Annotated in this window: 54 protein-coding genes and 1 tRNA gene; 15 read left to right on the top strand and 40 right to left on the bottom strand. The window is 61.3% G+C overall.

Going from position 1 to position 57,483, the window contains the following annotated elements; all coding sequences use genetic code 11:
- Positions 1 to 60: 60 nt before the first annotated feature.
- The 7 genes from F3H98_RS23110 (at position 61) to rimO (ending at position 8,002) form a co-directional block, all read left to right on the top strand.
- A complete protein-coding gene (locus tag F3H98_RS23110; RefSeq protein ID WP_149762693.1) occupies positions 61 to 2,757 on the top strand; it encodes a sensor histidine kinase in 2,697 nt (898 codons plus the stop codon).
- The gene (locus F3H98_RS23105) at positions 2,754 to 3,446 is read left to right on the top strand and encodes a response regulator transcription factor (RefSeq protein ID WP_149762692.1); all 693 of its coding nucleotides are present in this window, start codon (positions 2,754 to 2,756) and stop codon (positions 3,444 to 3,446) included. The genes F3H98_RS23110 and F3H98_RS23105 overlap by 4 nt, the downstream gene beginning before the upstream one ends.
- Before the next feature lie 448 nt (positions 3,447 to 3,894).
- Positions 3,895 to 4,530: a 7-carboxy-7-deazaguanine synthase gene (queE, locus tag F3H98_RS23100; RefSeq protein ID WP_149762691.1), complete on the top strand. Its 636-nt coding sequence runs from the start codon at positions 3,895 to 3,897 to the stop codon at positions 4,528 to 4,530.
- Positions 4,527 to 4,901 carry a 6-carboxytetrahydropterin synthase QueD gene (gene queD, locus F3H98_RS23095; RefSeq protein WP_149762690.1) on the top strand — a complete coding sequence of 125 codons (375 nt, stop codon included), beginning with the start codon at positions 4,527 to 4,529 and terminating at the stop codon, positions 4,899 to 4,901. Before queE ends, queD begins: the two co-directional genes overlap by 4 nt.
- Complete coding sequence (gene queC, locus F3H98_RS23090; RefSeq protein ID WP_149762689.1) at positions 4,898 to 5,608, top strand: 7-cyano-7-deazaguanine synthase QueC; 711 nt, start codon at positions 4,898 to 4,900, stop codon at positions 5,606 to 5,608. The genes queD and queC overlap by 4 nt, the downstream gene beginning before the upstream one ends.
- A gap of 152 nt (positions 5,609 to 5,760) precedes the next feature.
- A complete protein-coding gene (locus tag F3H98_RS23085; RefSeq protein WP_149762688.1) occupies positions 5,761 to 6,474 on the top strand; it encodes a TerC family protein in 714 nt (237 codons plus the stop codon).
- 211 nt (positions 6,475 to 6,685) lie between these two features.
- Positions 6,686 to 8,002 carry a 30S ribosomal protein S12 methylthiotransferase RimO gene (rimO, locus tag F3H98_RS23080; protein WP_149762687.1) on the top strand — a complete coding sequence of 439 codons (1,317 nt, stop codon included), beginning with the start codon at positions 6,686 to 6,688 and terminating at the stop codon, positions 8,000 to 8,002.
- Positions 8,003 to 8,006: 4 nt separating this feature from the next.
- Here the strand turns inward: rimO and F3H98_RS23075 are convergent, their stop codons facing one another.
- The 11 genes from F3H98_RS23075 to F3H98_RS23025 form a co-directional block, all read right to left on the bottom strand.
- Entirely contained in the window at positions 8,007 to 8,417 is a 411-nt protein-coding gene (locus F3H98_RS23075; protein WP_149762686.1) for a PIN domain-containing protein, read from the bottom strand.
- Positions 8,418 to 8,419: 2 nt separating this feature from the next.
- Complete coding sequence (locus F3H98_RS23070) at positions 8,420 to 8,656, bottom strand: DUF6364 family protein (protein WP_149762685.1); 237 nt, start codon at positions 8,654 to 8,656, stop codon at positions 8,420 to 8,422.
- Positions 8,657 to 8,702: 46 nt separating this feature from the next.
- Positions 8,703 to 9,329, bottom strand: a complete 627-nt coding sequence (locus F3H98_RS23065; RefSeq protein ID WP_149762684.1) for a glutathione S-transferase family protein — start codon at positions 9,327 to 9,329, stop codon at positions 8,703 to 8,705.
- A 132-nt stretch (positions 9,330 to 9,461) separates the two neighbouring features.
- Positions 9,462 to 10,532, bottom strand: coding sequence for a BMP family ABC transporter substrate-binding protein (locus F3H98_RS23060; protein WP_149762683.1), 1,071 nt, complete (start codon positions 10,530 to 10,532; stop codon positions 9,462 to 9,464).
- A 53-nt stretch (positions 10,533 to 10,585) separates the two neighbouring features.
- On the bottom strand, positions 10,586 to 11,500 hold the full coding sequence (locus F3H98_RS23055; RefSeq protein WP_149762682.1) for an ABC transporter permease: 915 nt from the start codon (positions 11,498 to 11,500) through the stop codon (positions 10,586 to 10,588).
- The gene (locus F3H98_RS23050; RefSeq protein WP_149762681.1) at positions 11,493 to 12,590 is read right to left on the bottom strand and encodes an ABC transporter permease; all 1,098 of its coding nucleotides are present in this window, start codon (positions 12,588 to 12,590) and stop codon (positions 11,493 to 11,495) included. Before F3H98_RS23050 ends, F3H98_RS23055 begins: the two co-directional genes overlap by 8 nt.
- Complete coding sequence (locus F3H98_RS23045) at positions 12,590 to 14,173, bottom strand: ABC transporter ATP-binding protein (RefSeq protein WP_149762737.1); 1,584 nt, start codon at positions 14,171 to 14,173, stop codon at positions 12,590 to 12,592. The genes F3H98_RS23050 and F3H98_RS23045 overlap by 1 nt, the downstream gene beginning before the upstream one ends.
- A 108-nt stretch (positions 14,174 to 14,281) precedes the next feature.
- A complete protein-coding gene (locus F3H98_RS23040; RefSeq protein ID WP_149762680.1) occupies positions 14,282 to 15,259 on the bottom strand; it encodes a quinone oxidoreductase family protein in 978 nt (325 codons plus the stop codon).
- A 3-nt stretch (positions 15,260 to 15,262) separates the two neighbouring features.
- Entirely contained in the window at positions 15,263 to 16,060 is a 798-nt protein-coding gene (gene pcsA / locus F3H98_RS23035) for a phosphatidylcholine synthase (RefSeq protein WP_149762736.1), read from the bottom strand.
- Positions 16,061 to 16,077: 17 nt separating this feature from the next.
- Entirely contained in the window at positions 16,078 to 16,692 is a 615-nt protein-coding gene (locus F3H98_RS23030) for a DUF1326 domain-containing protein (RefSeq protein ID WP_149762679.1), read from the bottom strand.
- 15 nt (positions 16,693 to 16,707) lie between these two features.
- Positions 16,708 to 17,499: a DUF2182 domain-containing protein gene (locus F3H98_RS23025; RefSeq protein ID WP_342211629.1), complete on the bottom strand. Its 792-nt coding sequence runs from the start codon at positions 17,497 to 17,499 to the stop codon at positions 16,708 to 16,710.
- A gap of 215 nt (positions 17,500 to 17,714) precedes the next feature.
- Here F3H98_RS23025 and F3H98_RS23020 point away from each other — a divergent pair, with 215 nt between their 5' ends.
- Positions 17,715 to 18,914, top strand: coding sequence for a UbiH/UbiF family hydroxylase (locus F3H98_RS23020; protein ID WP_149762735.1), 1,200 nt, complete (start codon positions 17,715 to 17,717; stop codon positions 18,912 to 18,914).
- On the opposite strand, the gene F3H98_RS23015 is transcribed toward F3H98_RS23020, so the two are convergent.
- Complete coding sequence (locus F3H98_RS23015; protein WP_149762677.1) at positions 18,891 to 19,853, bottom strand: AEC family transporter; 963 nt, start codon at positions 19,851 to 19,853, stop codon at positions 18,891 to 18,893. The genes F3H98_RS23020 and F3H98_RS23015 overlap by 24 nt on opposite strands.
- Positions 19,854 to 19,968: 115 nt before the next feature.
- Here F3H98_RS23015 and hspQ point away from each other — a divergent pair, with 115 nt between their 5' ends.
- The gene (gene hspQ, locus F3H98_RS23010; protein WP_149762676.1) at positions 19,969 to 20,301 is read left to right on the top strand and encodes a heat shock protein HspQ; all 333 of its coding nucleotides are present in this window, start codon (positions 19,969 to 19,971) and stop codon (positions 20,299 to 20,301) included.
- A gap of 43 nt (positions 20,302 to 20,344) precedes the next feature.
- On the opposite strand, the gene lpxB is transcribed toward hspQ, so the two are convergent.
- The 14 genes from lpxB to F3H98_RS22940 form a co-directional block, all read right to left on the bottom strand.
- Complete coding sequence (lpxB, locus tag F3H98_RS23005) at positions 20,345 to 21,517, bottom strand: lipid-A-disaccharide synthase (protein ID WP_149762675.1); 1,173 nt, start codon at positions 21,515 to 21,517, stop codon at positions 20,345 to 20,347.
- Positions 21,507 to 22,412 (bottom strand): LpxI family protein, encoded by a 906-nt coding sequence (locus F3H98_RS23000; RefSeq protein WP_149762674.1) that lies wholly within the window; start codon positions 22,410 to 22,412, stop codon positions 21,507 to 21,509. Before F3H98_RS23000 ends, lpxB begins: the two co-directional genes overlap by 11 nt.
- On the bottom strand, positions 22,387 to 23,220 hold the full coding sequence (gene lpxA / locus F3H98_RS22995) for an acyl-ACP--UDP-N-acetylglucosamine O-acyltransferase (protein ID WP_149762673.1): 834 nt from the start codon (positions 23,218 to 23,220) through the stop codon (positions 22,387 to 22,389). Before lpxA ends, F3H98_RS23000 begins: the two co-directional genes overlap by 26 nt.
- 12 nt (positions 23,221 to 23,232) lie before the next feature.
- Complete coding sequence (gene fabZ / locus F3H98_RS22990; RefSeq protein WP_149762672.1) at positions 23,233 to 23,703, bottom strand: 3-hydroxyacyl-ACP dehydratase FabZ; 471 nt, start codon at positions 23,701 to 23,703, stop codon at positions 23,233 to 23,235.
- A complete protein-coding gene (gene lpxD / locus F3H98_RS22985; RefSeq protein ID WP_149762671.1) occupies positions 23,696 to 24,748 on the bottom strand; it encodes a UDP-3-O-(3-hydroxymyristoyl)glucosamine N-acyltransferase in 1,053 nt (350 codons plus the stop codon). Before lpxD ends, fabZ begins: the two co-directional genes overlap by 8 nt.
- Before the next feature lie 51 nt (positions 24,749 to 24,799).
- A complete protein-coding gene (bamA, locus tag F3H98_RS22980) occupies positions 24,800 to 27,190 on the bottom strand; it encodes an outer membrane protein assembly factor BamA (RefSeq protein WP_149762670.1) in 2,391 nt (796 codons plus the stop codon).
- Between the two features lie 220 nt (positions 27,191 to 27,410).
- Entirely contained in the window at positions 27,411 to 28,550 is a 1,140-nt protein-coding gene (locus F3H98_RS22975) for a M50 family metallopeptidase (protein WP_149762669.1), read from the bottom strand.
- A gap of 120 nt (positions 28,551 to 28,670) precedes the next feature.
- Positions 28,671 to 29,483, bottom strand: coding sequence for a phosphatidate cytidylyltransferase (locus tag F3H98_RS22970; RefSeq protein ID WP_149762668.1), 813 nt, complete (start codon positions 29,481 to 29,483; stop codon positions 28,671 to 28,673).
- A gap of 53 nt (positions 29,484 to 29,536) precedes the next feature.
- Positions 29,537 to 30,256 (bottom strand): isoprenyl transferase, encoded by a 720-nt coding sequence (locus tag F3H98_RS22965; protein WP_149762667.1) that lies wholly within the window; start codon positions 30,254 to 30,256, stop codon positions 29,537 to 29,539.
- 31 nt (positions 30,257 to 30,287) lie between these two features.
- On the bottom strand, positions 30,288 to 30,848 hold the full coding sequence (gene frr, locus F3H98_RS22960) for a ribosome recycling factor (protein ID WP_149762666.1): 561 nt from the start codon (positions 30,846 to 30,848) through the stop codon (positions 30,288 to 30,290).
- Positions 30,849 to 30,895: 47 nt separating this feature from the next.
- Positions 30,896 to 31,618, bottom strand: coding sequence for a UMP kinase (gene pyrH / locus F3H98_RS22955; RefSeq protein WP_149762665.1), 723 nt, complete (start codon positions 31,616 to 31,618; stop codon positions 30,896 to 30,898).
- 154 nt (positions 31,619 to 31,772) lie between these two features.
- Positions 31,773 to 32,696 carry a translation elongation factor Ts gene (gene tsf / locus F3H98_RS22950; protein WP_149762664.1) on the bottom strand — a complete coding sequence of 308 codons (924 nt, stop codon included), beginning with the start codon at positions 32,694 to 32,696 and terminating at the stop codon, positions 31,773 to 31,775.
- 117 nt (positions 32,697 to 32,813) lie between these two features.
- Positions 32,814 to 33,596, bottom strand: a complete 783-nt coding sequence (rpsB, locus tag F3H98_RS22945) for a 30S ribosomal protein S2 (protein ID WP_149762663.1) — start codon at positions 33,594 to 33,596, stop codon at positions 32,814 to 32,816.
- 192 nt (positions 33,597 to 33,788) lie between these two features.
- Positions 33,789 to 34,025: a hypothetical protein gene (locus F3H98_RS22940; protein WP_149762662.1), complete on the bottom strand. Its 237-nt coding sequence runs from the start codon at positions 34,023 to 34,025 to the stop codon at positions 33,789 to 33,791.
- Positions 34,026 to 34,250: 225 nt separating this feature from the next.
- Here F3H98_RS22940 and F3H98_RS22935 point away from each other — a divergent pair, with 225 nt between their 5' ends.
- Positions 34,251 to 35,699 (top strand): amino acid permease, encoded by a 1,449-nt coding sequence (locus F3H98_RS22935; protein WP_149762661.1) that lies wholly within the window; start codon positions 34,251 to 34,253, stop codon positions 35,697 to 35,699.
- Positions 35,700 to 35,756: 57 nt separating this feature from the next.
- On the opposite strand, the gene F3H98_RS22930 is transcribed toward F3H98_RS22935, so the two are convergent.
- Entirely contained in the window at positions 35,757 to 36,071 is a 315-nt protein-coding gene (locus tag F3H98_RS22930; RefSeq protein WP_149762660.1) for a DUF4031 domain-containing protein, read from the bottom strand.
- A gap of 18 nt (positions 36,072 to 36,089) precedes the next feature.
- A complete protein-coding gene (locus tag F3H98_RS22925; RefSeq protein WP_149762659.1) occupies positions 36,090 to 36,917 on the bottom strand; it encodes a cell envelope integrity EipB family protein in 828 nt (275 codons plus the stop codon).
- 140 nt (positions 36,918 to 37,057) lie between these two features.
- Between F3H98_RS22925 and F3H98_RS22920 the strand changes: the two genes are divergently transcribed.
- From F3H98_RS22920 to F3H98_RS22905, 4 genes are all read left to right on the top strand, one after another.
- Positions 37,058 to 37,522 carry a RidA family protein gene (locus F3H98_RS22920; protein ID WP_149762658.1) on the top strand — a complete coding sequence of 155 codons (465 nt, stop codon included), beginning with the start codon at positions 37,058 to 37,060 and terminating at the stop codon, positions 37,520 to 37,522.
- 22 nt (positions 37,523 to 37,544) lie between these two features.
- Complete coding sequence (locus F3H98_RS22915) at positions 37,545 to 38,273, top strand: glycerophosphodiester phosphodiesterase (RefSeq protein ID WP_149762657.1); 729 nt, start codon at positions 37,545 to 37,547, stop codon at positions 38,271 to 38,273.
- Between the two features lie 53 nt (positions 38,274 to 38,326).
- Positions 38,327 to 39,553 carry a GNAT family N-acetyltransferase gene (locus F3H98_RS22910; RefSeq protein WP_149762656.1) on the top strand — a complete coding sequence of 409 codons (1,227 nt, stop codon included), beginning with the start codon at positions 38,327 to 38,329 and terminating at the stop codon, positions 39,551 to 39,553.
- 69 nt (positions 39,554 to 39,622) lie between these two features.
- On the top strand, positions 39,623 to 40,060 hold the full coding sequence (locus F3H98_RS22905) for an HIT family protein (RefSeq protein WP_149762655.1): 438 nt from the start codon (positions 39,623 to 39,625) through the stop codon (positions 40,058 to 40,060).
- Here F3H98_RS22905 and F3H98_RS22900 read toward each other — a convergent pair whose 3' ends face one another.
- Positions 40,061 to 41,098: a phosphatase PAP2 family protein gene (locus tag F3H98_RS22900; protein WP_244621854.1), complete on the bottom strand. Its 1,038-nt coding sequence runs from the start codon at positions 41,096 to 41,098 to the stop codon at positions 40,061 to 40,063.
- 63 nt (positions 41,099 to 41,161) lie between these two features.
- On the opposite strand from F3H98_RS22900, the gene F3H98_RS22895 reads away from it, so the two are divergent.
- On the top strand, positions 41,162 to 41,623 hold the full coding sequence (locus tag F3H98_RS22895) for a carboxymuconolactone decarboxylase family protein (RefSeq protein ID WP_149762654.1): 462 nt from the start codon (positions 41,162 to 41,164) through the stop codon (positions 41,621 to 41,623).
- Between the two features lie 236 nt (positions 41,624 to 41,859).
- Here the strand turns inward: F3H98_RS22895 and rpoC are convergent, their stop codons facing one another.
- The 11 genes from rpoC to tuf form a co-directional block, all read right to left on the bottom strand.
- Complete coding sequence (rpoC, locus tag F3H98_RS22890) at positions 41,860 to 46,056, bottom strand: DNA-directed RNA polymerase subunit beta' (protein ID WP_149762653.1); 4,197 nt, start codon at positions 46,054 to 46,056, stop codon at positions 41,860 to 41,862.
- A 190-nt stretch (positions 46,057 to 46,246) separates the two neighbouring features.
- Entirely contained in the window at positions 46,247 to 50,383 is a 4,137-nt protein-coding gene (gene rpoB / locus F3H98_RS22885; protein ID WP_149762652.1) for a DNA-directed RNA polymerase subunit beta, read from the bottom strand.
- A gap of 236 nt (positions 50,384 to 50,619) precedes the next feature.
- Complete coding sequence (gene rplL / locus F3H98_RS22880; RefSeq protein ID WP_149762651.1) at positions 50,620 to 50,997, bottom strand: 50S ribosomal protein L7/L12; 378 nt, start codon at positions 50,995 to 50,997, stop codon at positions 50,620 to 50,622.
- Between the two features lie 54 nt (positions 50,998 to 51,051).
- A complete protein-coding gene (rplJ, locus tag F3H98_RS22875; RefSeq protein WP_149762650.1) occupies positions 51,052 to 51,570 on the bottom strand; it encodes a 50S ribosomal protein L10 in 519 nt (172 codons plus the stop codon).
- A 359-nt stretch (positions 51,571 to 51,929) separates the two neighbouring features.
- Positions 51,930 to 52,628, bottom strand: a complete 699-nt coding sequence (rplA, locus tag F3H98_RS22870; protein WP_149762649.1) for a 50S ribosomal protein L1 — start codon at positions 52,626 to 52,628, stop codon at positions 51,930 to 51,932.
- Between the two features lie 4 nt (positions 52,629 to 52,632).
- Complete coding sequence (gene rplK / locus F3H98_RS22865) at positions 52,633 to 53,061, bottom strand: 50S ribosomal protein L11 (protein WP_149762647.1); 429 nt, start codon at positions 53,059 to 53,061, stop codon at positions 52,633 to 52,635.
- Positions 53,062 to 53,225: 164 nt separating this feature from the next.
- On the bottom strand, positions 53,226 to 53,753 hold the full coding sequence (gene nusG / locus F3H98_RS22860; protein WP_149762646.1) for a transcription termination/antitermination protein NusG: 528 nt from the start codon (positions 53,751 to 53,753) through the stop codon (positions 53,226 to 53,228).
- 25 nt (positions 53,754 to 53,778) lie between these two features.
- A complete protein-coding gene (gene secE, locus F3H98_RS22855) occupies positions 53,779 to 53,982 on the bottom strand; it encodes a preprotein translocase subunit SecE (RefSeq protein ID WP_149762733.1) in 204 nt (67 codons plus the stop codon).
- A 296-nt stretch (positions 53,983 to 54,278) separates the two neighbouring features.
- Positions 54,279 to 54,354 (bottom strand) — tRNA-Trp (locus F3H98_RS22850).
- A 162-nt stretch (positions 54,355 to 54,516) separates the two neighbouring features.
- On the bottom strand, positions 54,517 to 56,160 hold the full coding sequence (locus F3H98_RS22845) for a hypothetical protein (protein ID WP_149762645.1): 1,644 nt from the start codon (positions 56,158 to 56,160) through the stop codon (positions 54,517 to 54,519).
- 147 nt (positions 56,161 to 56,307) lie between these two features.
- Entirely contained in the window at positions 56,308 to 57,483 is a 1,176-nt protein-coding gene (gene tuf / locus F3H98_RS22840; RefSeq protein WP_149762644.1) for an elongation factor Tu, read from the bottom strand.

Raw genomic sequence — 57,483 nt, 5'->3', positions numbered from 1 at the left:
CCGGGGCGGCTTTGCACGACCAATAAGGCGAACTGTTGCCCGGGAGCCCGACTCGCGTTGATGGCCGATGAAGCCGACCGGCGTCCCTCCCCGGACGCCCTTCTCGAATCCGCCGAACGCGAGGTGCGCGGCAGGCTACGCATCTTCCTGGGCGCTGCACCTGGCGTCGGCAAGACTTACGAAATGCTGCTCGCCGGCCGTGCCCGCAAGGCCGAGGGCGTCGATGTTGTCATCGGCGTGGTCGAGACGCACGGACGCAAGGAGACCGAGGCACTCGTCCAGGGTTTCGAGATCATTCCGCGCGTCGCCGTTACCTACAAGGACCGTGCGCTGGATGAGATGGATCTCGACGGGATTCTGGCGCGCAGGCCGGCGCTGGTGCTGGTCGACGAACTCGCGCATACCAACACGCCCGGTAGCCGGCATCCGAAACGCTATCTCGACATCGAGGAACTGCTGGCGGCAGGCATAGATGTCTACACCACCGTCAACATCCAGCACGTCGAGAGCCTGAACGACATCGTCGCCCAGATCACCCGCATCAGGGTGCGTGAAACCGTGCCGGACTCTATCATCGACCGCGCCGACGATATCGAAGTCATCGACCTGACGCCGGGCGACCTGATCGAGCGGCTGAAGCAAGGCAAGGTCTATCTTCCAAGGACTGCCAAGAGCGCCATCGAGAATTATTTCTCGCCTGGCAATTTGACGGCGCTGCGCGAACTGGCGCTGAGGCGCACGGCGCAACGGGTCGACGAGCAACTCGTCCGACACATGCAGGAGCACGCGATCTCCGGTCCGTGGGCCGCCGGCGACCGCGTGCTGGTCTGCATTGACGAAGCGGCGCGCTCGCCCGCACTGGTGCGCTACGGCAGGCGGCTGGCGGAGCGCCTACGCGCGCCCTGGTCGGCGATTACCATCGAGACGACGCGATCGGCGCGGCTTTCCGAAGCCGAGCGCGACCGTGTCGCGCTTTCGCTGCGGCTGGCCGAGACACTGGGCGCCGAGGCGGCGACTTTGCCCGGCCGCAACGTCGCAGAAGAAGTCATGCGTTATGCGCGCGAGCACAATGTGACGCATATCGTCATCGGCCGCTCGGACAAAGGGCGCTGGCGCGAATGGCTCGAAGGTTCCGCGACGCACGACCTTATCCGTATCGCGGGCGACGTCAGCGTGCATGTCGTTTCCGGCAACGAGAAGGCTGCCAACGAGCCGAAGGGCTCGGTGCAGCTCGGCAACCAGACCGAGTTTTCGCCGACGCCTTACGTTTCATCCGTCGCGATCACCGCTCTGGCACTGGGCTGCGCCCTGCTGCTGCGGCAGTTTCTGGATGTCGACAACATCGGCATCGTCTTCCTGATGGGCGTGCTGACCAGCGCGCTTTGGTATGGGCTGGCGCCGGCGATCTTCACCAGCATCGTCAGCGCGCTGGCCTTCAATTTCTTCTTCCTGCCACCGCTCTACACGCTGACGCTGGGGAGCCCGGAAAGCGTCGTCACCTTCGTCTTCTTCCTCATCGTCGCAGTCATCGCCAGCAATCTGACGGCGCGCGTGCGTGGCCAGGCAGTGGCGGCCAGGCAGCGGGTGCGCGTCACCGAGGACCTTTATCTCTTTTCGAAGAAGCTTGCGGCAACCGCGACGCTTGACGACGTGTTGTGGGCAACCGCTTTCCAGATCGCGTCGATGCTGAAGGTGCGCGTCGTCCTGCTGATGCCGGAACAGGGCGTCATCACCGTGAAGGCCGGCTACCCGCCAGAGGATACGCTCGGCCAGGCCGATATCGCCGCCGCGAAATGGGCTTGGGAAAACGACCGGCCGGCCGGACGCGGCGCCGACACGTTGCCCGGCGCCAAGCGACTCTTCCTGCCGGTGCGCACGGCGCGCGGCGCCATCGGCGTTGTCGGCATCGATGACGACCGGCAAGGGCCGCTGCTGACGCCGGAGCGGCGGCGGCTGATGGATGCCCTGACGGACCAGGCGGCCCTTGCCATCGAACGCGTCAACCTGGTCGAGGATCTCGACAACGCGAAGCTGGCGGTCGAGGCGGACCGACTGCGTTCGGCGCTGCTCACTTCCATATCGCATGATCTCAAAACCCCCCTCGCCTCGATCATGGGCGCCGCGGGAACGCTGCGTGAATTTCCCAAAGCGCTGGACGACCCGACCAAGGAAGACCTGCTGGGGACCATTCAGGACGAAGCCGAGCGGCTGAACCGGTTCATCGCCAACCTGCTCGACATGACGCGGCTGGAATCGGGAGCGATCGAACCGAATTACGGCATGCTCGAACTCAACGAAATCGTCGGAACGGCTCTGTCGCGGGCCAAGAAAATCCTCGCGTCCCACCAGGTTGATGTCGATCTGCCGAAAAACCTGCCGCTGATCCGGGTCGACCCGGTGCTGTTCGAGCAGGTGCTGTTCAATCTCTTCGACAATGCCGGCAAATATTCCGAACCTAATTCACGTATCCGTGTCCAGGCATTTGCCGACACGGGGGCGGTGACGCTGCAGATGCTAGACGAAGGGCCGGGCATCGCCGAGGAAGACCTGGAACGGGTGTTCGGCAAATTCACCCGCGCCCAGAAAGGCGACAGCGTGCGCGCCGGAACCGGGCTCGGGCTCGCAATCTGCCGCGGCTTCATCGAGGCGATGAACGGCACGATAACCGCCGGCAACCGCACGGACCGAAGCGGCGCGGTGTTCACGATCAGGATGCCGCTGCCCGGCGACGCCGAACGAAAGGCCCTGCCCGCATGAGCGCTCCACCCGTCAGGATTCTCATCGTCGACGACGAACCGCCAATCCGCAAACTTCTGCGTGTCGGCCTGACGACACAGGATTATACGGCCATTGAAGCAACCAACGGCAAGACGGCGCTCGAGCGGATGGAGGACAGCGCACCCGATCTCGTCATCCTCGACCTCGGGTTGCCGGACATCCAGGGGCATGAGTTGCTGCGGCGCTGGCGCGATGCAAACAATCTCGTACCGGTCATCATCCTGTCCAGCCGTACCGACGAGGCTGGCATCGTCGACGCGCTGGAGCTTGGCGCCGACGACTATGTGACAAAACCCTTCGGCGTGAACGAGCTGCTTGCCCGCATCCGTGTCGCGCTTCGCCACAGGCTGCAGCAGCAGGGCGAAAAACCGGTATTCCAGACCGGCGACCTGTCGATCGACCTGGTCCGGCGCATCGTCAAGGTCGGTGACGAGGAGATAAAACTGTCGCCCAAGGAATACGATATCTTGCGCGTGATGGCGCAGCATGCCGGCAAGGTGCTAACCCACAATTTCCTATTGAAGCAGGTCTGGGGCAATGCCTATGACGTACAGTACCTCCGCGTCTATGTCAGGCAACTGCGCCAGAAGATCGAGCCGAACCCGGAACAGCCGCGCTACATCAGGACCGAGACGGGTGTCGGCTATCGGCTGAGCGAGGGCAACTGAGCGCATCGCGATCATTTCATCTTCATTTCCCGTGTTACAGGTCGCAAAAGCTGCTTTTGAGCGGCATCCCTTGGCAAGGCTCGCCGTCTCCCGCAACCGGCGCAACCCCGCAAAACCGAATACAATTCTCCCGATCCGATCATCATGCCGTTCCCAATTCAGCAAGCTTCGCGTTGCTGCCCTCGCCAGATGGCGGCAACGGCCAGCTCTGAAGGCACTTGTCTACGCGCTGCATGTGATGCTAGGCGACAGCCAGTCGAGAGTCCTTCGCCTGGGCGCGATGGCCTTTGAAGGGACCCACCACTTGGAGTTCAGGTGGGCGGCATTCGAGCACAACCGGTGTTTGAACGCGCGGCAGAATGTTTCCTCAGACATTCGACAATTGTCGAGACACATTGCGCAGGGGCTGAAATGAGCCTGCGGCGAACGATAGGGGCAGCTTGACGCGATGGCGTATGCGGTCAAGGAAATCTTCTACACACTGCAAGGCGAGGGCCAGAATGCCGGACGTGCAGCTGTTTTCTGCCGGTTTGCCGGGTGCAACCTCTGGTCAGGTCGCGAGGCCGACCGATCAAAGGCGATCTGCCAGTTCTGTGACACCGACTTTGTCGGAACCAATGGCGATGGCGGCGGTCGCTTTGCTACCGCTAACGACCTCGCCCAGGCAATCGCACAAAAATGGTCGTCCGGCGACACAAGACGACGCTTCGCCGTTCTCACAGGGGGCGAACCACTGCTTCAACTCGACACCTCTCTTGTCGAGGCGCTTCATGCCGAAGGTTTTGCAATTGCAGTTGAGACGAACGGCACATTGACGCCGCCTCCCGGCATCGACTGGATCTGCGTAAGCCCGAAAGCCGGTGCGCCAGTCAAACTGACACGTGGGAACGAACTCAAGTTGGTGTTTCCGCAGGCCGGCGCCGAGCCGGAGCGGTTCGAGGCGTTGGAGTTCGACCATTTCCTACTTCAGCCGATGGATGGATCTGCGCGCATACCCAATACCCAGGCAGCGTTAGAATTCTGCTTGGCTAATCCTCGCTGGCAACTCTGCCTTCAAACACACAAACAGCTGGGAATTCGATGAAAATCGTACAGGCATTCACCTTTGAAGCGGCGCATCGCTTGCCGAACGTACCGGACACGCACCGTTGCCATCGGATGCATGGGCATTCGTACCGCGTCGAACTGCGGTTGGAAGGGCCTGTCGATCCTCATACGGGCTTCGTTGTCGATTTCTTTGATGTGGAGGCAGCCTTCGGGCCGCTGCTGAAGCGGCTTGACCACTATTGCCTCAACGACATCGAAGGGCTGCAGAACCCCACGGCCGAGAATATCGCAATCTGGATATGGGAACGTGTCAAACCGCTTCTTCCCCAGACGACCGCTGTGGTCGTTTTCGAGACGCCGGACTGCTGGGCGGAATACGAAGGCACCGTTGCCGGGAGCATGCAATGAACGATTCTAAGGCCATCGTTCTTTTTTCGGGTGGACAAGACTCAACCACGTGCCTGGCCTGGGCGCTCGACCGTTTTGCACATGTCGAGACAATCGGCTTTGACTATCGCCAAAGGCATCTTGTTGAACTGGATGTGCGGCCGGTGGTGTTGAATGCGTTTCGGGAGCGGTTTTCAAATTGGGCCGTAAAACTCGGCGAAGACCACCTGATCGACGTTGCGGTGCTCGGCCAGCTCAGCGACACGTCGCTTACCCGCGATGTCGAAATCGCCATGCAGGCAAATGGTCTTCCGAACACTTTTGTGCCGGGACGGAATTTGCTCTTCTTGACCTTTGCGGCCACCATTGCGTACCGGCGGGGCGCCAAGCACATCGTGACGGGCGTTTGTGAAACCGACTATTCCGGTTATCCCGATTGCCGGGACGACACTATGAAGGCAATGCAACTCGCCCTCAATCTGGGCATGGATGCGCGCTTTGCCGTTCACGCACCCTTGATGTGGATCGACAAGGCTGAGACATGGCGGCTGGCCCGCGTTCTGGGTGGGGATGAACTGGTGGATTTGATCCGCGACGAGACGCACACTTGCTACCAGGGCGATCGCGTTCACCATCATGATTGGGGCTGGGGCTGCGGTCAGTGTCCGGCCTGCGAGTTGCGCGCTCAGGGATATTGGCAGTTTGCGGCGCGGCCGGCGGTACCATAGTCGACAATAGGTTCCAACATCCCGCAATGGCCACCGCCGTTAGCTTTCACAAATGCGGTCAGATGCCGACGGCGCCCGCACTTGACGTAACACGACCCTACACTGTACGGCGTCTAGTACAGTGCTCGCGAGCAAAGAAGGGTCGATGATCGATGGAAATCTTCACCGCCGCCGGTTTTTCAGCCCTTCTGCAGGTCATCGCCATTGACCTCGTTCTGGCCGGCGACAACGCCATCGTGATCGGCCTTGCCGCCGCGGGTCTGCCTTCCGAACAGCGCAAGAAGGCAATCCTCATCGGCATCATCGCGGCGACGCTGTTGCGCATCTTCTTTGCGCTGGTCACTCAGCAACTGTTGCAGATCGGACCGATCCTGCTGGTCGGTGGTGGCCTGCTGCTGCTTTACGTGTGCTGGAAGATGTGGCGCGAGTTGCGCACGTCGCATGAGGACGAGGAAGAGGCAACCGAGGCGCTCTCGGATACCGACTACGATGCCGACGGGACAGTCGGCAAGGCCGAAGGGACAGTCGGCAAGGCCAAGACAAAAACCCTCGGACAGGCGGTCTGGCAGATCGTCATCGCCGACGTCTCGATGTCGCTCGACAACGTTCTGGCGGTTGCCGGCGCGGCGATGGATCACCCGACGGTGCTGATCATCGGCCTGGCGCTGTCTATCGCGCTGATGGGCTTCGCCGCCTCCTTCATCGCTCGCCTGCTGCACAAGCACCGCTGGATCGCCTATGTCGGCTTGCTCGTCATTCTCTACGTCGCCATCGAGATGACGCTGAAGGGCGCCTACGGCCAGTGGCCGGAGCAACTTTCGTTCCTGAGCGCCTGGTTCGGTGCGCCGGGCCAGATGGGCCACTGAGACGGCGGGTTTTCTCGGCGCGCCAAGTGTGATATTGCGCCGCCCGAACTGAGATTTTGCCAGGGCCGGACCGCACAGCGTTCGGCCGTTAGAGCGCTGAGCGTCCTTTAGGACGCGCCAAGGACGTTCTAAGACTTTGAATCCACGCATCGTGCTTTTCCGAAAATCGACTCCGATTTTCGGGCCGATGCAATAGCCTTTGAGAAGTACGATGTCCGCAGCACCCCGCGTCAGTTTCGTCAGCCTTGGTTGCCCGAAGGCGCTCGTCGATTCCGAACGCATCATCACCAGGCTGCGGGCCGAGGGTTACGAGATCGCGCGCAAGCACGACGGAGCCGATCTCGTCGTGGTCAACACCTGCGGGTTCCTGGATTCCGCGCGCGATGAATCGCTTGGCGCCATCGGCACCGCGATGAAGGAAAACGGCAAGGTCATCGTCACGGGTTGCATGGGCGCCACGCCGGAGCTGATCCGCGAAAAGCACCCGAACGTGCTGGCGATCACCGGCCCTCAGGCCTACGAAAGCGTCATGGCCGCCGTTCACGAGGCGGTGCCGCCGGCGCACGATCCCTATGTCGACCTGCTGCCGCCGCAAGGCGTGAAGCTGACGCCACGCCACTATGCCTACCTGAAGATTTCCGAAGGCTGCAACAACCGCTGCACCTTCTGCATCATTCCGGACCTGCGCGGGGACCTGGTTTCGCGCCCGGCAGCCGACGTGCTGCGTGAAGCCGAAAAACTGGCAAACGCCGGAGTAAAGGAACTGCTTGTCATCTCGCAGGACACGTCAGCCTACGGCATCGACATCAAATACCAGTCGAGCGTGTGGAAGGATCGCGAGGTGCGCGCCAAATTCCTCGACCTGTCACGCGAGCTCGGCGAGATGGGCATGTGGGTGCGCATGCATTACGTCTACCCCTACCCGCATGTCAGCGATGTCATTCCGCTGATGGCCGAGGGCAAGATCCTTCCTTATCTCGACATCCCGTTCCAGCACGCCTCCCCGCAGGTGCTGAAGAACATGCGCCGCCCGGCACACAACGAAAAGACACTGGAACGTATTCGTGGCTGGCGCGAAATCTGCCCTGACCTGGCGGTGCGCTCGACCTTCATCGTCGGCTTCCCCGGAGAGACCGACGACGATTTCGAGATGCTGCTCGACTGGCTGGACGAGGCCAGGATCGATCGCGCCGGCTGCTTCAAATACGAGCCGGTGAAAGGCGCCCGTTCCAACGATCTCGGCCTTCCGGAGGTGCCGCAGGAAATCAAGGAAGCCCGCTGGCACCGCTTCATGCAACGCCAGCAGAAGGTTTCGGCCGCCCAGCAGATGAAAAAGGTCGGCAAGCGGCTGCCGGTCATCATCGACGAGGCGCACGGAACGTCCGCCAAGGGTCGCACCAAATATGACGCGCCGGAAATCGACGGTTCGGTGCACATCCAGTCGCGGCGCCCGTTGAGGGCCGGCGACATCGTCACGGTCAAGATCGACCGTGCAGACGCCTACGACCTCTACGGCCAGGCGGTCTGAACGATCAGAGAAACGGGTTGTTGATTCGCACACCTGCGATTTCGCGGCCGTGCGCGAGATCTTCCGTCATGAGTTCTCGGCAATTCTGGGCGCGCGCAGCCGCAAGGATCGAACAATCCCAGAACGAGAACCCGCAAATAGTCTTCACCTGAAGCGCATCCTGGAATAGTGCGAGCGTGTTGTCCTGCACCGAAAAGCGCATCCAGGTGCTTATGAAATCCACCGCCAAGGCGTGGGACAAGGCACCCAGACGCGACCCTCGCGTTGCCTGAACGTAAAACTCCTGCAGCACTTGGACCGACAACGCACAATCGTCGCCATCGAGCAACAACCGCGCCTTCTCGCGCTTCGCGGATTCTTCCGGCGCTGTGCTGACGGAATAGAGCAATATGTTGGTGTCGAGAAAAACCGGCACGGTCAGCGATTGCGCTCGTGCGCTTCATCGCGTGACAGGCGGTCGGCGGCACTAAAACCACCGATTGCTGATCTCAATGCCGCTTCCTTGCTTTTCAGCCTCTCAAATTCCGTTTCCGTGTTGGCAAGTTCCGTCAGGTATTCGCGAACCATCGCAGAAACGGAGGTATCGCGCTCCGCAGCCTGCATGCGCGCACGGCGATAAGTGTCGTCATCCACTGAAACTGTGATATTTTTCATTCCTCACAGTATCACTGCGAATTTCATCCATCAAGGTGCGTTGCCCTCAGAACTGCGGTGGGGTTACCTGCTTGATGAGTTCGGCATCCCTGGCCTGTGCCCTCTGATAGGCAGGGCGTTCGCTTATGCGCGCGACATAGTCGGTAAACACCGGCAAGGCCGGCAAAACCTTCAGGATATTCATCGTGAAACCGATGCCGCTCGCCAATTGCGTGTCGGCGGCGGTGAAAGTGTCGCCGGCGGCATATGGGTGCGCCGTCAGCTTTTTCTCGACATACTTCACCATGTCGTCGAACAGGCCGAACGAAAAGTTGTTGCTCTGGTATGTCCATCCCTGTGCCTTTGCGCTGATGGCCGGATCGAAGACGGAATCGCAATAGACGAGCGTCGTGAGATAAGGACCGCGCGCCTCTTCGCCAATCGCCGGCGCAAGCCCGGCCTCGTGAAAACGGTCGGCCAGGTAGACTGAGATCGCAGCACGTTCTGTGATGACCACACCGTCATGTTCGATTGCCGGTACCTTCTTGTTGGGTTGCACGGCGCGGTAGGCTTCGGGCACGCCGCCGGGCGCGCGGATGTCGACAAGCTCGATTTCGTATGGCTGGCCGAGTTCCTCCAGCAGCCAGAAAACCCCCGACGAACGCGACCATGGCGAGTGGTAGAATTTCAGCATCGGCTCAAATCTCCTCTTGTCCGACGGAAGACATAGCGGAGGCATGCTGACAATCCATGTCAGCATCGGGATTTCGGCAGCAAAAAAGGGCGCCCGCTTCCGGACGCCCTTTTTTGGTGTCGGCCGCGCCGGTTATTGCGGCAGCTTGTCGTCTACGCCTTTGACGTAGAAGTTCATGCCGAGCAGCGTGCCGTCGTCGGAAACCTCGCCTGCCTTCAGCCATTCGGTGCCGTCCTGCTTGGTGATCGGGCCGGTGAAGGGGTTGAACGAGCCGGATTTGATCTTGGCTTCAGTCTCTTCGGCGAGTTTCTTCACGTCGTCTGGCATGTTGGCGTAGGCCGCCATCACGACATGACCTTCCTTCATGCCACCCCAGACGTCCTGCTGCTTCCAGGTGCCGTCGATCACCGCCTTGACGCGCTCGATGTAATACGGACCCCAGTCGTCGACGATCGAGGTGAGCTGGGTGGTCGGGCCGAACTTGATCATGTCGGAAGCCTGGCCGAACGCCTTGATGCCGCGTTCGGTGGCAACCTGCATCGGCGCGGTGGAATCGGTGTGCTGGGTGATGATGTCGACGCCCTGATCGATCAGCGCCTTGGCGGCGTCGGCTTCCTTGCCCGGGTCGAACCAGGTGTTGGCCCATACCACCTTGACCTTGAAATCGGGATTGATCGACTGCGCGCCGAGCACGAACGAATTGATGCCCATCACGACTTCCGGAATCGGGAAGGATGCGATGTAACCGGCAACACCCGCCTTCGACATCTTGGCAGCGATGACGCCCTGCACGTAGCGGCCTTCATGGAATTTCGAATTGTAGGTCGCGACATTGGGATGCTCGCGCTTGTAGCCGGTGGCGTGCTCGAATTTCACGTCCGGGAATTTACCCGCGACCTTGTTGGTCGGATCCATGTAGCCGAAGGAAGTGGTGAAGATGATGTTGCAGCCGGAGCGGGCGAAACGCTCGATAGCGCGCTCGGCATCCGCGCCTTCCGGCACGCTTTCCAGATAGGCGGTCTCGACCTGATCGCCGAGCGCGGCCTTCATCTCTTCCAGGCCCTTGTGGTGCTGATAGGACCAGCCGAAATCGCCGATCGGCCCGACATAGATGAAGCAGGCCTTTGTCGCCGCCTGGGCGGACATGCTGCCAAACGACAGCACAGCGGCTGCGGCGGCAAGCGATAGAACAGTCTTTTTCATTTCGTTCGTCCTCTTTCAGTGTTGCCGGGGGCACTATCCCATCGATTTTTTGATTAGCGATCTGGCACAAACGGCCGCCCCAGAGAAGCCGGTGTGTTCACCATTGTCAGTCGCCGGTTGCGCGAGATTAGAACAAGCACGACGATGGTTGCCAGATAGGGGAGTGAAGAAAGTAGCTGCGAGGGAACGCCTATCCCCAGCGCTTGTGCATGCAACTGGCCGATCGATACGGCGCCGAACAGATAGGCGCCGGCAAGCACCCGCCACGGCCGCCAGGAGGCGAATACGACCAGCGCCAGCGCGATCCAGCCACGCCCGGCGGTCATGTTCTCGATCCATTGCGGCGTATAGACCAGCGACAGGTAGGCGCCGGCCAACCCCGCGCAGGCACCGCCGAACATTACGGCCAGATAACGGATGCCGATGACATTGATGCCGAGCGCATGGGCGGACGTGTGGTTGTCGCCGATCGAGCGCAGCGTGAGGCCAGCGCGCGAGCGGAACAGGAACCAGGCGACACCGGCCGTCAGAAGGATCGACACGTAGAAAAGCGGGTCCTGGCCGAACAGAAGTTTGCCGACATAGGGAATGTCGGTGAGGTAGGGAATGTAGAGATAGCTCATCTTGACGCCGGGCAAGCCGACGAAACTTTCGCCGATCATCCCGGAAAGGCCGAGGCCGAGCAGCGTCAATGCAAGGCCGGTCGCCACCTGGTTGGTGACCAGCGTCAGCGTCAGGAAGCCGAAAAGCAGCGAGAACAAGGCGCCGACAAGCACCGCGGCAAGCACGCCGAGCCAGGGCGAGCCGGTCGCCAACGCAACGCCGAAGCCGGTGACGGCGCCCATCACCATCATCCCTTCGACGCCGAGATTGAGCACGCCGGAGCGTTCAACCACCAGTTCGCCAATCGAGGCGATCAGCAGCGGCGTCGCGGCGGTGGCAATGGTGATCAGGATGGATTCAAACATTTTGAGCGGCCTCCCCGGTCTTGGCCGGCATCCCGATGAAGCGGATGCGGTAATGGATGAGCGTGTCGCAGGCGAGCACGAAGAACAAAAGCATGCCCTGGAACGCACGGACCACCTTGTCCGAGACGCCGATCGAGATCTGCGCTGCCTCGCCGCCGAGATAGGACAATGCCAGAACCAGCCCGGCCGCGATGATGCCGAGCGGATTGAGGCGACCGAGGAAGGCGACGATGATCGCGGCAAAGCCGTAGCCCGGCGAAATCGTCGGCCTAAGTTGGCCAATGGCGCCGGAGACTTCCGAGATGCCGGCTAGGCCAGCCAATGCGCCGGACAGCAGGAAGGCGAAGAACACCATTTTCGACGAGGAGAAACCGGCGAATTTTCCCGCGCGCGGGCTCTGGCCAAGCACCTTGACCTCGAAACCCTTCAACGTGCGCGACAGCATGAACCACAACGCCACGGCGGCAACCAGCGCGAAGACAAAACCCCAATTGGCGCGGCCGGATGCCGACCAGATCTCGGGCAGCACCGCATATTCGTGGAAATTGCGCGTTTCGGGGAAGTTCAGGCCCTCCGGGTTGCGCCAGGGGCCGCGCACCAGCCAGTCGAGGAACAGCTGCGCCACATAGACCAGCATCAGGCTGGTCAAGATCTCGTTGGTGTTGAAGCGCGCCTTGAGGAAGGCCGGCACCGACGCATAGGCCGCACCGCCGGCCATGCCCATGATCAGCATCATGGGCAAAACCGTCCAGTTCTGGAACTGAGGAAACAACACCGGCAGGATGGAGCCGGTAATCGCGCCGATTGTGAACTGACCTTCGGCGCCGATGTTCCAGTTGTTGGAGAGGTAGCAGACCGAGAGGCCGACCGCGATGAGGATCAGCGGCGCGGCCTTGATCGCCAGTTCGTGCAGCGACCACACCTCGCGCAGCGGATCGATGAAATAGTAATAGAGCGCGTCGAGCGGGTTCTTGCCGAGCAGCGAGAACATGATCGCGCCGGCGACAAGGGTCAGGCCCAGCGCAATGAAAGGCGACAGCGCGCTGAAAAGCTTCGATTGCTCCGGGCGCTTGACGAGTTCGATGCGCATCACGCCACCTCCAGCGCCGGTTCGACATGGCCGGGCTCGGCGCCGCCCATCAGCAGGCCGATCTTTTCGAAGGTTGCTTCGGCGCGCGGCAGCGGTTTCGACAGTTCGCCATTGTGCATGACGGCGATGGCATCGGAGATTTCGAACAGTTCGTCGAGATCCTGGCTGATGACGAGGACGGCCGAGCCGCTGCGCGCCAGCTCGATCAACGCCTGGCGAATGTGTGCAGCCGCCCCCGCATCGACGCCCCAGGTTGGCTGGTTGACCACCATCACCGCCGGTTGGCGGTCGAGTTCCCGTCCGATGATGAATTTCTGCAGATTGCCGCCCGAGAGAGCGGCCGCCTCGGGATCGACCGCGCTCTTGCGCACATCCATCTCCTCGACAATGCGCTGCGAGGCCGCCTTGACGGCACCGCTTTGCACCAGCCCGGCAGGACCCAGAAATGCTTTACGGTCCGTCGTGTGGCGCGACAGGAGAAGATTTTCCGAAAGCCGCATGCGGGGAGCCGCGCCGTGGCCAAGCCGTTCCTCCGGCACGAATGCGGCGCCGAGCAATCGCCGTCCGGAGATCGACAGACGACCGGCATCCTTGCCGCGGATGCGCACCGTTGCGCCATCGTCCTGCAAGGCTTCACCCGACACCGCCTCGAAAAACTCGCCCTGGCCGTTTCCGGCGACACCGGCGATGCCGATCACCTCGCCGGCGCGGACGTCGAGCTTGATGTCGCGCAGCGGGATCGAGAACGGCGTTGCCGGCTTGCGGCTGAGGCCGCGGACTTCCAGAAGCGAAGCAGCCTTCTCTATGCCTTCCGAAGGCGGGCGCACCACGGGCTTGACCTCGTTGCCGACCATCATCCGGGCGAGCGAGGCGGCCGTTTCCTTGCGGGGATCGCAGTGGCCGACAACCTTGCCGTGGCGCAGCACGGTTGCTCGGTCGCACATTCTCTTCACCTCTTCGAGGCGGTGGGAGATGTAGAGGATCGACTTGCCCTCGGAACGCAGCCGCTCCAGCGTCTCGAACAGCTTGTCGGCCTCCTGCGGGGTGAGCACCGAGGTCGGTTCGTCCAGAATTATTAACTCCGGCGTCTGCAGCAGGCAGCGGATGATCTCGATGCGCTGGCGTTCGCCGACGGAGAGATCACCGACCAGCGAATAGGGATCAAGCGGCAGGCCGTAGCTGTAAGATAGCGCCTTGGCCTTCGCCGCAATCGTGCTGATCGGTGTATCCTCGTTCAGCGACAAGGCGATATTTTCGGCTGCCGTCAGCGCCTCGAACAGCGAAAAATGCTGGAAAACCATGCCGATGCCGAGTTTTTTTGCAGCATGCGGACTGGCGATGCGGACGGGCTGGCCGTTCCAGGAGATTTCGCCGGAGTGCGGCTCAAGGGAGCCGAACAGCATTTTGACGAGGGTGGATTTACCGGCGCCGTTTTCTCCGAGAAGCGCGTGAATCTCGCCCTTGGCGATCGTCAGGTCGATCGCGTCGCACGCTTTCAGGGTTCCGAATATCTTCGTGAGCCCCCGAACCTCAAGCAGGTTCGCGGTTTCGCTACCGTCTAAAGCACGCACGGTGCCTCCAATCTGTTTTCCAGATATTGTTCTGTGTTCCCGCAAACATGGTATGCGCGCTTGCCACACAACGCAAAGCGTGGGTCATCTTGAAAGAGCTTCAAGAATTTCAGCGGAAACTCAAGGAAGAAGAATTGTCGTTCCCGTGGTTTTTCGCGCTTCGAGATCGGCGTGCGCCTGGCCTGCATCCTTCAACTGGAAACGCTGATTGATCTTGATCTTGACGATGCCTTGCGAGACCACGTCGAACAGTGCCTCGGCCGAGGCTACCAGAGCTTCGCGCTTGGCATTGTAGACGAACAAGGTCGGCCGCGTTGCATAGAGCGAGCCTTTTTGGGCAAGCAGCGCCAGATTAAACGGCGGGATCGGACCCGACGACTGGCCGAAACTTGCGAAAAGCCCGAACGGTTTCAGGCAATCGAGCGAGCCGGGGAATGTATCCTTGCCGACCGAATCGTAGACGACGTCGCACATTTTGCCGCCGGTGATTTCCTTCACATCGGCGACGAAATCGCGGTCGCGGTAGTTGATGACATGATCGAAGCCGTGCACCTTGGCGAGTTCGATCTTTTCGGTGGAACTGGCGGTTCCGATGACGGTGGCGCCGAGATGTTTGGCCCATTGGCCGAGAATGAGCCCTACCCCGCCGGCGGCTGCGTGAAACAGGATCGTATCGCCAGGCTTCACCTTGAACGTCCGCCGCAGGAGATATTCGGCTGTCATGCCTTTTAGCATCATGCCAGCGGCCTGCTCGTCGGAAACACCGTCGGGTACCTTCACCAGCTTTTCGGCGGCGATGGTGCGCTGCTCGCAGTAGGCGCCAAGACCCACGGCATAAGCGACGCGGTCGCCGACCTTGAGGTCCGAGACGCCCTCCCCCAGTTCGAGCACGACGCCGGCGGCTTCGCCGCCCGGGATCAGCGGCAGGCCGTTCGGCGCGGCATAGAGACCGGTGCGGTAGTAGACGTCGATGAAGTTCAACCCGATCGCCGCATGGCGGATCAGCACCTCACCCTTGCCGGGCGTGCCGGGATCCACATCGACATAACGCAACGCTTCGGGACCGCCATGGGCGGCAATCTGGATGGCTTTGGACATGGTTCAGGTCTTCTTCAGGCCGAGAGTGGGGAAAAGCTGCATGATGCCGCCGATGGCGAAGAGATAGATGCCGGTGACAGAGATGCCGATCTTGGTCACCACACTGACGTGCTCGCCGAGCACGCCGATCTGATTGTAGAACTGCGCCATCGCCGATTGCGCGAGCGCCAGCGCGCCGAAAGCGCACCACAGAAGCGTCACGCCGAGATTGAGCGGCCTCAGCCTGACCACGCGCACCGGATGCAGGAAATTTATCGGTACGAAGGTGAGAATACCAGCGATCACCACGACGGCGAAGGACACCCATTGCCCGGGTTCGATGACAAACAGAGTGAACACCACCATGTTCCAGACCACCGGAAACCCTTTGAAGAAGTTCTCCTTCGTCTTCATTCCGGTGTCGGCATAGTAGATGGCGCTCGACACCACGATGATCGCCGCTGAAAGGAACGAAAGCCCCTCACCCATGAAGCCGCGCTGGTAGAGCGCGAATGCGGGAATGATGACGTAGGTCACATAGTCGATGATGTTGTCGAGGAGTTCGCCCGACCAGGTCGGCAAAACTTCCTTGACGTCGAGTTTGCGCGCGATGGGCCCGTCAATGCCATCCACCAACAGCGCCAGTCCGAGCCACAGGAACATCAACGTCCAGCTCTCTTCGCTTGCCGCCACCAGCGACAGGAATGCAAGAAACGAGCCGGAGGCCGTCAGCAGATGAACGGAAAACGCCCTCGCCTGCGGCCAGGTCACCTTCTTTTTCGGCCGCGGGATGCGGTCGGCGAGCTTTTTGCCAGCTTTCATGGCATCTGAGCGCTTGCTCACGGGCCGCGCCAATCAAGCTTGCAGATCTCAGCCGAGCGTCCGGCGAAATTCCAGTTGCGACCGAAGGCCCTCAGCCTGCTCTTGTCGGACTTCGCCACGATGATTTCAGGCGCGATCCAGTATTCCGAATTGCTGATCACGGTGTCTGCATCGCGGCTTTTGCCGGGAACGGGCGTGATGGCGCCGTCGATGATTTTTGGAATCTGGAAGACACGAGTCTTGTCCTTTGTCTCGTAAGTGATCGGCACCTGTTCGACACCGAGGAACTTGCCGACCAGGATCGACAAAAGCGAGGTGGTGCCGCCGGCCTTGCCGGTGAAAATCTTGCTGATCGCCTTCACGGCGTAAATCGAGGCGCGCTGGTCGATGAACAGGCCGGCTGTCCAGTTGCCGCGGCTCATATAGCCCGGAATTTCCATGATCAGGCCGAGATTGAGGCCGGAAAGATCGACCTCTCCGAAATGACCGGCATCGATGCGAAAGCCAGCCCAGGTCTGGCAATAACCTTCGGTCGGCGGATGGCCGCCAAGCGACAGCACGCATGGGCAGAAAACCGTGCAATTGCAGGAGAGGACGAGTTCCCCCTTCATCGCCCAGCTCTGCTCTTTCATCCTACGTCCCTCGTCTCAGGCGGAGATTAATAGCAGCGCCGCCGCCCATACAAGCAGTATTGCACCCGCCACGCGGCCGGGAAACCTGCCATCAACCTGTTTTTCCACGGTGGTAAACAGCGCAAGCAACGCCATCCAGAACACGTTCATCAGCCCGGCGGCAAACATCACCAGCATCAGCCCCCAACAGCAGCCGAGGCACCACACACCCTGATCGATGCCGAGCCGGAAGATGCGGGACGGACGCGTGCTCCAGCGGGAAAACAGTGTGGTGAATGGGTTGCGGCATTTCTTGAGGCAAGCCTCCTTCAGCCCGCTGAACTGGTAAAGCCCCGCAACAATCAACGCCGCAGCTCCGGCCATGCCTTGCACGGGTGTGAGCGCGGGCGTTGCCGCCATCGCCTGCACCCCCAGCGAAAGCCCGGCAAAGCCCAGCGAGGCGACGAGCCAGACCAGGAGATAACCCGCGACGAGAACCAGCGGATGCACCACCTTTTCGCCCCTTGCCCGCGCGGTGTCTGCGATTTCGCAATAGGTGCGGATCATCGGTGCAGCCGACGGCAGCATCATCGCCAGAGCCATCAAAAACCACATCAGCGAAAGCGCGGCGTAGCTGGCGAGGGATCCGCCCACGGGGTTTGGCGTCAGGCACAATTGCAGGAATTGCTCGAGAAATGCCGGCAACGGAAACGGCATGGAAGGCAGGAGTTCAGCGCCGGGCCCGCTTTCGCCCGGCGCAACCGTCGCACTGCGCACCGACATCGCTATGAGCACAAACCAGGACAGCGAGACGGCGAGCGCCAGCACCAGATTGACGGCGAACCGGGGGCGCCGGACGACACTGGCGGTTACCTGCCCTGCCCGGTCGAGATTCTCGAAACTGCCGTTATCGTCGGCCATGATGCCCGTTGGGATGAAACGCCGCGTTGATGACACGCACTCATGCTGCCATATACGCAGCGTTGTTCGTATTCCAGCGCCGCCATGCGGTGCAACTGCCGGTCATTGCCTTGAACACATCGATGCCACCGCAAATCCTCGTCGCCGGAACCGGGCCTGCCGGCCTGATCGCGGCACTCGGCCTCGCCAGGGCCGGCTTCGCCATCACCCTGATCGGCCCAGAGATCCGCAAGGACGACCGGCGCACCACTGCGCTGATGAATCCGGCGATCCAGTTTCTCGACGGCCTCGGCGTCATCGAGCCGATTCGGGCGAAAACGGCGCCGCTGCGCGTCATGCGTATCGTCGACGCCACGAAACGGCTGATCCGCAGCCCGGTTGTCACCTTCCGTGCCAGTGAAATCGGCGAGCAGGCTTTCGGGCTGAACATCCCGAACGGAGTTTTAAGTGATGCGCTGGAAAACGCGGTGGTCGCTGAGCCGAATATTGGTTGGCGCAAAGCCCTGGTGACACGCTGGGATATCGCCGACGACAACGTCACCGCACATCTTGACGATGGAACCGCTGTCGCCGCAGCTCTTGCCGTCGCGGCGGATGGGCGCGGCTCGGCGGCGCGCGAGGCCGCCGGAATCACCACCACGATGCACCGTTACGAACAGGCGGCGCTGGTGCTGACGTTCTCCCATGCTCGTGGGCACGCCGACACATCCACCGAGTTCCATACCGAGACCGGCCCGTTCACGCAGGTGCCGCTGCCGGGTGAGCGGTCGAGCCTTGTCTGGGTGGTCAAGCCGGCCGAAGCCGAAGAACTGTCGGCGCTGGACGACGCCGAACTGTCGCGGCGCGTCGAAGACCGCATGCAGTCGATGCTTGGACGCGTGACGGTCGAACCCGGCCGCCAGGTCTACCTGCTGTCGGCGGGCCTGCCGGCACGTTTTGCCCAGAACCGCGTCGCGTTGATAGGCGAAGCCGCGCATATCTTCCCGCCCATTGGGGCGCAGGGGCTTAACCTCGGCATCAGGGACGTGCAGGAACTTATTGGTATTGCTTCCGAAAACGTCGATGATCCAGGTTTCAAGCGAGCGCTTGCCGCTTATGATCGTCGCCGCCGCCCGGATATCTTTGCCCGCACTGGCGCGGTGAACCTGCTCAACCTGTCGCTGCTGTCGAATGTTATCCCCGCGCAGTTGCTGCGCAGCGCCGGGCTGACCGTGCTTGGAGGCTTTGCGCCGCTGCGCGCGCTGTTCATGCGCGAAGGGCTGCGCACGGGCAGCGGCCTGCGTTCGGTCTTTTCCGATCTACGGAAACAGATCCGGCGGTAGAATGCCCGTCTTGATCATGTAGAGAAGCGCCGTCACCGTGCCGACGGAGAGAACCGTGGTCAGCAGGATGCTTGCCGAGGCGCGCTGCACCCAGACACCATATTGCTGGGCAATGACGAAGACGTTTGTGGCGGTCGGCAGTGCGGCAAGCAGCACTGCCGAAAACAGCCATATCTCGGAAAACTTGCCGACCCAGCTCAGCACCACGTAACAAAGCAGCGGATGCAGGACGAGTTTCAGCGCCGCGATCAGCCCGAGTTCGTGCGGTACCCGGTTGAGCGGACGCAGCGCCAGGGTCACGCCCATGGCAAACAGCGCGCAAGGTGCTGCCGCGCGCGCCAGATAATCGAGTAGGCGCTCGACCGGCATCGGCGGCCGGAATTCCAAATACGCGGCGAAAACCCCGATTGCCGTAGCGATGATGAAAGGATGCAGCGCGATCTTCTTCACGACGCTTAGCACCAATACGCCCGGAGGCGCTTTCTCCCCGCCGGACAGCGCCATCATCATCGGCGCGATAGCGAAATGCATGATATTCTCGAAGCAGAAGATCAGCGCTACCGGCACCGCCGCCTCTTCGCCGAAGGCAAGCAGCGCCAGCCCCGGCCCCATGTAGCCGATGTTTCCGTAAGCCGCGGCCAGGCCCTTGATGGTCGCTTCGGCAATCGCGCCGCGCGCCACGGCGACAGAGATCGAAAACATCAGCACGAAGATGACGAAGGTGGAAAACACCGAACCGAAAATATAGCTCCACTCGGTCAGGCGCTCGATCGGCGTCTTGGCGAGAAGCTGGAAAAACAGCGCCGGCAGCGCCACGTAGATGATGAACGTGTTCATCCAGCCCAGCGCTTCGAGTGGCTGCCGGGTAATGCGCGCCACCGCGAAACCCAGGAAAATGAGCCCGAAGAACGGCAGTACGAGGCCGATGACGTCCGTCATGTTCTATCCCAGCGGTAAAACTTTCAGCCGCGCTATCGCGTTGTTGAACAGCGCGTCAAGGCGTACGGGATTGAAATGCTGAGCCGGCTGCGCCAAATAGCGCGAGAGGTTTAAGATGAACGACGTGAAGACTGCAAAATTCAGAATCGGCCAGGTGGTTCGCCACCGGCTTTTTCCGTTCCGGGGCGTCATTTTCGATGTCGACCCGCAGTTCAACAACACCGAGGAATGGTACGAGGCGATCCCGGCTGACGTGCGGCCACGCAGGGACCAGCCGTTCTATCACCTGCTCGCCGAAAATTCCGAGACCGAATACATCGCCTATGTGTCGGAGCAGAACCTGCTCGAGGACGAGACCGGCGAGCCGGTCCGCCACCCTCAGCTGCGCGAGATGTTCGACAGGGCGCCCGACGGCAGCTACGCGCCCAAGGCCAAAATCCATCACTGACGACGGGCGAGAATGAAACGCCGCTGCCGCGCGCCTCGCCCACTCATTTCGCTTGGATATAGCCGAGTACGACGTCTGCGGCGACCGCACCCGGCCTGCGCATGGTCGTCATGCGTTTCTTGATCTCGGTGAAGCCGTTCAACTGCAGGCGCCGGGCATCGCTGTCCGTGGTCATCAACTGTTCGATCTGCCGCGCAAGCATGCCCGGCCGAATTGAAAAGTCGTAATATTCGGGCACCACTGCCCTGTCGGCGATCAGATTGGGCAGGGATGCCGACCAGACGGTGATCAGGCCCAGGAACAGCCGCATCAGCCGGTCCACCCTGTAGCATGCGAGCAGCGGCACCCGGCACAGCGCGAGTTCCAGCGACACGGTGCCGGAAGCGGCGAGCGCCGCGTCGGCCTCGCCGAAAGCCTGCCATTTCCGGGCGGGGTCGAGGATGATCTCCGGGTGCTGCGGCCATTTCGCGGTTTCGGCTTCGACGAGTTCGGCTACATGCGGCACCGTCGGGATCAAGAGCCGCAGCCGATTGCCGCGCTGCCGCAGAATGTCGATCGTCTCGCCGAAGGCGCCGAGCAACCCCCTCACCTCGCTCTTGCGCGAGCCGGGCAGCACGAGCAGCGTTTTTTCGTCCTGAGACGAGGGTTTCTGGCGTTCGGACTGGTGGCGGGCGGCGTGCAGGATGCCGGTGTCGTAGGTCAGGCGGTGACCGACATAGGTGCCGGGCGGCCCGGATAACCTTCTCAATTCGTCGACCTCGAACGGCAGCACGCACAGCACATGGTCGACATAGGGCTGCATTTCCGCTGCCCGCGACGGACGCCAGGCCCAGATGCTCGGGCAGACATAGTGGATGATCGGGATCTTCGGGTTCCTTGCCCTCACTTTCTTGGCGACGCGCAAGGTGAATTCCGGGCTGTCGATGGTGATAAGGCAATCCGGCTCAGCATCCGCTATCGTTTTGGCCGTCGAATGGATGCGCGCGATCAGCCGCGGCAGATCCCTGACGATCGCCGAAGCGCCCATAAGCGCGATCGCGGCGGGATCGAACAGCGATTTCAGACCGAGAACCTGGAGGTGGCGCCCGCCGACGCCGATCAGTTCGACGGCGCCGCCGCGAGCGGTTTCGAGCGCCCGGATGAGGTCGGCGCCAAGCAGGTCGCCGGACTCTTCCCCGGCGACGATTGCGATCCGAAGGGGACGTTCAGCGCTCATCGTTTGCGACCTTGTCGAGACCGATCACAAAGAGACCGAGCTTGTCGGCAAGATCAATGGTCTTGCCGAATTCGAGAACAAGCGCCCGCTCGGCCTCGACCGCCACGCCAGCCAGACCGGCGGCGTGCGCGCGTTCAATGGTGTTGGGTCCGATCGTCGGCAAATCGGCTCGCAACTCCTGCCCGGGCTTGGCGCACTTGACCAGAACGCCACGCTTGATGCCTGCGATGCGGCCATTGCTTCGAAGGCCCTTCGTGCGCTCGAGCAACGCGTCGGTCCCTTCGACACCCTCCAGCGCGATTGCCCGGCCACCCACCGCGATCGCGGCCTGGCCAATGTCGAGCCGACCGATGGCGAGTGCCGCTTCCAGCGCCGCATCGATGTCGCGCCAGTCGGCGGCCAACGGCTGCGTTTTGCCAAGGACGCCCTGCCGCGCCAGAAGGTCGGGCACGATTTCATGCGCGCCCACCACCTTGAAGCCGTCTTTCTCAAGATGCGAAACCAAAGCGCTCAGCAATGCGTTGTCGCCTTTCGCGAGCATATAGACGAGCTTGGACAGGAACCTGAGCAGAGACAGGCTCCATTTGATGCGGCGGAGATTCGGGCGGTTTGACACGCCACCCGCAAGCACCAGATGAGTGATGCGGTTACGCTTCAGGAGCGGGACCAGATCGCCGAGCGCTTCGAGCGGAAGCGTCACATGCTCATATGGCTGGAAGGCGGCGGGCTCGACCGCCTGGCCCCCAACGGCAATCACGAAAGGCGGTTTGCCGGCCTTCGCCAGCCCTTCGGCCACATCAACCGGCAGTTGCCCGCTGCCGGCGATCAGCGCAATGCGATCCGTCGGTCCGAGCTCGATACGGCCGACCTCAGTCGTCGCCATCGGTGCCGTCATCGCCAGCATCGTCGAGAGGAGGCGTCACGAAATAACGCGTGCCGCGCTTGGACAGGAATTCGACCAGGCTCATGGCGACCGGCGAACCGGCGAAATCGCGTCGGGCGATTTCGAGGTTTTCGGCCATGGTTCGCGACCGGTCGAAGATCGTGCGGTAGGCCTGGCGTACAAGCTGGATGTCGGATTTCGACATGCCCGAACGCCGCATGCCGATGACATTCAGGCCGCGCAGTTTGGCAAGATTGCCACGCGCGAAGCCAAACGGAATCACGTCTCCGGGAATGGCCGAACATCCGGACAGGAAGGCATTGTTGCCGATGCGCGCGAACTGATGGACGGCCGTCAGCCCCCCAATCACAACATTGTCGCCGATCTCGCAGTGACCGGCCAGCATCGCGCCATTTGCAAGCGTGACGTTGTTGCCGATGATGCAGTCGTGAGCGACATGCGAATAGGCCATGAAATAGCCGTTCTCGCCGACGCTCGTCGCGCCATGGTTGGTGTCCGAACCGACATGCATCGTGACACCTTCACGGATGGTGGTGTTCCTGCCGATCGTCAACGTCGTGCGCGTGCCGCGATGCTTGAGATTTTGCGGCGCAGCACCCAGCACCGCCTGCGGGAAGACCTTGCAGCCCTCGCCGATGTCGGTAGCGCCCAAGACGGAGACGTGGCTGACCAGCTCGACGTTGTCGCCCAGGACCGCGTCGGCGCTGACATGGCAGAACGGTCCGATGCGAACCCCTGCCCCGAGCCTGGCGCCGGATTCCACCACGGCCATCGGATGAATGAAAGTTTCTGCTTGCATCGACGTCGCCGGTCAGCCGGACTGCTTGGGGGACATCATCGCGGAAATTTCGGCTTCCGCGACCTTGGCGTCATCGACCTTGGCCTCACAAGCGAATCTCCAGATATTGCCCCGTTGCTTCAGTTTCTTGACGTGAATTCTGAGCTGGTCGCCGGGCACGACCGGACGCCGGAACTTCGCGTTGTCGATGGTCATGAAGTAGACCAGCGACGGCCTGTCCATCCCGGCTGTCTTGATGCAGATCGCTCCGGCGGTCTGCGCCATCGCCTCGACGATGAGCACACCCGGCATCACCGGCTGTTCGGGGAAATGCCCCTGAAAATGCGGTTCATTGGCGGTCACGTTCTTGATGCCGACCGCTGAATTGTCCCCGTCGATCTCGACGACGCGGTCAATAAGCAGAAAGGGATAGCGGTGCGGCAGCAGCTTCATCAGCTGCATGATGTCAACCGTCTCCAGAACCGTTGCGGCATTGTCAGCCATTATCGTCGCCCTTCCTGGGTTTGGTCAGGCCGCGGATGGCGGCAACTTCACGGAAAAAATCACGCATGGGGCGCGCCGGGGACCCAGCCCAGCGTTCGCCTTGCGGAACGTCATGCATCAACCCGGATGAAGCCGCAATCTGCGCGAACGATCCGATCGAAATATGATCTGCGATACCGACGCGTCCGCCCAGCATCACGAAGTCGCCGAGGGTCACCGACCCCGAGAGACCGCAATGACCAGCGATAACGCATCCACGCCCGATACGTACATTGTGTGCAATCTGCACCAGATTGTCGATCTTGGTGCCTTCGCCGATGATGGTGTCGGCCATGGCGCCGCGGTCGACAGTGGTATTGGCGCCGATCTCGACGTCGTCCTGGATGATGACGCGGCCGATCTGCGGGATGCGCTCGGGACCGCGCGCTCCCCCGACGAAGCCGAAACCGTCCTGACCGACCTGCGCGCCGCCGTGAACGATCACCCGGTTGCCAACCAGGGCATACTGGATGTTTGCCCCCGGGCCGATGAAACAGTCGCGGCCGACCTGCGCCCCAGCGCCGATGACGGCGTTGGGGGCTATGATGGTACCCCGCCCGACAGAAGCTCCCGGTCCGACGGCGGCGCCGGCCTCGATGATGGCGCCGGGTTCGATCCGTGCATCCTTGGAAACGTGCGCCCTCTCCGACACGCCGGTTTCACCGGTCAGGGACCGTGGAATGGCTGCATTTGGATGCAGAAGCCGGCCGATCTGGGCAAAAGCCAATTGCGGTTTGGGCGTAACGAGGATCGCGATGCCGGGCGGCACCGACTTTACGACATCGGCGGTGCAGAGAATCGCCGCGGCGACCCGGCCCTCGAGCAGTCCGGCATTTCGCTTGCCGTCGACGTACACAAGCATTCCCTCGCCACCAACGGTGACGGATGCAATATCGGTGACGATCACGTCCGCCTGAGCGGGATCAAGCAATTCGGCACCGGTCAGGGTGGCTATCTCAGCGGTGGAATACCGGCGTGACGGCGCAAAAAAGACCGGATCTGTCATATGAGCCTTTTCTTCCGGGCCAGAACGGCCCGGAAGCACAGCCTCGACCGCCTAGAAGCGGGTCGAGATGCCGAAATTGAAATTCTGCTCTTCGTCGCTGTCCTCTTTCTTGATTGGCACAGCGTAATCGACGCGCAACGGACCGAACGGCGACGCCCAGATAAGGCCGGCACCCACGGATGCACGCCATTCCAGATCACGCGATGCAGTCGCGGAAAGCTGGCCGTCCGTCGAGTTGCGAACATCGTTGCCATAGAGCGTGGCGGCGTCGGCAAAGAGCGCTCCCTTCAGGCCAAAGCTCTCGGGGATGACCGGAACCGGGAACTGCACTTCGGCTGAAGCGCTGAAGTAGGTGCTGCCGCCGAGGTGATCGAAATCGCCGTTCGACAGCGCGGCAGCAGGTCCGATGCCGTTGTACTCGAAACCGCGGATTATGCGATCGCTGCTCTTGAAGTAGTCGAACACACGCAGATCGCTGCCGCCTGTAGGCGAAATATGGCCGGCACCTGCGGTGAGAAGACTCACAAGGTTCATCTCTTCGGAGAGCGTGTAATAATACGTTCCACGGCCAGTCAGCTTCAGATATTCCGCATCGCCGCCCAGGCCGGCAAACTCAGTCGTGAACGTCGCGTAGAGGCCCGCGTGCGGGTTTTTCATATCGTCAATGGTGTTGTAGAGCAGCGTGCCGCTCACCGACGACTTCGTCCAAGGGCTGTTGGCCACGCCATCGATGATGGCCTGCGAGACGTTACAGCTTGGAACCTGCGGCGTGCCGCCATCATCAAGACAGCTGTCGCGGAACTCGTACTTTTCTTCCGAGTAGTTGTAGGCGATCTGCGTCGACAGGGTTTCCGTGATGGGCAAACCGAAGCGCACGGTCGCGCCGTTCGTTTCGCTCTCGTAGTTGTTGTAACGCCGCGTCTGCCGGAAGATGTCGAAGCCGGCAGCAATGCGGCGACCGAGGAAATAGGGCTCGGTGAACGACAGCATGAAATCGCGTGAATTCTCGCCACCACCGGCCGAGAGCCTGATGTACTGGCCGCGGCCGAGGAAGTTCTTCTCGGTGATCGAACCTTCGATCGACGGACCGGCCGTGTCGCCACCGGTCGAATAGCCGGCGCCGATGGAGAATTCACCCGTGGACTTCTCCACGAGGTCGACCACCAGAATGACCTGGTCCGGCTCAGAGCCGGGAGCCGTCGAAATCTCGACGGTCTCAAAGTATCCAAGCCTTTCCAGCCGCTTCTTCGCGCGCTGGATCAGAACCTGGTTGAAGGCGTCGCCTTCGCTGACGTCGAACTCGCGGCGCACGACATAATCACGCGTGCGCGCATTGCCGCGGATTTCGATGCGCTCGACATAGGTGCGCGGACCCTGGTCGATCGTATAGGTGACCGAGATGGTGCGGTTTTCGAAATTGCGGTCGCCGCGCGGCGTCACCTGAGCGAAGGCATAGCCGAGGCCGGCCACGTGCTCGGTAAGCGCGATGATGGTGTCTTCCACCTCTTTGGCGCTGTAGACGGCGCCAGAGTTGGTCTGCACCAGCGAACGGAGCGATTCGCCATCGACGCCCTCAATGGTGCTTTCGACGGAAACGTCGCCAAACGTATAACGCTCGCCTTCGTCAACGGTGATCGAGACGACGTATTCATTCGTCGATTCGTTGAGTTCGCCGGTTGCCGAGATCACCTGGAAATCGGCATAGCCTCGATTGAAGTAGAAGCGACGCAGCGCCTCCTCGTCGGCGCGCAGGCGATTTTCGTCATAGACGTCGTCGCGCAGCAGGAAGGAGAGAATCGTCGAACGCTTGGTCGAGATGATATCGGCCAGGCGGCGATCGGAGAATGCGTTGTTGCCGTTGAAATCGATGCGGGCGATCTTGGTGCGGCCGCCTTCAGTGATCTCGTAGACCACGTTGACCCGGCCTTCGCCGAGATCCATGACCTGCGTGTTGACGACGGCGTCATCGCGGCCGATCCGGCTGTAGGCCTGGCGGATCGCGTCGGCATCGGCTTCCATCGCCGAATTCGAGAACGCGGCGCGCGGCTTCAGCTGAACAGTCTGCGCCAGCTGGGCGTCCTTGATCTTCTTGTTGCCCTGGAAGAGCACCTGGTTGACGATCGAATGTTCCTCGACCTGAACCACCAGGGTCGAGCCGGACTGGTTGATGCGGACATCCGAGAACATGCCGGTGCCGAACAGCCGCTTCACCGCCTCGTCAATGTCGGCATTCGAAAAAGACTTGCCCGGCGTAATGCCGAGATAGCTGCGGATGGTCTCCGCGTCGACGCGTTTGTTACCCCGCACCTCAATGCTGCTAACTACGGCGGCCTGAGCGACAGAAACCGAAACAAATTGCACCGCAACCGCGCCGGGAACGACCAGCGCTGCGGATAAAGCCACCGCCGAAGCGGCGCTCATAAAACTGGAAGCTGCCTTCATTGAGTTCTCAAAGCCTTTTCTCGTAGTCCCCACGGCGAGAAATCCGGACGTCGCGGTACCAGAAGCATACCGTATTAGCCAGATTTTCCTTACACGCAAGGCTTCTGGTTAATTTGTATTTACTAAAGCCCGAAGCGTGACATTCGGGTCACGCATATCCGCCGTGATGGTAAACGCAGTCTCAATCCGGGTCATCCCGAAGCCCATTTCTTTCATAAATTCAACATCCAAAGAGATCGTTCCAGAAAACGAATCCCATGAAGCCGAGTACCATCAAAAACCCCACGCGATAGACCATCTCCATCGCCCGCTCGGATACCGGACGCCCGATAGCAGCCTCGACGGCGTAAAAAACAAGATGGCCGCCGTCAAGCGGGGGAATGGGAAGAAGGTTGAGAAATCCGATCCCCAGCGAAAGCCCGGCCACGAGCTGCACCAGCATCTCGAAGCCGAGATTGGCCGCCTGCCCTGACATCTTGGCAATCTTGATCGGCCCGCCGAGCTGGCATTTGTCCTCGCGACCGACTGCGAACCGCTTCAGGAAATTCCCGATGCGCTCAAGGCTCTGGCCGGTCTGGCGCACTGCTTCGGCGAGCGCGCCCGGCACGCTGTAGGTGATAATCCGGGGCTGGCCGAGTTCCTGGCTGTTGACCACGCCGATGACGCCGACCTTGACCTTGTTGCCGAGCGCGTCCTCCTGCTCCATCACTTCAGGCGTCGCCTTGAGCTCGATCTCCTTGCCGTCGCGCAGCATGACAAAGACCAGCGGATCGCCGGTGCGGCCCGAGACAAAGCGCCGGACATCGTCGAAGGTTTCAATCTGGTGGCCATCCACGGTGACGAATCGGTCGCCGGGCATGAAGCCGGCGGCCGCCGCCGGAGTACCGGCGCGAACTTCCGCCACCATCGGTTCGGAGACCACGCGGCCGTAGACCGAGAAAAACACCGCGAAAACCGCGATCGTCAGCAGGAAATTGAACATTGGCCCGGCCACCACGGTCAGCGCCCGCTTCCAGACCGGCTGGGTGTGGAATGCGATGCGGCGCTCGGCCGGCGAAAGCTTGTCGATCTCCTCGGCGTCGGGCGTGCTCGTCGCGTTCATGTCTCCGACGAATTTGACGTAACCGCCCAGAGGGATGGCGCAGAGCTTCCAGCGTGTACCGCGCCGGTCGGTAAATCCGACAAGCTCGGGTCCGAATCCTATGGAAAACGCGTTGACGCCGATGCCGCACCAGCGCCCGACGAGGTAGTGGCCCATTTCGTGGACGAAGACGACGACGGTAAGCACGAAAAGAAACGGGATGACGGTGCCGACCAGAAGGCTTTCCGAACCAACGATCGAAGCGAGAAAATCCGTCAAGATACGTCCTCAGTCAAAGCCCGGAAGCAAGCGCAGATACTACCCGCGCCAATGCCGGCAAATCCATGGCGCACCCGTGTCGATGGGATAACACCGCGGTCATTGTGGTTTTATTACCTGTCAGACGGAAAACAGCACACCTGCTGGGTGATCCCCGCCAAAAGCCCAGCCAATCAGGTACAGGGCAAAAGCCGCCGCGACAAGTCCATCGACGCGATCCATGACGCCACCATGACCCGGAATCAGGTTTCCGGAGTCCTTTACGCCGTTGCGCCGCTTCACCCATGATTCGAAGAGATCGCCGGCCTGCGAGACGGCCGACAGCAACAAGGCGATGAGAATCAGGCCAACCGAGACGCTACCGCCGGCAAAAACAACCAGAATGACCCCGGCGATGACGCCGCCCAGCGCTCCGCCGAGAGCGCCGCTCCAGGTCTTGCCAGGCGAAATCGACGGCGCCAGCTTTGGCCCACCGAAAGCCCGGCCGACGAAATAGGCCAAGATATCAGTTGCCCAGACGACGGCGAAGAGGAACAGGATCGCCCAGAACCCGCCGCTGTCGTCGTCCCGCAGCAGCGCAAGCGAAATGCCGGAAAGAGCGGCGTAAGCGAGGCCGGCGGGCTCCCATTGTCCTGCGCCGCGCATCTGAGCGGCAAACAGCAGGATTGCCACCGCAACCGCGATCAACAGCATAAGCGCCCAGGCTGGAGCGCCCCCGACGACGGCGCCCGCGCAGACAAGCATCAAGGCCTCCGGGAGAAATCCGAGGCTTGCCGCAGCTCGCGTCCGCGACATGCGCGTCCATTCATAGAAGATGACGCATGCCATAGCCGCCGCGAGAAGCCTGAATGGTAAGCCGCCAACCCAGGTGAGACCGAGCACGATGGCTGCCAGGACCACCGCCGAAACGACACGCAGCTGAAGATTGCTCATTTGCCTGGATTGTCCGCTGCCCGCCTTGCCAGGCGGCACTTCGGCGCTGCCAGTCATGACGCGGCGCCGTGCGCGATGACACCGCCGAAACGGCGCTCGCGCGCGGCAAAGGCCTGCAGCGCCTCGGCAAGATGCGCGCGGCCGAAATCCGGCCAGAAGCACGGCAGAAAGACGAATTCGCTGTAGGCGGCTTGCCAGAGCAGGAAATTCGACAGCCGTATCTCGCCGCTGGTGCGGATGACCAGGTCGGGATCGGGAATTTCCGCCGTGTCGAGCAATGCCGCGAATGATTCGGCGGTGATGGCTTCGGGCGTGACGTCGCCAGCAGCAGCGGCAGCGGCGATCTTGCGCGCCGCCCGGACAATCTCGTCGCGCGAGCCGTAGTTGAAAGCGATCACCAGGTTGAGCGCGGAGTTGCCGCGCGTCAGCGTTTCGGCTTCCTCAAGCAGCGCCTTTATGTCGCCTTCGAGGCCGCTGCGGTCGCCGATGATACGGACCCTGACGCCGCTTTGATGCAATTCGGCAAGATCACGCCGGATGAAAAGCTTGAGCAGACCCATGAGGTCGCTGACTTCCGATTTGGGCCGCGACCAGTTTTCACTGGAGAACGCATATACGGTCAGCCAGGATACCCCCAACTCGCCGGCGGCCCGCACGGTCTGCCGCAGCGCCTCGACGCCGGCGCGGTGCCCGGCGACGCGCGGCAGGCCGCGCGCCTTGGCCCAGCGGCCATTGCCGTCCATGATGATCGCGACATGCGCAGGCGTTGTCATCGAATGGCTCCCGAGCCCCCGGCGGCCCGCGTCAAACCTGCATGATCTCGGCTTCCTTTTCCGTAAGCAAGCTGTCGATGATCGAAATCGTCTCGTCGGTCATTTTTTGTACGCGATCCGACTGGACCTTGTGGTCATCCTCGCTGATGACATTGTCCTTTTCAGCCTTCTTCAGGCTGTCCATGCCATCGCGGCGCACATGGCGGGCAGCCACCTTGGCGTTTTCGGTATAGTTGTGCGCGATCTTGACCAGCTCCTTGCGCCGCTGCTCGTTGAGTTCGGGCAATGGAATGCGCAACGTTGTGCCGTCCATGATCGGATTGAAGCCGAGATTGGCTTCGCGGATGGCGCGGTCGACGGCGCCGACCATCGACTTGTCCCACACCGACACCGAGATCATGCGCGGCTCCGGCACCGACACGGTCGCGACCTGGTTGATCGGCATCGTGCTGCCGTAGGCCGGCACCTGGATCGGATCGAGCAGGTTGCTCGAGGCGCGGCCGGTGCGGAGCGACGCGAGGTCGTGCTTGAAAGCGTTGATGGCGCCGTCCATGCGCCTCTGCAGATCCTTGAAATCAACGCCGTTCGTCATCGCTTGTCTCCTTGTCAGTTCTTCTCGTGCTGCCCGTACCGCGCGCCTCAGCTATCCGCGACGACGGTGCAGTGGCCCTTGCCCTTCAAAATGTCGCCGAAACCGCCTTTTTCGTGGATCGAATAGACGATTATGGGGATGTGATTTTCGCGCGCAAGCGCAATTGCCGCAGTGTCCATGATGGACAGGCCGCGCTTCAACACGTCCTCGTGGCTGATGCGGTCGTAGCGCGTCGCATTGCGGTTCTTCTTCGGATCTTCCGAATAGACGCCATCGACCTGGGTGCCCTTGAACAGAGCATTGGCGCCGATTTCGGCGGCCCGCAGCGCCGCAGCCGAATCGGTGGTGAAGAACGGATTGCCGGTGCCGCCGGCGAAGATCACGACCTTCCCCGCATCCATGTAGGCGGTCGCCTGGCGCTGTGAAAAACTCTCGCAGATTTCCGGCATGGCTATGGCCGAAAGCACCACCGCATCGACGCCCATCTTGACCAGCGATGTCCTGAGCGCCAGCGAATTGATGACGGTCGCCAGCATGCCCATGTGATCGCCGGTGACCCGGTCGCCACCCTTCGAGGCCACGGCGACGCCACGAAAAATGTTGCCGCCGCCGATGACGACCCCGACCTCGACGCCCAGCGCCCGCGCTTCGGCGATATCGCCGGCGATGCGGTCGACGACGGAAACGTCAATGCCGAACCCCTGCTCGCCCATCAGGGCCTCACCGGAAGCTTTCAACAATACGCGCCGGTAGATTGGGGTTGCCGTCATCGTGTCCTCGTCTCGCTGTCTCGCAGCTGCGCCAACGCATCGCTGGGTTCAGCGTTGCCGACGAATGCTCGGGAAATTCGGCTTGCGATACACGAAGGGCACCGCGATGTCACGCGGTGCCCTTCACACAATCTGTAGAAGCTTTTGAAGCGTCTTACTTTTTGACAGCGGCCGCGACTTCCGCTGCGAAGTCGGTCTCTTCCTTCTCAATGCCTTCGCCGAGAGCGAAGCGAACGAAGCCGGTGATCTTGGCCGCTGCGCCGATGTCCTTCTCGGCATCCTTCAGCGCCTTTTCGACCGTGACGTCGGGGTTCATGACGAAGGCCTGCTTCAAGAGCACGACTTCCTCATAGAACTTGCGCAGGCGGCCCTCGACCATCTTCTCGATGATGGCTTCCGGCTTGCCGGACTGGCGGGCCTGGTCGGAGAAGATCGCCTTCTCGCGCTCGACGGCTGCCGGGTCGACCTCTTCCGGGGTCAGCGACAGCGGGTTGGTGGCCGCCACGTGCATGGCAACCTGGCGTGCGAACGCTTTTGCGGCATTGGCATCGCCGGTCGTCTCGATGGCAACCAGCACACCGAGCTTGCCCAGGTTGTCGGCGACCGAGTTGTGGACATAGGTGGCGACAACGCCATGCTCGACGCCGAGGCGCGCCGAACGGCGGAAGCTCATGTTTTCGCCGATCGTGCCAACTGCATCCTTGATGGTGTCCGCGACCGACTTGTCGCCGTGCGGGTATTTCGCAGCCGACGTCTTCGCGTGGTCGCCGCCATGTGCAAGCGCGACCTTGGCAACGTTGCGCACGATCTCCTGGAAAGCATCGTTGCGGGCGACGAAGTCGGTCTCGGAATTGACCTCGACCACGACCGCCTCGCGCAGGCCGGCATCGACGCCGATCAGGCCTTCCGCCGCGGTGCGGCTCGCCTTCTTGTCGGCCTTCGAGATACCCTTCTTCCGCAGCCAGTCGACCGCGGCATCCATGTCGCCGTTGGTTTCGTTGAGGGCTGCCTTGCAGTCCATCATGCCCGCGCCGGTGAGCTCGCGAAGTTCCTTCACCTGTGCTGCCGTAATGCTCATTGTCGCCTCTTTGTTCGAAATACGAGGGCGCACCACCGAAACTCGATGATGCGCCGGTCGCAGGCGCTATAGCGCGCCAAGTCCAGGATTAATGTGAAGGCCGGTCGGCCTTCAGGATCAAGCGGCCGGGGCTTCGCCGGCTGGGGTCTCGTCGAGGGTCGGCTCGACCGGAGCCTCGACCGAGGCGCCGATGTCCACACCCAGCGAGCCCTGCTGACGGGCGATGCCGTCCAGCGCCGCCTTGGCGATCAGATCGCAGTAGAGCGAGATGGCGCGCTGCGCGTCGTCATTGCCCGGGATCGGGAAGTCGATCTTGTCCGGATCGCAATTGGAATCGATCACGGCGACGACCGGAATGCCGAGGCGCTTGGCCTCGAGGATGGCGATCGCTTCCTTGTTGGTGTCGATCACGAACATCAGGTCGGGCGTCGAGCCCATGTCCTTGATGCCGCCCAGCGCCTTGTTGAGCTTCTCGCGCTCGCGGTCGAGGTTCAGGCGCTCTTTCTTGGTGAAGCCCTGGGCTTCGCCGGCCAGCATCTCGTCGAGCTTGCGCAAACGGGCGATCGAGTTCGAGATCGTCTTCCAGTTGGTCAGCATGCCGCCGAGCCAGCGGGAGTTGACGTAGTACTGAGCCGAACGCTGCGCGGCGTCGGCAACGATTTCCGAAGCCTGACGCTTGGTGCCGACGAACAGCACGCGGCCGCCCTTGGCGACGGTGTCGGAAACCTGCTTCAGCGCCTGGTGCAGCAGCGGCACGGTCTGCGAGAGGTCGATGACGTGGATGTTGTTGCGGGCGCCGTAGATGTAGGGCGCCATTTTCGGGTTCCAGCGGTGGGTCTGGTGGCCGAAGTGAACACCAGCTTCCAAAAGCTGGCGCATGCTGAAATCTGGCAGAGCCATTCTTTTCTTTCCTTTCCGGTTGGCCTCCACGGACATCGACGATATCGGGACTTCCCGTCTCGCCACCGGCGGTCGCCTCCGGATTTCTCCCGGTCGGAAACCAAGTCCGTGTGTGGAATGAGCGCGCATATAGATGTTGCGCTGCAAGAAAGCAAGCGCTGCCTGCCTATCGGGCCGCGCCCGGGTGTTTGCTCAGCCGGGCGATGTGGCTACTGCCGCAAAACAAACAGCCAATGTACCCAGTGCGAGGACGACAAAAACCGCGTCGCCCGGCCCGAATGCCGGCGTGGCGATGACAGTGCGAGCGCCGCCGGGCGCCAGCCCGCGCGCTTCCATGGCGACATCGACCGTATCGGAGTGCAACCGTGGCGGCCGCAATTTTCCAAACGCTTCGACAAGCCCAACCGCGGTATGACGATTGCGCGACAACAGTTGATTTCCGGAAATTAAGTTAGCCGGCTGTGGTTGAACTCGACTCGTCGGCTCTTTTCATGGTTGTATCATTTTTATCCGATCGTCCAAAATTTCGGGATGGACAACTGGGACGTGCGGATCAGGAGTTCCGTTGCGCTCATTTCGCCGGCGCCTTCTGCATCGTGGATAGGGGGGCCGGACTCTTGACTGTCCCGCCCGCCGAACAAGGAGGAGGACACAATGGCAATGACTGGTTTGATGACCAGAAAGCCGATCGCTGAGATTATCAGTGATATCGAACATACCGGTTTTTCGAAAAGCCTGGGGGCGCTTAGCATTACCTTTATCGGCATCGGCTGTATCATCGGCGCCGGTATTTTCGTTCTAACCGGCACCGCGGCGGCTAACAATGCAGGCCCGGCGGTCGTCTTGTCCTTTGCTCTCGCCGGCCTTGCCTGTGCTTTCGTCGGCTTGTGCTATTCAGAGTTGGCCGCGCTGTTGCCGGTCTCGGGCAGCACCTACACCTATACCTATGCAACGCTCGGTGAACTATTTGCATGGATCATCGGATGGGACCTGATACTCGAATACGCGATGGGCGCGGCGACCGTTGCGGTGGGCTGGTCAGGCTATTTCCGCAGCCTACTACACAATGTAGGCATCGACATCCCGGCACAGTTTGCGTCTGCACCAGGCACGGTTGCCGAGACATTGCCTGACGGCACGGTGATTTATGGCGTCGTCAATCTGCCCGCCGCCGCCATTATCGGCTTGCTGACCATACTGTTGATCATGGGCACCAAGGAATCGGCCCGCCTCAACAACATCATGGTGGTGGTCAAGTTGGCGGTAGTACTCGCGTTCATCCTAGTCGGCGTGCGGTACATCAACGCCGACAATTGGCAACCTTTCATACCGAACAATTCCGGTGATTTCGGCGAGTTTGGCTGGAGCGGCGTCATGCGCGCGGCTGGCGTCGTGTTCTTCGCCTTCATCGGTTTCGACGCGGTTTCAACCGCGGCTCAGGAAGCGAAAAACCCGCAGCGTGATCTGCCGATCGGCATCTTGGCATCGCTGATCATCTGTACATTGCTTTACATCGCTGTCTCGGCGGTTATGACCGGAATCGTGCCATATTCCCAGCTCGGTGTTGCCGACCCGATTGCGAAGGCGGTGGACATCACCGGCCTGACCTGGTTTTCCATCCTAATCAAGGTCGGCGCACTTGCCGGTCTGACGACGGTAATCCTGGTTCTGCTTTATGGCCAAAGCCGCATTTTCTTCACCATTTCAAAGGACGGTCTGTTGCCACCGCTGTTCAGCCAGGTGCATCCAACCTTGCGCACGCCCTGGAAAAGCCAGCTTATAATCGGCAGTGTAGTAGCGATTGTTGCAGCACTGACCCCGATTGAAACACTCGGCCATATGGTTGCAATCGGAACGCTGTTCGCCTTCATCCTGGTCTGCGGCGCCGTGATCTACCTCCGCAAGAGCGACGCTGACGTGGCGCGGCCATTCCGGACACCCGGTGTGCCTTTCGTGCCAGTGCTCGGCATCTTCTTCTGTCTGGTTCTGATGGTCAGCCTGCCGCTCGACACCTGGTTGCGGCTGATTATCTGGTTGGCGATCGGCATGGCGATCTATTTTCTCTATGGCCGTCGCCATTCGGTGTTGATGAACCGAGCGTAATACACGCCATCTCGCTTATGCCGCCGCCCCGACAGACCGGGGCGACGGCGAAAGCGCCTACCACTTGGCCAGGACGCGCGGCGCGTTTCCAGTCGGCTTGTGAACCTTGCCGTTGCTTACGCGCACCCGACGGAATACCCCGACGATCTGCTCGCGTGTGCAAGGCACCGCGCCCAATACGATGGCGCGCTGCCGTTCATAGGCGGTTATGTCGTAATGCGGCGCTGAGGTTTTGGGCGGTCCCTGATAGACGAGCCGATGAACGCCCAGAATAGCCGCGAAGCGGTGCAGTTCCTCGACATCGTCGGCAAGCATGTGACACCAACGCTTGCCGACCCAGTTCCAGATCGCGTCGTCGACATAGACGGCCATGCCCGATTTCCAGCGGGCTTATTTGGGTGTGCAGGGTTTCGGCTTGTCGAAGAGCGACAGGTTGACCAGCTTGCCCTTCATCGAAAAGTCGCCGTAGTCCATCATCAGGTCGCGGGTCAGCCCGTTTTCATGCATCTTAAAGCTGATGCGGTATTCCGGCGTTTCCTCGCCGCCTTCCTGCGATTCGTCGAAATAGGCGATGTCGACAGGCCAGTAGGCATCCTTGTCCAGGCTGGCGAGCGCCGGCAGTTCAGGGTCGCCCTCTTCCGCCTTTTCCTGCTTGCCGATGACCACCGTCGTGGTCATCACCGTGTCGGCATCCTCGGATGCATCGAACAGGTTCGTTTCGTAGAAACTCTCGCCCTTCTCTGCCTTATCGAGAAGTTCGATCATATGCTGGGTCGGGAACTGGGTCGCCTTGAGGTCGACAGTTTCCTCCTCGGGTTTCTCAATATCGACGGTCAGTCCGGACTTTTCGCGCGTCGCGATGCCCTTGACCTCTTTCTTGAGATTCTGGTCGACGAAGGATTTGGTCACGAAGGAGAAGGTCTTGCCTTCACCGTCCTCAAAGGTTGTCGTCTGCTGGTCGGTCAGTTGCGACGTTTCACCGGTGTCGATCCGCGTCACGAAACGGAAGGTCACGGTGTAACCCTCGCAAGGCGAACCGTTGAACTCGTAGACCATGCGGCCGGAAAGTCCGGTTATGCCGGATTGGTCGGATGCCTTGTCGAGCGCCAGGTCGTAAACGGCGCGGTGCGGCGCCAGCAGCGGCGCAGACAAGGCAGGCATTGCGGTCAGTGCGGAAGAGGCGGCGAAGGCAGACAAGGCAAGGCGCGTTGCGCGCATGAAAACGACTCCACTCGGCGCGACCATCGGGCAGCCGCAATCAAAGATGGCCTACAATAAAAAAAGTCATGGCGGAAGCGAGGCAAAAATAGCACCTTCGGCGCCTTCCGGATACCAAACACAGAACACAGGGTGACGTGATGGGTGATACAATCGACAAACGGCTGGCCGATCTCGGCGTCTCATTGCCGGCCGCCGCGGCGCCTGCGGCAAATTACGTACCGTTCATGCAGACCGGCAACCTCATCTTCACCGCCGGCCAATTGCCCCTGAAGGACGGCAAGCTCGCCGTTTCCGGCCTGCTCGGGCGCGACGTCGACGTGGCTGCCGGCAAGGAAGCCGCAAAACTGTGTGCGATCAACATCCTGGCGCAGGCAAAGGCGGCACTCGGCGACCTGGAGAAGATCAAGCGCCTGGTCAAGATCACCGTTTTCGTCGCTTCTTCGCCGGACTTCACCGAGCAGCATCTCGTTGCCAACGGCGCCTCCGATTTTCTGGCGGCAGCCCTTGGCGATGCCGGCAAACATGCACGCTCCGCGGTCGGCACCGCCTCGCTGCCGCTCAACGCGGCGGTCGAAATCGAAGCCATCATCGAAACCAAGTGAGCGCAGACGTCGGACACGAATCATGAGCGGCATTTCCTGGCTGAAGAAACGCCCGGTCGCGCATCGCGGCCTCCACGACATGAACAAAACGCGCTGGGAGAACACCCTCCCCGCGTTCCAGGCAGCGGTCGACAAGGGTTATGCGATCGAGTGCGACGTCCACCTGACACTCGACGGCGACGTCATCGTCTTCCACGACAATGATCTCAAGCGTTTGACTGGCACCGAAGGTTTCGTCTGGCAACGTACAGCCGCGGAACTTGCCGCGCTGCGCGTCGGCGGCACCGATGCCCATGTGCCGACGCTGGCCGAACTGCTGGCGCTGGTGCGCGGCCGCGTGCCGTTGGTCATCGAACTGAAAGGCATACCCGGCCACGATGCCGGGCTGGTCGCCAAGGTGGCGGAGGTGCTCAAGGGCTACAAGGGCAAGGTCGCCATCATGTCTTTCGATCATTGGTTGATCCGCGAATTTCCGGTCCACATGCCCGACATTCCTGCCGGCTTGACCGCCTGGGGCGACCTGCAGCACGAGGTGGAAGCGCATTTCTCGATGCTTGCCCACAACATTTCGTTCGTTTCCTACAGTGTCGTGCACCTGCCCAACCCGTTCATCACCTTCGTGCGCGACAAGCTGAACATGCCGGTGATCACCTGGACCGTACGGGACCAGCCGATGGTGGAAAAAACCTTCGCCGAGGCCGACCAGATGACCTTCGAAGGGTTCGAACCTGATCCGGCGCTGATCGGGTGAACGACGATGCGTTGCGACCTTGCACATGGCGATAGGCGACGTATCTAAAGTCGATGGAACGGAACGGCGACGGCAGTAGGGAGAAGACCGATGACGAATACGCCATCCGTGCTGCCGCCAGCATCAGCGCATTCACGGAAGATGAGTGGAACAGTCTTGCGGGAACCACGCGAGATGATGCAAAAAACGGCTATAACCCTTTCATTTCATACAATTTCCTGAAAACCATGGAAGAGTCCGGCTGCGCTATCGGCCGCTCCGGCTGGCAGGGCCATCATCTCCGGCTGGAAGCGCCGGACGGGGCGTTGCTCGGTGCGGTGCCATGTTACGCGAAATCCCACAGCCAGGGTGAATATGTTTTCGACCATGGCTGGGCGGATGCTTTCGAGCGTGCCGGCGGCCACTATTATCCCAAGCTGCAGGTTTCGGTGCCGTTTACCCCGGTCACCGGCCCTCGCCTTCTGGTGCGACGTGCGGGTGTGGATCCGGACGTGGTGAGAAGAGCGCTGGCCTCGGGATTGAAGGCGGTGACCGACAAACTCGGCGTCTCGTCGGCGCATGTGACTTTCGCGCCGCAAGCGGATGTTGCAGCGCTCGAGGAGGCGGGTTTCCTGCACCGAACCGACCAGCAGTTTCATTTCTTCAACGACGGTTATGCCTGTTACGATGATTTTCTCGCCACCCTCGCCTCGCGAAAACGCAAGGCCCTGAAGAAGGAGCGTCGTGAAGCGCTTTCCTGCGGCATTTCGATCGACTGGCTGACAGGCAAGGACCTGACAGAATCGGCGTGGGACGATTTTTTCGCGTTCTACATGGATACCGGCGGCCGCAAATGGGGCCGCCCCTATCTCAACCGCCGTTTCTTCTCGCTGATCGGCGAACGCATGGCCGACGACATCCTGCTGGTGATGGCCAAGCGTGGCGGCCGTCATATCGCCGGAGCCATCAACTTCATCGGCTCGGACGCGCTCTATGGCCGCAACTGGGGCTGCATCGAGGACCATCCGTTCCTGCATTTCGAGGTCTGCTATCACCAGGCGATAGACTTCGCCATCGACAGGAAGCTGAAGGTGGTCGAAGCCGGCGCACAGGGCGAGCACAAGCTGGCGCGTGGATATAAGCCGGTGACCATGCACTCCGCCCACTACATCGCGCATGCAGGCCTGAGAAACGCCGTCGCCGACTATCTCAAGCGCGAGCGGCGCGACGTCGCGCATGTCGGCGACTATCTCGAGGCGCACAGCCCTTTCCGCAAAGGCCCGCTACAAACGGGCGAATGACCCTATCCGAGGTTGACGGCAGGCGGATCGCCACGAAGTATGTCCACGAAACATTTTCATGAGGCAATGATGGCGACTTCCGCTTACGACCCCAACAACATCTTCGCCAAGATCCTGCGCGGCGAGATGCCATCCCACAAGCTCTACGAGGACGCCGACACCTTCGCCTTCATGGATATCATGCCGCGCGGCGACGGGCACTGCCTGGTGCTCCCCAAAAAGCCGTCCCGCAACATCCTCGACGTCGAACACGACAGCCTCGCCGCGGTGATGCGCACCACGCAGAAGCTGGCGCGCGCCGTGATGAAGGCCTTTTCGGCTGGCGGCGTAACAGTCCAGCAATTCAATGAGACCGCCGGCGGCCAGGTGGTTTTCCATCTGCACGTTCACATCATTCCCCGCTTCGAGGGCATTGCGCTGAAGCCGCACACGGGCCAGATGGAGAAACCGGAAATCCTCTCGGCCAATGCCGAAAAGATAAGGGCCGCGCTCGAAACCGTGGGATAACTACGCCGCCTGGACAGGTGAAGAGGCCAGCGCCGCGCCGGTTCTGGCCTTTTCGTGGGCGTCCTGGGCCCCGTAAATTCTGACGGCCAGGAACCACGATATCAAGGTAACCGCGACGCCTCCGAACACGTCCATCAAATTGTGCCCGCCGTGGATAAGGATGGCGGGAAAAAGCGCCGCATTCACAACAATCAGCACCAACCTGGCGATGCGATAGGGCCAGGCGGCGACAAGCGTCATAAGCGCCATCACCGTATGAAATGACGGAAAGCCGATGAGGCCGGTCGCCTTGACGTCCGAAACCGAACGGACTCCCTCCACGAGTTGCCGATTGAGCTCGGCCCCGTAGGATGAATCGACCACCGGACGCACAATACGGTCGATGGCTGGATCCAGTGTCCAGTACGCCGAGGCTCCGTTCGACGGGAACATGCCCCAGCAAAAGATCGTCATCAATGACGCCAAAACCATTGCCATGGCAGCGGCGTGGAGACGTGGTCTATCAAGAGCGAACCCCAGGAACATGAAGGTAAACAGGAGTTGCACCAGGGTCAGATTGTAGACCTGACGCAGCAACTCGGAAATTTGCGGATACTGGGCAATCCAGGCGCAGATTGCGGGCCAGGAATAACCGAACAGTGCATCGGCCTGCACCAGGATAGGGTCAATCGGCGCGGCATATCTAGGCAGAAGCAGTATGTTGTATGTCCAACCCACGAATGTCCAAGGAGCGAACAATCCAATCGCTATCGCGGTGAGTGCAATACGTTCGCCGTCTCGCACAATTCGATAAAACTGGCCGAGCGCAATGGCGACGACAGCGAAAATGCCGGTTGCGGTGAATGTCCACGGCTCGATCCCAACATCTTTCAGATACGCAAGGACGAAACATGCAACCGCGAGCGCGGCAGTTGCCAACATGATCGTCCGCTCGGCAGGATGAAACCGCAGCACCTTCCCCTCCAAAACCCAGCTTACGATAGACTGTGCCGGGTTAAGGCTGCGTGAAATGCGCACCAAAAAAAATTCGCTGTGCATGTCACAAGTCAGCCGGCAATCTCGTCATCGATGTGGAGGACCAACTTGTGAAAGGAACCGACAATGTCCCGTCTCGATCCCTCAGCCGCGGCGCCTGACGCCATCAAGGCGATGCTCGCACTGGAGACCTACGTCAAGAACAGCGGACTGGAGCACAGCCTGATCCATCTGGTGAAGATGCGTGCCTCGCAGATCAACGGTTGCGCCTATTGCCTTTTCATGCACGCTGCGGATGCCCGCGCCGAAGGCGAGGCCCCGGAGCGGCTCGATTTGCTCAATGCCTGGCATGAATCGACCCTGTACACGCCGCGCGAGCGCGCCGCCCTCGCCTGGACCGATTCCCTGACGCTGATTTCCCAAACGCATGCACCGGACGCCGACTACCAGCTGGCGGCGAGCGAATTCACGCAAGAAGAACTGGTCAAGCTGACCTTGCTGATCGGCGCGATCAACGTATGGAACCGAATCTCCATCGGCTTCCGCAGTGTGCATCCGGGCGAAAAGAAGTTGCGGGCGGCGGCTTAAGTCGGTTGCGCTGCCGCGTACTCAACGAGCGGAGTGCGCCAAAAAACCGCCCGGATGGGGCACATGCCGGGCGGTAATGGCGTAGAGGGGTCAACGACCCGATCATCCGCTGGGCGACATGAACCCAACCTGCGTGACTCAGCCGTGAAACGCCTGAGTTAAGTGCTTCTTAACAAACGAAAAAGGCCGCCGGTGATTTGCCGGCGGCCTTTTGTTATTGGGAAAACGAACCGCGGTTACTGAGCCGCGCTCGACATATCTTCCAGCATCGGATCGGCGACTTCGACGCCGGACGCCTTGCGACGCTCGTCGAGGATCAGTTCGTCGCGCGCCGTGGCGATGCGACGGATCTGGCTCATCATGCCGCCGGTGCCGGCCGGGATAAGGCGGCCGACGATGACGTTTTCCTTCAGGCCCTGCAGCATGTCGGTTTTGCCCGCAACCGCCGCTTCGGTCAGCACCCTGGTCGTCTCCTGGAAGGAGGCGGCCGAGATGAAGGACGGGGTCTGCAGCGAGGCCTTGGTGATGCCGAGCAGCACCGGCAGGCCCTCGGCCGGCTTCTTGCCGTCCTCGACCAGACGCTCGTTGACCTCTTCCAGCTCAATCACGTCGACGTGGTCGCCAGGAATATAGGTCGAGTCGCCCTGCACCGTGATCTCGACCTTCTGCAGCATCTGGCGAACGATCACCTCGATGTGCTTGTCGTTGATCAACACGCCCTGCAACCGGTAGACCTCCTGGATCTCGTTGACGAGGTAGGAAGCCAGAGCCTCCACGCCCTTGATCGCCAGGATGTCGTGCGGCGCCGGATTGCCGTCGAGGATGTAGTCGCCCTTCTCGATGGCGTCGCCGTCCTGAAGATGGAACGGTTTGCCCTTCGGGATCAGGTACTCGACAGGCTCGATCTGCTCATCATGCGGCTCGATGATGATGCGGCGCTTGTTCTTGTAGTCGCGGCCGAAGCGGATCGTGCCGTCGATCTCGGCGATGATGGCGTGGTCCTTCGGACGGCGTGCCTCGAAGAGTTCGGCAACACGCGGCAGACCGCCGGTGATGTCCTTGGTCTTCGCGCTTTCCATCGGGATACGCGCCAACACGTCGCCGGGCTTCACATGAGCGCCCGGCTCGACCGAGAGGATGGCCTCCACCGACAACTGGAAGCGAGCGTCGCCACCCTTGGCCAGCTTGCCGATCTTGCCCTTGGCATCGAGGATCGTGATTGCCGGCTTCAGGTCCGAACCGCGCGGGGTCGAACGCCAGTCGATGACCTCGCGCTTGGTGATGCCGGTCGATTCGTCGGCGGTTTCTTGAACGGAAATGCCATCGACCAGATCCTCGTAAGCTACGGTGCCTTCGATTTCCGTCATCATCGGGCGGGTGTACGGGTCCCACTCGGCGATGCGCTGGCCGCGCTTTACCTTGTCGCCATCGTCGACGAAGATACGCGAACCGTAGGTAACGCGGTGCGTCGCGCGCTCCTTGCCGGACTCGTCAAGGATCAGGATCGCCATGTTGCGGCCCATCACCACGAGATTGCCGTCGGAGTTGCGCACCACATTGCGGTTGCGGATCTCGACCTTGCCTTCATACGAGGCTTCGAGGAACGACGAGTCCACCACCTGCGCAGTACCGCCCATGTGGAAGGTACGCATGGTGAGCTGGGTGCCCGGTTCGCCGATCGACTGCGCGGCAATGACACCGACAGCTTCGCCCTGGTTGACGGGCGTACCGCGCGCCAGGTCGCGACCATAGCAGACCGCGCAGACGCCGGTCCTGACCTCACAGGTCAGCGCCGAACGGATGCGGATCGACTGCACGCCGGCCTTCTCGATCTGCTCGACATCGCGCTCGTCCATCAGCTTGCCGGCCTTGACGAGCAGTTCGCCCGAGACCGGGTGATTGACATCGTCGAGCGCCGTGCGTCCGAGCACGCGCTGGCCGAGCGAGGCGACCACCTGGCCGGCATCGACGATCGGCTGCATGGTGAGGCCCTTCTCGGTGCCGCAATCGACCGCATTGACGATGCAGTCCTGAGCGACGTCGACGAGACGACGGGTCAGGTAACCCGAGTTCGCCGTCTTCAGAGCGGTATCGGCCAGACCCTTGCGGGCGCCGTGGGTCGAGTTGAAGTACTCGAGAACGGTGAGGCCTTCCTTGAAGTTCGAGATGATCGGCGTCTCGATGATTTCACCCGACGGCTTGGCCATAAGGCCGCGCATGCCGGCGAGCTGGCGCATCTGGGTCGGCGAACCGCGCGCACCGGAGTGCGACATCATGTAGATCGAGTTCATCGGCTTCTGGCGGCCGCTGGTATCGAACTCGACCGCCTTGATGCGGCCCATCATTTCGTCGGCGACCTTCTCCGAGCACTTCGCCCAGGCGTCGACGACCTTGTTGTACTTCTCGCCCTGGGTGATCAAGCCGTCATTGTACTGCTGCTCGTATTCCTTCGCGAGCGCCTCGGTCTTGGCGACCAGATCGGCCTTCGTGTCCGGAATAACCATGTCGTCCTTGCCAAACGAAATGCCGGCACGGCAGGCATGGGCGAAACCGAGCGCCATGATGCGGTCGCAGAAGATGACCGTCTCTTTCTGACCGCAGTGGCGGTAGACGGTGTCGATCATCTTGGAGATGTTCTTCTTGGTCATCTCCTGGTTGGCGGTCTCGAACGGCACGTTGGCGTTCTTCGGCAGAAGCTCGCCGATGATCATGCGGCCGGGTGTCGTGTCGTAGATTTTCGACTCGAGCTTGCCGTCCGCGTTGAGCGTCTTGAAGCGGCCCTTGATCTTGGCGTGCAGGGTTACGGCCTTGGTCTCCAGCGCATGCTGGAGTTCGCCCATGTCGGCAAACACCATGCCCTGGCCCGGCTCGTTCTCGTTGACGATCGAGAGGTAGTAGAGACCCAGAACCATGTCCTGCGACGGCACGATGATCGGCGCGCCGGAGGCCGGGTGCAGGATGTTGTTGGTCGACATCATCAGCACGCGTGCTTCGAGCTGGGCCTCCAGCGACAGCGGCACGTGGACGGCCATCTGATCGCCGTCGAAGTCGGCGTTGAAGGCCGTGCAGACCAGCGGGTGAAGCTGGATTGCCTTGCCTTCGATCAGGATCGGCTCGAACGCCTGGATGCCAAGGCGGTGCAGCGTCGGCGCGCGGTTGAGCAGGACCGGATGCTCGCGGATGACCTCGTCGAGGATATCCCAGACTTCCGGCTTTTCCTTCTCGACCAGCTTCTTGGCCTGCTTGACGGTCGAGGAATAACCCTTGGCGTCGAGGCGGGCGTAGATGAACGGCTTGAACAGTTCGAGCGCCATCTTCTTCGGCAGGCCGCACTGGTGCAGCTTGAGCTCCGGACCGGTCACGATGACCGAACGGCCGGAATAGTCGACGCGCTTGCCGAGCAGGTTCTGACGGAACCGGCCCTGCTTGCCCTTGAGCATGTCCGACAGCGACTTCAGCGGGCGCTTGTTGGCGCCGGTGATGACGCGACCGCGGCGGCCGTTGTCGAACAGAGCGTCGACGGCTTCCTGCAGCATGCGCTTTTCGTTGCGGATGATGATGCCCGGCGCGCGCAGTTCGATCAGCCGCTTCAAGCGGTTGTTGCGATTGATGACGCGGCGATAGAGATCGTTCAGGTCCGAGGTGGCGAAGCGGCCGCCATCCAGCGGAACCAGCGGGCGCAGGTCCGGCGGGATGACCGGGACGATCTTCATGATCATCCACTCCGGACGATTGCCCGATTCCATGAAGTTCTCGACGACCTTCAGGCGCTTCAACAGCTTCTTCTGCTTCAGCTCCGACGTGGTCGAGGCAAGCTCCGAACGCAGGTCGCCTGCGATCTTCTCCAGGTCCATGCCCGCGAGCAGGTCATGGATGGCCTCGGCGCCGATCATGGCCGTGAAGGAATCCTCGCCGAACTCGTCGACGGCAATCATGTATTCTTCTTCGGAAAGAAGCTGGTTTTCCTTGAGCGAAGTCAGGCCCGGCTCGGTCACGATGTAGTTCTCGAAATAGAGAACCCGCTCGATATCCTTGAGCGTCATATCGAGCAGCGTGCCAATGCGCGACGGCAGCGACTTCAGGAACCAGATGTGGGCGACCGGGGCGGCGAGTTCGATATGGCCCATGCGCTCGCGGCGAACGCGCGACAGCGTCACTTCGACACCGCACTTTTCGCAGATGACGCCCTTGTACTTCATGCGCTTGTACTTGCCGCACAGGCACTCGTAGTCCTTGATCGGGCCGAAGATGCGCGCGCAGAAGAGGCCGTCACGTTCCGGCTTGAAGGTGCGGTAGTTGATCGTCTCCGGCTTCTTGATCTCGCCGAACGACCAGGACAGGATCTTGTCGGGGCTCGCGAGCGATATCCGGATGGAATCGAACACCTGCGCCGGCGCCTGCGGGTTGAAGAGATTCATGACCTCTTGGTTCATGCCGTTCTCCTTTGCGGGGCTGGGAAGGCCCCTTTTCGAACATTCAAGGGCGTTGCCACCCTTCGGTGATCCGGCGCCCGCAGCGCCTTGGCGCGCAACTTTCCGGATCCATTACCGGCCGCATCGATGGCCGTAAATTCTTTAGTCCGGAGCGCCGCGAAGACCAAACCCTCGCGGCGCGCCGTTTTCCTTATTCGGCAGCGTCCGGCAGACGATGCGGAATGTCGTCGATCTTGGTGTTCTCCAATTCGACGTTGAGGCCGAGCGAGCGCATTTCCTTGACGAGAACGTTGAAGCTCTCCGGAATGCCCGCCTCGAACGTATCGTCGCCACGCACGATCGCCTCGTAGACCTTGGTGCGGCCGGCGACGTCGTCCGACTTCACCGTCAGCATCTCCTGCAGCGTGTAGGCGGCGCCGTAAGCTTCGAGCGCCCACACTTCCATTTCGCCGAAGCGCTGGCCGCCGAACTGCGCCTTGCCGCCCAGCGGCTGCTGGGTGACGAGCGAGTACGGTCCGATCGAACGCGCGTGGATCTTGTCGTCCACGAGGTGGTGCAGCTTGAGCATGTAGATATAGCCCATCGTCACCTTGCGATCGAACGGTTCGCCCGTGCGGCCGTCATAGAGCTGCGACTGACCCGACGTGTGCAGACCCGCATCGGCCAGCATCTCGTTGATGTTGACCTCATGCGCGCCGTCGAACACCGGGGTGGCAATGGAAACGCCGCGCCGCATCTGCTCGCCCAGACGCACGATGCTTTCGTCGTCATATTGGCGGACAGGCTCGTTGCGGTCGTTTTCCGGGATCAGGCCCTCGATCGTTGCCCGCAGCGGCTTGATATCGCCAGCCGCCTTGTAGGCGTCGATCAGTTCGCCGATCTTCTTGCCCATGCCCGAGCAAGCCCAGCCGAGATGCGTTTCCAGGATCTGGCCGACATTCATGCGGCTCGGCACACCCAGCGGGTTGAGCACGATATCCGCATGCGTGCCGTCCTCGAGGAACGGCATGTCCTCGACCGGAACGATACGCGACACGACACCCTTGTTGCCGTGACGGCCGGCCATCTTGTCGCCAGGCTGCATCTTGCGCTTCACCGCGACGAAGACCTTGACCATCTTCATCACGCCGGGCGGCATCTCGTCGCCGCGCTGCACCTTCTCGACCTTGTCCATGAAGCGCTGCTCGAGCGCCTTCTTGGAATCGTCGTACTGGCCGCGCAAAGCTTCGAGCTCGCTCTGCAGCTTCTCATCCTCGACGGCAAACTGCCACCACTGCGAACGCGGATAGTCGTCGAGCACTTCCTTGGAGAGCTTGGAGCCCTTCTTGAAGCCCTTCGGCCCGGCAATCGCTTCCTTGCCGTTCAGCGTATCGCTGAGGCGCGAGTAAACGTTGCGGTCGAGGATAGCCTGCTCGTCGTCACGGTCCTTGGCGAGGCGTTCGATCTCCTCGCGCTCGATCGCCATGGCGCGCTCGTCCTTCTCCACGCCGTGGCGGTTGAAGACGCGCACTTCGACGACAGTGCCGAAGGTCCCGGGCGGCATGCGCATGGAGGTGTCGCGCACATCCGACGCCTTTTCGCCGAAGATGGCGCGCAGAAGCTTCTCTTCCGGCGTCATCGGGCTTTCGCCCTTCGGCGTGATCTTGCCGACAAGGATGTCGCCCGGCTGAACTTCGGCGCCGATGTAGACGATGCCGGCTTCGTCGAGGTTCTTCAGCGCTTCTTCCGAAACGTTCGGAATGTCGCGGGTGATTTCCTCCGGTCCGAGCTTGGTGTCGCGGGCCATGACCTCGAACTCCTCGATGTGGATCGAGGTGAAGACGTCGTCGGCCACGATACGCTCGGAGAGCAGGATGGAGTCCTCGTAGTTGTAGCCATTCCACGGCATGAACGCGACGAGCACGTTGCGGCCGAGCGCCAGATCACCGAGATCGGTCGACGGGCCGTCGGCGATGATGTCGCCCTTGTTGACCTTGTCGCCCATGCGGACCAGCGGACGCTGGTTGATGCAGGTGTTCTGGTTCGAACGCTGGAACTTCATCAGCCGGTAGATATCGACGCCGGACTTGCCCGGATCGAGATCTTCCGTGGCGCGGATGACGATACGCGTCGCGTCGACCTGGTCGACAATGCCGCCTCGGCGAGCGCCGATGGCAGCGCCCGAGTCACGGGCGACGATCGGCTCCATGCCGGTGCCGACAAACGGCGCTTCGGCGCGCACCAGCGGCACGGCCTGACGCTGCATGTTCGAGCCCATCAGAGCGCGGTTGGCGTCGTCGTTTTCCAGGAACGGAATCAGCGCGGCAGCGACCGACACCATCTGCTTCGGCGAAACGTCCATAAGGTCGACGTTTTCGCGCGGCGCCATCATCACTTCGCCTGCATGGCGGCAGATGACGAACTCCTCGACGAACGAGCCCTTCTTGTCGAGTTCGGCGTTAGCCTGCGCGACGTAGTGCTTGGCTTCTTCCATGGCCGACAGGTAGACGACGTCGTCGGTGACCTTGCCGTCGACGATCTTGCGGTACGGGCTTTCGATAAAGCCGTACTTGTTCACACGAGCAAACGTCGCCAAGCTATTGATAAGGCCGATGTTCGGGCCTTCCGGCGTTTCGATCGGGCAGATGCGGCCATAGTGGGTGACGTGAACGTCGCGCACTTCGAAGCCGGCGCGCTCGCGGGTCAGACCGCCGGGTCCAAGCGCCGAGAGACGGCGCTTGTGGGTGATCTCCGACAGCGGGTTGGTCTGATCCATGAACTGCGACAGCTGCGAAGAACCGAAGAACTCGCGAACGGCTGCCGCGGCAGGCTTGGCGTTGATCAGATCCTGCGGCATGACAGTGTCGATCTCGATCGAGGACATGCGTTCCTTGATCGCGCGCTCCATGCGCAGCAGGCCGACACGATACTGATTCTCCATCAGTTCGCCGACCGAGCGCACCCGGCGGTTGCCGAGGTTGTCGATGTCGTCGATCTCGCCTTTGCCGTCGCGCAGTTCGACGAGCGTGCGCACCACGGCAAGGATATCCTCCTTGCGCAGCACGCGGACGGTGTCCTCGGCGTCGAGTTCGAGGCGCATGTTCATCTTGACGCGGCCGACGGCCGACAAATCGTAACGCTCGCTGTCGAAGAACAGCGAGTTGAACATGGCTTCGGCGGTCTCGAGCGTCGGCGGCTCGCCCGGGCGCATGACGCGGTAGATGTCGAACAGCGCGTCCTGGCGGCTTTCGTTCTTGTCGACGGCCAGCGTGTTGCGGATATAGGCGCCGACATTGACATGATCGATGTCGAGGATCTGGATGTCCTCCTCACCGGCCGACATCAGCACCTTCAGGGTCTTTTCGTCGATCTCGTCGCCGGCCTCGAGGAAAATCTCGCCGGTTGCGTAGTTGACGATGTCCTCGGCCAGATAGTTACCGAGCAGGTCTTCCTCGGTCGCCTTGATCGCCTTCAGACCCTTCTCGGCAAGCTGCTTGGCCTGACGTGCGGTGATCTTCTTGCCAGCCTCGACGACGACTTCGCCGGTGTCCGCGTCGACCAGGTCGCCGACGGCCTTCAGGCCGCGGAAACGCTCGACGTTGAACGGAATGCGCCAGTGGTCCTTCGACCGCTTGTAAGTGATCTTGTTGTAGAAGGTCGACAGGATCTCTTCGCCGTCCATGCCGAGCGCCATAAGCAGCGACGTCACCGGAATCTTGCGGCGACGGTCGATGCGGGCGTGCACGACGTCCTTGGAATCGAACTCTATGTCGAGCCACGAGCCGCGGTAAGGAATGACGCGCGCAGCGAACAACAGCTTGCCCGACGAGTGCGACTTGCCCTTGTCATGGTCAAAGAAGACGCCCGGCGAACGGTGCATCTGCGAGACGATGACGCGCTCGGTGCCATTGATGATGAAGGTGCCGTTCATCGTCATGAGCGGCATGTCGCCCATGTAGACGTCCTGCTCCTTGATGTCCTTGATCGACTTGGCGCCGGTGTCCTCGTCCAGATCGAACACGATCAGGCGAAGCGTCACCTTCAGCGGCGCCGCGTAGGTCAGGTCGCGCTGACGGCACTCGTCAACGTCGAATTTCGGTGCTTCAAATTCGTACTTCACGAATTCCAGCATCGAGGTGCCGGAAAAATCGGAAATCGGGAAGACCGACTTGAAAACGGCCTGCAGTCCTTCGTCCGGACGTCCGCCCTTGGGCTCGTCCACCATCAGGAACTGGTCATAGGATGCCTTCTGAACCTCGATAAGGTTCGGCATCTCCGCAACTTCCGGGATCTTTCCGAAGAACTTGCGTACGCGTCTGCGGCCATTGAAAGTCTGGGTCTGGGCCATCGTCGCTCCTTGCTGCCTCTCTTGGGGCGCGCCTCGCGCGGCTCGCCTTGCAATTTATGACCGCTCCGCCCGCGGTCATCCTTCGATCTGCCCGCCGCCACTCGGAGCCGGGCCAAAACGGTTGAAAACCCGTTTCCGGAAGGCCGGTTCCGGCCCTCAGGAAAGAGGTTTTCGAACAAACTCGATCGCGACGAACCGGCGGACGGGCATGCCACCCGCCGGTTCACGCGAAACGCTTACTTCAAGTCGACCTTGGCGCCGGCTGCTTCCAGCTGTGCCTTGAACTTGTCGGCATCGGCTTTCGACACGGCTTCCTTGACCGGCTTCGGAGCGGCTTCCACCAGGTCCTTGGCTTCCTTGAGGCCGAGACCGGTGATAGCGCGCACTTCCTTGATCACGTTGATCTTCTGGGCGCCGGCGTCGGTGAGGATGACGTCGAATTCGGTCTTTTCCTCAGCCGGAGCAGCGGCAGCGGCAGCGCCGCCAGCAGCGGCAACAGCCACCGGAGCAGCGGCGGAAACGCCCCACTTTTCTTCCAGAAGCTTCGAGAGTTCAGCCGCCTCGAGGACGGTGAGGCTCGACAGGTCGTCTACGATCTTTGCGAGATCAGCCATTTTTCATTTTCCTTCAAAAGTTCGAACAAGTGTTGGTGACAGCGAGGAACGGCCTCATGCCGCCTCGTCCTTCCGGGCGTAAGCGCCGATGACACGCGCGACCGAAGCCGCGGGCGCATTGACGATCTGGGCGATCCGGGTTGCCGGCGTGGCGATCATGCCAACCAGCTTGGCGCGCAGCTCGTCGAGCGACGGCAGTGTGGCGAGTGCCTTCACACCGTCGGCGTTGAGCGAGGTCGCACCCATCGCGCCGCCGAGAATGACCAACTTGTCATTTCCCTTGGCGAAATCGGATGCCACCTTCGGCGCCGCAATCGGATCTTCCGAGTAGGCGATCAGCGTCTGTCCCTTGAACAGGTCGATGATCTTCTCGGATTCCGTGCCCTGAAGAGCGATTTTGGCGAGACGGTTCTTCGCGACTTTGACGGTGCCACCGGCAGCGCGCATTTTCGACCGAAGGTCGTTCATTTGCGCGACGGTGATACCGGCGTAGTGGGCCACGACGACTGAACCGGCGTTCGAGAACGCATCATTCAGGCCCGTGACGAGTTCGCGTTTTTCCGCTCTGTCCACTGCCTATCTCCAGTTGACAATCTTCCATCAGGGAAGACTGCCTGGTTGCCTTTTGCCGGCGGGCTATCCAAAACACTCTGGATCTCCCGAACGGCGCTCGAGGATCCTGCCCCCTTTCGCCACACCGGAAACCCGGTGCGCAGACAAAAGGCAAACACGGTTCGAACCTTTCATTGGAGCATGTCGCTCCTTTGTCGGGTCTTCACCCGTCTCATGCAGGCCCATATGAATTAAGGCGAGCCGCCTGCAATCTCGGACAGGATGTCCGAAAACCCTTGCGGGCTTCCGGAATCCGAACTCTTTAGGGGAGTTCGGAATTCTTCGCCGGACCGGGCGGCGCCCGGTCCGGAAACTTCAGATCACGATACCGCCAGGGTCGCGACGTCGATCTTGAGGCCGGGGCCCATCGTCGTGGTGACCGACACCTTCTTGACGTAGTTGCCCTTGGCGCCCGTCGGCTTGGCCTTGATCACTGCGTCGGCGAAAGCGCGGACGTTCTCTTCGATCGCCTTGGCGTCGAAAGAAGCCTTGCCGACGCCGGCGTGAACGATACCGGCCTTCTCGACGCGGAACTCGACGGCGCCGCCCTTCGACGCCTTGACGGCGGCGGCGACATCCATGGTCACCGTGCCAACACGCGGGTTCGGCATCAGGCCGCGCGGGCCGAGCACCTTACCGAGGCGGCCGACCAGGCCCATCATGTCCGGAGTAGCGATGCAGCGGTCGAACTCGATGGTTCCACCCTGCACGGTCTGCACCAGCTCTTCGGCGCCGACGATGTCGGCACCAGCAGCCTTGGCTTCCTCAGCCTTGTCGCCACGCGCGAAAACCGCGACGCGGACGGTACGCCCGGTGCCGTTCGGCAGGTTGACCACGCCGCGGACCATCTGGTCGGCATGGCGCGGGTCGACACCGAGATTCATCGCAACTTCGACGGTCTCGTCGAACTTCGCGGTCGCACGGCTCTTCAGCAGTTCGATCGCCTCGCCGAGGCCGTAGGCCTTGTTCGGGTCGATGCCTTCGCGGGACTTGGCTACACGCTTTGCAATCTTTGCCATCGTCTTAGCCCACCACTTCCAGGCCCATCGAACGGGCAGAGCCCTCGACCATGCGCATGGCCGCTTCGATGTCGTTTGCGTTCAGGTCCTTCATCTTCTGCTCAGCGATCGCGCGAACCTTGTCGCGAGCGATCGTGCCAGCCTTGACCTTGCCCGGCTCCTTGGAACCCGACTTCAGGTTGGCGGCCTTCTTCAGGAAGTAGCTCACCGGCGGCGTCTTCATGACGAAGGTGAACGACTTGTCCTGATAGTAGGTGATGACGACCGGGATCGGCGATCCCTTTTCCATTTCCTGCGACTGCGCGTTGAACGCCTTGCAGAATTCCATGATGTTGATGCCACGCTGACCAAGCGCAGGACCGATCGGGGGCGACGGCGTCGCCGAGCCCGCGGCTACCTGGAGCTTGAGTTGGCCTGCAATTTTCTTAGCCATCTCTTGTCTGCCTCTTTTTCATGCCGGACTGATGTCTTGCCGGCGGTTGCAGTTCGGTGGTGCGGTTCAGACAGCCGGCTAAGCCGCCCTCGCCTTCCACCAATTCGACGAAGCCTGCTTCGTCATCCCCGCCTCACCGGCACGCCGGCGGCGGAGGTTCACGGTCAGCCCTTTTCGACCTGACCGAATTCCAGATCGACCGGCACGGCGCGGCCGAAGATCGACACTTCCACCTTGAGACGCGCCCGCTCCTCGTCGACTTCCTGAACGACGCCGTTGAACGACGCGAACGGACCATCCGAAACCCTGACCTGCTCGCCGATCTCGAAGGTGACCGACGGCTTCGGCCGCTCGACGCCTTCCTGCACCTGATGCAGGATCTGGTCGGCTTCCTTGTCCGAAATCGGCACCGGCTTCGAATCGCCGAGGAAACCGGTGACCTTCGGCGTGTTCTTGATCAGCGAGAACACGGCGTCGGTCAGATTGGCGCGAACCAGGACGTAGCCCGGGAAAAACTTGCGCTCGGCGTCCACCTTGCGGCCACGACGCACTTCCACGACCTTCTCGGTCGGCACGACGATCTGCTCGATGTCACCGGAGAGGCCCTTCTGCTTGGCCTTGTTCTCGATGTCCTCGGCAACCTTCTTCTCGAAATTCGAATAGGCGTGGACGATGTACCACCGCGCAGTCATCAGATGCTCTCCGTAATCGCCGGTTCTATCGCCCGATGCCGAGGATCAACTCGACCCCGTAAGCCATCAGCTGATCGGCGGCGAAAAAGAAAATCGCCGCAATGAAGGCAAACGCCAGAACCATGGCTGTCGAGATCATCGTCTCGCGCCGCGACGGCCAGGTAACCTTCGCGGTTTCGCTCCTCACTTGCTGAAGAAAAACGAAGGGATTGCTGGTCTTTGACGCCATTTGCCGCTCTTTTTGCGAAGCTCCGTTGTCCGGAGCTTCTTTTGTTATGCCCGCTGCCGGGTTTTTTCGTTCATGTCCGGAACCTATCGCTCGAATCAGCGCCGATGTTCCAGACATGCAATTCGGGCGCGTAAAGCTGGCTATCCAGCTCCACGCACCGCGTGTCTGTTCCGCCTACATAAAACCGATTCCCCGGCAGTGCAAGTGCCAAAGGTCGCTTTTGTGCCGAGGCGCCAGGCAGGAACCATCCAATCGTCCCTCACCTGCCTATATGTTCTGCCGCTCTTGGCGGATTTTGGCAGGGGCAGCAGGGCTCGAACCCGCGACCTGCGGTTTTGGAGACCGCCGCTCTACCAACTGAGCTATACCCCTATTGCGGCGCATCACTGCACGGCAGGCGCTTCCTAAGGATTTCCCGCGCGTCTGTAAAGAGTGCTTTGCAGAGTATCGTCCGTCTTATCCATTCCTGCAACAATCGGGGGCTGGTAGGATCGCGGAGCTAGCCCCAGCCCGCAACCTGCCGAGATGGACAGGCTATAGCCCGTTCTGTGTTCTGGGGGAGCTGCAACTGTCAGGGCCGGACAAAACTGCGCACGTATTTGCCGCGGTCAATGTGTCGACGTCGCGCGTGTCTGTAGCGAGTTTCATCCTGTACATCTGCGCGAGCGTCGGCGGATCGAAATCGCTACCAACCGGTCCCAACGCGACCGTCAGAAGCATTTTTTCCACGCCCATCTCAATCAAGTACTCTGCAAGCCGCTGCTTCAGCGCCGGATCCGGCTCGGGACCTTTGTAACGCAGGATGACTAAGGATTCTTCCGTGGCGAAACGCCGGGTGCCCCCGGCCATGACCAAAGCACATTCGGACGCACAGTAGTTTTGGTATTGGCCGGCGCGTCCCAGGAATTGCCCTTCCTTTCCTTCACCCGCATGGCAGTCCGCCTCGCCTGGCCCGCAACCGCTGAAGGTCGTCTTGCCCAAGGCAACAGCCAATCCGTGCTGCCTTATCACGCGGCCAAGAGCCATTGCGGCGTCTGCATCGCCGCCCGGTGACCGAAGGACAATTGGAAGGCGCCGTCCTCCGAGACCTTGCAGGATTTGCGCCAACAGCACTGGCGCTTCGGCACTGATCGCGCCTGGGCACATCGGTTCACAGCCGGTCTCGCTGGAGCGCACGACGGCAAACCGCATAGGTGGTGCCACAACTCTGGCGGGAGTCTTGCTGGAGACAACGGCGGGAACGGGCTCTTTGGTAGAGACTGCGCGATCTAAGTCCTCGATACAGTTCTCGGATAGCTGATGTTGCGTACACCGCCCTAGACCGGCGAAAACATAAGCGTGATCGCTGACGGTCGTCAGCTTCATTGCCGACATTTCACCGGGGCCCAGCTGCCGGATGTCTTTTGCTGGCACGCCTTGAGAGATGGTGAAGTAGGTCTTGTCGATGCCCATTTCCTTGAGGTAGGCGAGCATCTGCCGTTCCAATGCCTTCGGCAGGTCGGTAGAATTGTAGGTGCCAACCCGCTTGCGGCTGACGATCTTCTTGCTCACCACCTTCTTCTTGCCTTTCACCACCTTGTATTTTTCCCGGTAGAAGATCTTCTCCTGGTAATAGGTGGTGGTTATCTGGTGGACGCCGACAAAGGCGGAACCCGCAATGCGGTTGACGCCGCCGGCAAGGATCAACGGGCAGGCTGAGTTGCAGAAGGCGCCTCCCAAAGTTATTCGGCCGTTGTAGACGCCGCTCTTCTTCTGCTTTGCCAGGCAATCCTTTTCGGTCGGGGCGCATCCCGTAAGGTAGGCGGTGCCCACGCCCGTATCCAATTTCCGTTCGCGGATCAGACGACCAATGGCCATCGCGGCATCGACACTCCCACCCGGCGAACTGACCAGCACGGGCAACCGCTTCTTGCCGATCTTCTTCAGGAAGCGTTTGAAGGCCTTGGGCGTTGCAGCGGTGATCTCGCCGCGCGCCCATATCCATTCAGGACATAACGGTTCGCAAGCCGGCGTGCTGCTGCGCACGATGACGAACTGCATAGGCCGGTCGATGTCGCCCAGAACGGGCTCTGCCTTCTTCGCCGCAGCCTCAGCGATGAGCGTGAATTGCAAGAGGAAAGCAGCTGCCAAAGCCGCCAGCAACAATCGACTGTCGTTAAGCCACTTCAGTCCAGCCAAGCGCATCGCCCCCACGATACATCAACCCGATACAGCCTATACTAGCAACGTATCCAGGCCTTGCAACCGGGTTTGATTTGGCTGTTTGCACCCAAGAAAAAGGGCGACCCGAAGGCCGCCCTTTATTCTCGAAACTCGGATCGTTACTTACTCTACGATGCTGGCGACGATGCCGGCGCCGACGGTGCGGCCGCCTTCGCGGATGGCGAAGCGCAGCTTCTCTTCCATGGCGATCGGCACGATCAGTTCGACATCGACCGTGATGTTGTCGCCAGGCATCACCATCTCGGTGCCTTCCGGCAGCGTCACGATGCCGGTCACGTCCGTCGTGCGGAAATAGAACTGCGGACGGTAGTTGGTGAAGAACGGCGTGTGACGGCCACCCTCTTCCTTGGTCAGGATGTAGGCTTCCGCCTTGAACTTCTTGTGCGGCTTCACCGTGCCCGGCTTGGCCAGAACCTGGCCGCGCTCGACGCCTTCACGGTCGACGCCGCGCAACAGCGCGCCGATGTTGTCGCCGGCCTGGCCCTGGTCGAGCAGCTTGCGGAACATTTCCACGCCCGTGCAGGTCGTCTTGGTGGTCGGACGGATGCCGACGATCTCCAGCTCCTCGCCGACCTTGACGATGCCGCGCTCGACGCGGCCGGTGACGACCGTGCCACGGCCCGAGATCGAGAACACGTCCTCGATCGGCATCAGGAACGGCTTGTCGATCGGACGCTCCGGCGTCGGGATGTAGGCGTCGACCTCTTCCATCAGCTTGCGCACCGCGTTCTCGCCGATCTCCTTGTTGGAGTCTTCGAGCGCTGCAAGCGCCGAACCCTTGACGATCGGAATGTCGTCGCCGGGGAATTCGTACTTCGACAGAAGCTCGCGCACCTCAAGCTCGACCAGCTCGAGAAGCTCGGCGTCATCGACCTGGTCGACCTTGTTCAAAAACACCACGATCGCCGGAACGCCGACCTGGCGGGCCAGAAGAATGTGCTCGCGGGTCTGCGGCATCGGGCCGTCGGCTGCCGAAACAACCAGGATCGCGCCGTCCATCTGCGCAGCGCCGGTGATCATGTTCTTCACATAGTCGGCGTGGCCGGGGCAGTCGACATGGGCATAGTGACGGGCCGGCGTCTCGTACTCGACATGCGCCGTCGAGATCGTGATGCCGCGCGCCTTCTCCTCAGGTGCCGCATCGATCTGGTCGTAAGGCTTGTACTCGCCAAAATACTTGGTGATCGCCGCCGTCAGCGACGTCTTGCCATGGTCAACGTGACCAATCGTGCCAATGTTCACATGAGGCTTATTACGCTCGAATTTACCTTTGGCCAT

The organism is Neomesorhizobium albiziae (genome assembly GCF_900114255.1).
GTDB classification, from domain to species: Bacteria; Pseudomonadota; Alphaproteobacteria; order Rhizobiales; family Rhizobiaceae; genus Neomesorhizobium; species Neomesorhizobium albiziae.
The sequence above is the reverse complement of the archived record's forward strand: the minus strand, read 5'-3'. Positions and strand labels throughout refer to the sequence as shown.

Bases quoted from the DNA above. Each gene is read 5' to 3' on its own strand.
- F3H98_RS23020 (WP_149762735.1), top strand. From the start codon at position 17,715: ATGCCACCGCAAATCCTCGTCGCCGGAACCGGGCCTGCCGGCCTGATC.
- F3H98_RS23085 (WP_149762688.1), top strand. From the start codon at position 5,761: ATGGAAATCTTCACCGCCGCCGGTTTTTCAGCCCTTCTGCAGGTCATC.
- F3H98_RS22905 (WP_149762655.1), top strand. From the start codon at position 39,623: ATGGCGACTTCCGCTTACGACCCCAACAACATCTTCGCCAAGATCCTG.
- F3H98_RS22930 (WP_149762660.1), bottom strand. From the start codon at position 36,071: ATGGCCGTCTATGTCGACGACGCGATCTGGAACTGGGTCGGCAAGCGT.
- rpoB (WP_149762652.1), bottom strand. From the start codon at position 50,383: ATGGCCCAGACCCAGACTTTCAATGGCCGCAGACGCGTACGCAAGTTC.
- F3H98_RS23110 (WP_149762693.1), top strand. From the start codon at position 61: ATGGCCGATGAAGCCGACCGGCGTCCCTCCCCGGACGCCCTTCTCGAA.
- fabZ (WP_149762672.1), bottom strand. From the start codon at position 23,703: ATGGCTGACAATGCCGCAACGGTTCTGGAGACGGTTGACATCATGCAG.
- F3H98_RS22925 (WP_149762659.1), bottom strand. From the start codon at position 36,917: ATGCGCGCAACGCGCCTTGCCTTGTCTGCCTTCGCCGCCTCTTCCGCA.
- F3H98_RS23105 (WP_149762692.1), top strand. From the start codon at position 2,754: ATGAGCGCTCCACCCGTCAGGATTCTCATCGTCGACGACGAACCGCCA.
- lpxB (WP_149762675.1), bottom strand. From the start codon at position 21,517: ATGAGCGCTGAACGTCCCCTTCGGATCGCAATCGTCGCCGGGGAAGAG.
- F3H98_RS22920 (WP_149762658.1), top strand. From the start codon at position 37,058: ATGGGTGATACAATCGACAAACGGCTGGCCGATCTCGGCGTCTCATTG.
- F3H98_RS22965 (WP_149762667.1), bottom strand. From the start codon at position 30,256: ATGACAACGCCTGCGCATGTCGCGATCATCATGGACGGCAATGGCCGC.
- rpsB (WP_149762663.1), bottom strand. From the start codon at position 33,596: ATGGCTCTGCCAGATTTCAGCATGCGCCAGCTTTTGGAAGCTGGTGTT.
- frr (WP_149762666.1), bottom strand. From the start codon at position 30,848: ATGACGAACGGCGTTGATTTCAAGGATCTGCAGAGGCGCATGGACGGC.
- F3H98_RS22935 (WP_149762661.1), top strand. From the start codon at position 34,251: ATGGCAATGACTGGTTTGATGACCAGAAAGCCGATCGCTGAGATTATC.
- tuf (WP_149762644.1), bottom strand. From the start codon at position 57,483: ATGGCCAAAGGTAAATTCGAGCGTAATAAGCCTCATGTGAACATTGGC.
- F3H98_RS23070 (WP_149762685.1), bottom strand. From the start codon at position 8,656: ATGAAAAATATCACAGTTTCAGTGGATGACGACACTTATCGCCGTGCG.
- rplL (WP_149762651.1), bottom strand. From the start codon at position 50,997: ATGGCTGATCTCGCAAAGATCGTAGACGACCTGTCGAGCCTCACCGTC.
- rplK (WP_149762647.1), bottom strand. From the start codon at position 53,061: ATGGCTAAGAAAATTGCAGGCCAACTCAAGCTCCAGGTAGCCGCGGGC.
- rimO (WP_149762687.1), top strand. From the start codon at position 6,686: ATGTCCGCAGCACCCCGCGTCAGTTTCGTCAGCCTTGGTTGCCCGAAG.
- queE (WP_149762691.1), top strand. From the start codon at position 3,895: ATGGCGTATGCGGTCAAGGAAATCTTCTACACACTGCAAGGCGAGGGC.
- queC (WP_149762689.1), top strand. From the start codon at position 4,898: ATGAACGATTCTAAGGCCATCGTTCTTTTTTCGGGTGGACAAGACTCA.
- tsf (WP_149762664.1), bottom strand. From the start codon at position 32,696: ATGAGCATTACGGCAGCACAGGTGAAGGAACTTCGCGAGCTCACCGGC.
- hspQ (WP_149762676.1), top strand. From the start codon at position 19,969: ATGAACGACGTGAAGACTGCAAAATTCAGAATCGGCCAGGTGGTTCGC.
- F3H98_RS23000 (WP_149762674.1), bottom strand. From the start codon at position 22,412: ATGACGGCACCGATGGCGACGACTGAGGTCGGCCGTATCGAGCTCGGA.
- F3H98_RS23040 (WP_149762680.1), bottom strand. From the start codon at position 15,259: ATGTCCAAAGCCATCCAGATTGCCGCCCATGGCGGTCCCGAAGCGTTG.
- secE (WP_149762733.1), bottom strand. From the start codon at position 53,982: ATGGCGTCAAAGACCAGCAATCCCTTCGTTTTTCTTCAGCAAGTGAGG.
- lpxD (WP_149762671.1), bottom strand. From the start codon at position 24,748: ATGACAGATCCGGTCTTTTTTGCGCCGTCACGCCGGTATTCCACCGCT.
- F3H98_RS22970 (WP_149762668.1), bottom strand. From the start codon at position 29,483: ATGAGCAATCTTCAGCTGCGTGTCGTTTCGGCGGTGGTCCTGGCAGCC.
- nusG (WP_149762646.1), bottom strand. From the start codon at position 53,753: ATGACTGCGCGGTGGTACATCGTCCACGCCTATTCGAATTTCGAGAAG.
- F3H98_RS23065 (WP_149762684.1), bottom strand. From the start codon at position 9,329: ATGCTGAAATTCTACCACTCGCCATGGTCGCGTTCGTCGGGGGTTTTC.
- F3H98_RS23015 (WP_149762677.1), bottom strand. From the start codon at position 19,853: ATGACGGACGTCATCGGCCTCGTACTGCCGTTCTTCGGGCTCATTTTC.
- F3H98_RS22915 (WP_149762657.1), top strand. From the start codon at position 37,545: ATGAGCGGCATTTCCTGGCTGAAGAAACGCCCGGTCGCGCATCGCGGC.
- F3H98_RS23030 (WP_149762679.1), bottom strand. From the start codon at position 16,692: ATGAAAGAGCAGAGCTGGGCGATGAAGGGGGAACTCGTCCTCTCCTGC.
- pcsA (WP_149762736.1), bottom strand. From the start codon at position 16,060: ATGAAAGCTGGCAAAAAGCTCGCCGACCGCATCCCGCGGCCGAAAAAG.
- F3H98_RS23050 (WP_149762681.1), bottom strand. From the start codon at position 12,590: ATGCGCATCGAACTCGTCAAGCGCCCGGAGCAATCGAAGCTTTTCAGC.
- bamA (WP_149762670.1), bottom strand. From the start codon at position 27,190: ATGAAGGCAGCTTCCAGTTTTATGAGCGCCGCTTCGGCGGTGGCTTTA.
- rplA (WP_149762649.1), bottom strand. From the start codon at position 52,628: ATGGCAAAGATTGCAAAGCGTGTAGCCAAGTCCCGCGAAGGCATCGAC.
- F3H98_RS22895 (WP_149762654.1), top strand. From the start codon at position 41,162: ATGTCCCGTCTCGATCCCTCAGCCGCGGCGCCTGACGCCATCAAGGCG.
- pyrH (WP_149762665.1), bottom strand. From the start codon at position 31,618: ATGACGGCAACCCCAATCTACCGGCGCGTATTGTTGAAAGCTTCCGGT.
- queD (WP_149762690.1), top strand. From the start codon at position 4,527: ATGAAAATCGTACAGGCATTCACCTTTGAAGCGGCGCATCGCTTGCCG.
- lpxA (WP_149762673.1), bottom strand. From the start codon at position 23,220: ATGCAAGCAGAAACTTTCATTCATCCGATGGCCGTGGTGGAATCCGGC.
- F3H98_RS23055 (WP_149762682.1), bottom strand. From the start codon at position 11,500: ATGTTTGAATCCATCCTGATCACCATTGCCACCGCCGCGACGCCGCTG.
- F3H98_RS22900 (WP_244621854.1), bottom strand. From the start codon at position 41,098: ATGCACAGCGAATTTTTTTTGGTGCGCATTTCACGCAGCCTTAACCCG.
- F3H98_RS23060 (WP_149762683.1), bottom strand. From the start codon at position 10,532: ATGAAAAAGACTGTTCTATCGCTTGCCGCCGCAGCCGCTGTGCTGTCG.
- F3H98_RS22910 (WP_149762656.1), top strand. From the start codon at position 38,327: ATGGAACGGAACGGCGACGGCAGTAGGGAGAAGACCGATGACGAATAC.
- rpoC (WP_149762653.1), bottom strand. From the start codon at position 46,056: ATGAACCAAGAGGTCATGAATCTCTTCAACCCGCAGGCGCCGGCGCAG.